We start from the raw sequence: 56,205 nt of genomic DNA on the forward strand, positions 1-56,205 counted from the left end.
CGGCGCCGACCGGGCGGACGTCGCAGTAGCCGGCTTCCTGGCCGAGGCGCCAGACCTGCTCGACCACGCCGGCGGTGTCGGCCACCGGGGTGGTGTTGGCCATCGCGTGCACGGCGGTGAAGCCGCCCATCGCGGCGGCCTGGGTGCCGGTGAGCACGGTCTCGGCGTCCTCGCGGCCGGGCTCGCGCAGGTGGGTGTGCAGGTCGACCAGGCCGGGGAGCGCGATCAGCCCGGTGGCGTCGATCTCGATGTCCGCCTCGGCCGTCAGGCCGGTGCCGATCTCCTTGATCACACCGTCGGCGAGGAGGAGGTCCTGCGGGGCGCCGCCGAGGATCTTGGCGTTGCGGATCAGGTAGGTGGTCACTGAGCGGTCTCCACGGTCTCGGTGCGGGGGGCGTCGGCGGGGGCGTCGGCGGGGGTGGCTCCGCCGAGCAGCAGGTAGAGCACGGCCATCCGGACGGAGACGCCGTTGGCGACCTGCTCGACCACGGTGCAGCGCGGCGAGTCGGCGACCTCGGCGGTGATCTCCATGCCGCGGACCATCGGGCCGGGGTGCATCACGATCGCGTGTTCCGGCAGCCGGGACAGCCGCAGGCCGTTCATGCCGTAGCGGCGGCTGTACTCGCGCTCGGTCGGGAAGAACGCGGCGTTCATCCGCTCGCGCTGCACCCGCAGCATCATCAGCGCGTCCGTCTTGGGGAGCACGCTGTCCAGGTCGTAGCTGATCTCGCAGGGCCAGTTCTCGATGCCGATCGGCAGCAGCGTCGGCGGCGCGACGAAGGTGACCTGGGCACCGAGGGTGTTCAGCAGGTGGACGTTGGAGCGGGCGACCCGGCTGTGCAGGACGTCACCGACGATCGTCACCCGGCGGCCGGCCAGGTCGTGGCCCGAGCCGGGGTTGAGGTGGCGACGCATCGTGAAGGCGTCGAGCAGCGCCTGGGTGGGGTGCTCGTGGGTGCCGTCACCGGCGTTGATCACACTGCCGTGCAGCCAGTCGGACTGGGCCAGCCGGGCGGGCGCGCCCGAGGCGTGGTGGCGGATGACCACCGCGTCGGCGCCCATGGCCTGCAGGGTCAGCGCGGTGTCCTTGAGGCTCTCGCCCTTGGAGACCGAGGAGCCCTTGGCGGAGAAGTTGATGACGTCGGCCGAGAGGCGCTTCTCGGCGACCTCGAAGGAGGTCTTCGTCCGGGTGGAGTCCTCGAAGAAGAGGTTGACGACGGTGCGGCCGCGCAGCGTGGGCAGCTTCTTGACGGCCCGGCCGGAGAGCTGGGCCAGCTCCTCGGCGGTGTCCAGGATCAGCAGCGCGTCGTCGCGGCTGAGATCGGCGGCGGAGACGAGGTGGCGCTTCACGCGGGTTACTCCGGGAGGTGCGGTTCGGTGGGCTTGGCTGCCATGGCCTGCGAGGAGCGCTGGGCGAAGTCGCGGTCGCCGACCAGGACGGCGTCCACGCCGTCGCTGTCGGAGAGGCGCACCTGCACGGCCTCGCGCAGCGAGGTGGGGAGGTTCTTGCCCACGTAGTCCGCGCGGATCGGCAGCTCGCGGTGGCCCCGGTCGACCAGGACGGCGAGCTGGACGGCGCGGGGCCGGCCGATGTCGTTCAGCGCGTCGAGCGCGGCGCGGATGGTGCGGCCGGAGAAGAGCACGTCGTCGACCAGCACGACGAGCTTGCCGTCGATGCCGCCGGACGGGATCTCGGTGTGCTCCAGGGCGCGGGCGGGCTTCAGCCTCAGGTCGTCCCGGTACATGGTGATGTCCAGGGTGCCCAGCGGGATGTCGCGCCCGGTGATCTGGGCCAGCCGGCCGTGCAGGCGGCGGGCGAGGTGGACGCCCCTGGTGTGGATGCCGAGCAGCACGACGTCCTCCGCGCCCTTGGCGCGCTCGACGATCTCGTGCGCTATCCGGGTGATGACCCGGGCGATGTCCGTACCGTCCAGCACCTGGTGCGGCGGTCGCGGCGTCGAATCCTGGTATGCGGTCATGCCGAAGCGGACCTCCTTCCCCGCCTCACTGGACGGGCCTTAAAGGATGTCTGGGATCGCCCCCGCCGAACCGGCGTGGGCTTCGGGTCATCGTAGCAGCGCCCCGGACGGCAAACGGAAGTCCATCATTCCGCTTCCCGTGGTTTACACCCCGGACGCGCCGACGATGCGGGCCATTCGCACGACTGCCCCATTCGGCTTGACGCAACTACCTTACTCTACGTAACCTCACAGTGAGTTACGAGACGGACGTCGAACCCACCGGTAACGGCGTCGGCAATCGCCCGTGACCCACCACTGAACGCGAAGCAATCTCGTCCGGGGAGATCAATGTCCAGCGACTACGCGAAGCAACTCGGAGGCAAGCTCCGAGCGATCCGCACTCAGCAGGGTCTCTCCCTGCACGGTGTCGAGGAGAAGTCCCAGGGGCGCTGGAAGGCAGTCGTCGTAGGCTCGTACGAGCGCGGTGACCGTGCGGTCACCGTGCAGCGGCTGGCCGAGCTGGCGGAGTTCTACGGCGTCCCGGTGCAGGAGCTGCTGCCCGGCGGCACCCCCGGTGGCGCGGCCGAGCCGCCGCCGCGGCTGGTCCTCGACCTGGAGAGACTGACCCAGGTCCCTTCCGAGAAGGCCGGTCCGCTGCAGCGCTACGCGGCGACCATCCAGAGCCAGCGCGGTGACTACAACGGCAAGGTGCTGTCGATCCGCCAGGACGACCTGCGCACCCTGGCGGTCATCTACGACCAGTCGCCGTCGATCCTCACCGAGCAGCTCATCTCGTGGGGCGTGCTGAACCCCGATGCGCGCCGCGCGGTGCGCGAGGAGGACGCGAGCTGAGGCTCACCGCACCGGCTCCCGCCAGCGGATCCCTTGCAGTTCCCAGCACTCGTCTTACTAGTGCTGACAAGCAGAAACGTCACGGCGCGGCACCCCGAAACGGGGCCGCGCCGCGGCGTTCGCCCGCACCGCCGCAGGCCTCGGGGGCGCCGGGGCTTCAGCAGACGGTGCCCAGGCTGTAGCCGGGCCGCGCCGCCACCCCGTCCAGCCGGACCGGCCGGTCCGCCGGCGCCCAGTCCTGGCCCCCGCTCGACCACGCCCAGGACGCCGGCAGGTACTCCCCGCAGGAGGCCGCCGAGCCCTGCGAGCCGTGCAGCACCGCGACGCCCGGCAGCTCCAGGGCCAGCCCGGCGCACAGCACCGAGCAGACCAGCTCCAGGTCCTCGTCGTTGACCCGCACCACGCCGTCCTCCCACTGCAGCACCCGCGCCGCCGCGGTCAGGGCCCCGCCGGGAGCGTCCACCCGCAGGCGCAACTCGTACACACCGGCGCCCGCGCCGACCAGCATCCGGCGGAACACCTCGCCCCCGCGCTGGTAGGCGGCGCGCACCCAGTCGGCGTGCCCGTCGTCCGGCTCGCCGGCGCCCCCGTACAGCCCGCCGTCGAGCAGCAGGTCGGCGTGGCTGAGCGTCAGCCCGTTCTCCCGGGCCCGGACGAGGCGCGGCACGAAGTCCCCGGCCAGCTCCTCGCCCTGATAGGCCAGCAGCTGGGTCTGCAGCGGCGGGTTGACCAGGTAGCGGTCACGGGCGGTGGGTGCGGCCGGGTCCAGGCCGTGGAGCAGGCAGAACTCCTCGAAGTCCTGCGGGTGGAACATCCGGGCCCGGACGGTCTCGAAGCGCTCCAGCGCGTCGGCCAGCAGCTCGGCGGTGTCGGCCAGATAGCGCTCGAAGTCGGGGGCGTCGGAGATCCCCCAGGCGCGGGCCCGCGCGAAGTCCGCGGCGTCGGTCAGCACGCCGATGACGAACGCCTGGTCGGCACCCCCGGCCGGCGCCCCGGCCCGCTCGCCGCCCTCGGCCCGCGGCGGCCGGTGCGAGGCCCGGACCGCGGGCCGAGGACCGCCGGCGGTGCAGTCGGAGTTGCGACGGGCGCGACCGTTCCGGCTCATGCGCCCACCTCGCCGCGCTCGGCGAGGGCGGTCGCCCGTGCACGCCTCTCGACTGTTCGCTCGCTTCGCTCGCTCACGGGTGGCTCCTGGCATCGGCGGTGACGGTCGGCGGCGGGCTCGCCGCTGACCGCCTTCCTCCCCACCCCCCGCGCGTCGCACACGTACGGCGTGTCACAGGAATGTAACCACGGGTCATAGCACCGGCGCCGCGCCCGTGCCGGACCTACCGGGGCACCCGGGCCAGCTGTCGGGACTGCGCGACCAGGCGGCCGGACTCGTCCCAGACCTCGGCGTCCTCCTCGAAGTACCCGCCGGCCAGGTTGCGGGTGGCGTGGGTGACGCGCAGCCAGCCCGGGACGGGCTTGGCGCGCAGGTGGACGGTCAGCTCGACGGTCGGGGCCCAGCCCGGCATGCCGAGGTCGAAGGTGACCGGCGGCAGCGCGTCGGCGACCAGCAGGAGCAGCAGCGGGTCGGGATCGCGGCCGTCGGCGAGCCGGAACCAGCCCTGGATCCGCCCGTTGCCGGAGGGCTGCCCGAGCGCCCAGCCGACGGTGGCCGGGTCCAGCCGGAGGTCGAAGCGCTCCAGCAGGGCGGCCTGGGCGATCAGCTCCTTGGGCGCGTGCTCCACGCCGATGCACTGGTCCGGCGGCGGCAGCTGCGGCGGCTGCGCGCTGGTGCGCACCTCGCCGTCGGCGGTGGAGAGGTCGCCGTGGCTGGCCACCACGCGCAGCCGCTCGACGCCGTCCTGGCTGAGCGAGGCGGTGCCGGTGGAGAGCCCGCGACCGGAGCGCAGCACCTCGGTGCGGACGGTGGCCGGACCGGGGGTGGAGGCGGACAGGTAGTAACCACTGATCGACACCGGGTCCGGGTGCGTGCCGTGCTCCAGCGACAGCGCGTGTCCGGCCACGGCGAGCAGCAGCCCGCCGTTCACCCCGCCGCCGATCTGCCAGCCCTCGCCCAGCTCGGCCTCGTAGCGGCCGGCCTCCTCGGCGTGTCTGGTCAGGGCGATGCCCTGGTCGAACTCGCTGCGGATCGCGGTGGTCATGTGGGGGACCTGCCCTTCGCACGGGGTTCCGAACACCAAGTTACTGATGAGTAGGAACTCACCTTACGCCGCCCGGGTGAAACGCGCGACGGCCGGGAACAGCGAAGACTCGGAGAACGTCGGCCGAACCGGGAACGGCGGACGCGGCCGGGCCGGACGAACCGGGAGCGTGACGTGGCCGGGCCGGACGGGACCGGGAACGCCGAACGGCCGCCGGACCCGCGTTCGGGTCCGACGGCCGTCGGAAGGGCGTGGCCGTTACCGGCGGATGCTCGGCTTCAGCTCCAGGAAGCGGGCGAGCAGACCGTTGACGAAGGCCGGGGAGTCGTCCGTGGAGAACTCCTTGGCGATCTCGACGGCCTCGTCCAGGACGACCGCGTCCGGGACGCCGTCCTCCCAGATCAGCTCGTACGCACCGAGTCGCAGGACGTTGCGGTCCACGATCGGCATCCGGTCGAGCGTCCAGCCCACCGCGTACTGCGAGATCAGGTCGTCGATGCGACGGGCGTGCTGGACGTACCCCTCGATCAGCTCCATGGTGTACTCACCGACCTGCGGGGTACCCTCGTCGGGCTTGGGGTCGCGGGCGCGGGCCACCCAGTCGGCGAGGACCTGCTGCGGGTCGACCCCGCGGTGGTCGGCCTCGAAGAGGATCTGGAAGGCCCGGGTGCGGGCCTTGCTGCGTGCGGCCGACACGGACTTACTTCACCCGGCCGAGGTAGCTGCCGTCGCGGGTGTCGACCTTGACCTTCTCGCCGGTGACGACGAAGAGCGGGACCTGGATCTCGGCACCGGTCTCCAGGGTGGCCGGCTTGGTGCCACCGGTGGAGCGGTCGCCCTGGACGCCCGGCTCGGTGTGCGAGATGACCAGCTCGACCGAGGTCGGGAGCTCGATGTAGAGGACGGCGCCCTCGTTGGTCGCGACCAGGGCCTCGAAGCCCTCCAGCAGGTAGTTGGCCGCGTCACCGACGACGGACGGCTCGACCGTGATCTGGTCGTAGGTGTCCATGTCCATGAACACGAAGTTCTCGCCGTCCTTGTACGAGAACTGCATGCCGCGCTTGTCGACGTTGGCGGTCTCGACCTTGGTGCCGGCGTTGAAGGTCTTGTCGACGACCTTGCCCGTCAGGACCTCCTTGAGCTTGGTACGCACGAAGGCCGGGCCCTTGCCGGGCTTGACGTGCTGGAACTCGACGACGGACCAGAGCTTGCCGCCATCAAGCTTGAGGACCATGCCGTTCTTGAGATCGTTCGTGGAAGCCACGGGCGCACTTACTCCTGGATATAGCTGTCAAGGAACCAAGGTTTGCGTCCTGCCGCCGAAGGCCGTGGGCCGCGGTCACAGGGCGAGGAGCTCCTTGGTGGTGATGGTGAGCAGCTCGGGCCCGCCCTCTTCGAGGGGGCGCACGACGAGCGTGTCCTCGATCCGGACACCGCCCTTGCCCGGGAGGTGGACCCCCGGACCGACGGTGACCGGTACGCGGCTGTCCAGTTTACCCATGTCCGACGGGCCGAGGCGCGGCGCCTCCCGGATCTCCAGTCCGATGCCGTGACCCACCGGATGCGGCGAGGTCTCGGTGTGGCCCGCCGCCTCCAGGACCTGCCGGGCGGCCCGGTCGGGTACGCACGGCTCGACACCCGGGCCGAGCGCCTCCCGGCCCGCCCGCTGGGCCCGGAAGACCAGCCGGTGCAGCTCCACCTGCCAGGGCGCCGGAGCAGCGCCGATCACGAAGGTGCGGGCGGTGGAGATGCGGTAGCCGCGGTACTGGGCGCCCATCACCACGGTCAGGAAGTCACCCTCCTCCACCCGGCGGTCGGTCGGCTGGTGGGCGGCCTGACCGGAGTGGCTGCCGGTACCGACCGACACCGGGAAGGCGGCCCGGTCGGCGCCGTGGTCGATCATCCGGCGCTCCAGCTCCATGGCCAGGTGCCGCTCGGTGCGCCCGACCAGGATCGACTCCAGCAGCTCGCCGAGCGCCTGGTCGGCGATCTCGGCGGCGATCCGCAGGTCGGCGATCTCGTGCTCGTCCTTGACCACCCGCAGCCGCTCGACCAGCTGCCCCAGGTCGACCAGCCGGGCCCGTTCCACCCGGCCCGCCACCGCCCGGTGCCGGCTGACGGTCAGGTCGTGCTCCTCCACCGCCAGCCCCGCCACCCCGAAGCTCGCCGCCGTGGCCGCGGCGGCCAGCGCGGTGTCCGTCCCGGCCGCCACCGGCAGCTGGGTCACGTCCGCGGCGATCAGGTGCTCCCCCGTGTCGTCCGGCGGCACGTCGTCCGGCAGCGCGAGCAGCGCCCGCTCCCTGGTCAGCAGCAGCGTCGCCCCGCAGGGCGCGCAGCCCGTCAGATACCGCACGTTCGCCGCCCGGGTGATCAGCGCCGCATCGGCCCCGGCCGCACTGCAGTGCTCCCTCACCCGCTCCCGCCGCCCCGCGTACGCATCCGCCATGCGTCGAGCCTACGAACCCCCGGCCCGAACCGCCCGCCGAGCACCCCCGGCAGGAGCCCGGGGTGCCTCCCCGCGCCCGCCCGCGCCCCCGTACCACCGGCTGGTTCCCGCGACCGGTACCGGCCGAAGGGTTCCCGCCGTCACCCGGGCCGGGCGGGGCCACCGGGTGGCCGGGGCGCCGCCGCAGGCCGCTCCCCCGGGGGGGGACGCGGGCGGCGCCGCCGGGGAGCCCACACCCCCCGACGGCGCCCACCCCGGACCGGGCCGCGCTACGCCCCGTCCGGGCCGATCAGCCCGCGCCGGTGGGCCCGGACCAGGTCCTGCGGCACGAGCAGCTCCCGGCCGTCGATCGTGATCGGGACCAGCCGCGGAGCCGTCGCCTTCCAGCGGGCGCGGCGGTGGCGGGTGTTGCTGCGGGAGGTCCTGCGCTTGGGTACGGCCATCGGGGTCTCCTAGTCCTTTCGGCGGACGTCAGTGGACGGGGTCGGCGGACGTCAGTGGACGGGGGCGCGGCCGACGTCAGTGGACGGGGTCGAGCAGGTCCCGGAAGGCGTCGGGCAGGGCCTTCCAGCCCCCTTCGCCGGCGGCGAGTTCGGTGTCGGTGAGCAGGCAGGAGTCGAGCAGGGCGGTGATGCCGTCGGCGTCCAGCCCCTCCGCGGTGAAGCTGAGCTGCTGGACCCGGTCACCGTGCAGCGGGTGCCAGTCGAGGGCGGCGGCCGCCCGGCGCGCGGGCGGGTAGAGGTCCCAGGCCGCGTCGGGGAGGGCGGTGAGCCAGGGCCCGCACTCCTCGACCGCGAGGTTGGCCCCCGCCGCGTCCCAGGCCAGCAGCAGGTCGGGCCGGTTGGCCAGCCAGAAGCGGCCGCGGCTGCGCTGCGCCGCCGGGACGAGCAGTTCCAGCGCCTCGTGCAGCCGCCCCGGGTGCAGCGGCCGGCGGCGTTCCCACACCAGGGTGGTGACGCCCGCCTCGTCCCGCTGCTGCGGCAGCAGCGCGATCGCCGGGTTGACCCGGTCGCGGGCGGCGCCGACGTCGAACCCGCCGAGCGCTGCCCGGGTGAGGGTGCCGGTGCCGAGCCGGACGACCCTGGCCGTGGCGTGGAGCTGACGCAGCAGCGCGAGCCCCGGCGCGTGCGCCGTGGCGCGCGGGACGGCGAGGGTGGTGGCGTACTCGATCTGATGGGCGAGCGCCTCCGCGCGGGTCCGCTCGTCCCGCCCGGCGGTGTGCTCGCCGTGGTCCACCAGGTCGTCGGGGACGGACAGTTCGCCGATCAGCCGGTCCGGGTCGACCGCGGTGACCACGCCCGCGAGCTCGACGACGTCCGCGAGCTGCCGGCCGTCCGACTCCCCTCCGGCGATCACCTCCACGGCCGGGTGCGGGTCGCTGCCGCCCCACAGTTCGACGATCGCGAGCCCGTGGCGGCCCTCGTCGGCGAGCTCCAGCAGCCGGGGCAGGAGGTCCTCGCGCAGGGCGCAGCACGGGCAGTCGTTCGTCAGCGGTACGTCGTCCACGTCGAACGCCCCTCCGGCGTCCTGCAGTTCGCGGTGGACGAGGCCGAGCGAGGCGTCCCGCAGATCGTGCCGAAGCACCACCGCGTCCACCGCGGCGGCGGCCAGTTCCCCGACGGCGGCGCGGCGTTCGTCGGCGTGCAGACCGGCGACGACGACCACCGGCAGCTTGATCCCGTCCGGGTCGGCCGTCATGCCGCTCACCAGCTGGCCTTGCGGACGCCCGGCAGGTGACCGGCGTGGGCGTGCGTGCGGAGGTTGACCCGGGAGAGGCCGAAGGCGCGCAGGTAGCCGCGGGGGCGGCCGTCCACGGCGTCGCGGTTGCGGATCCGGGTGGCGCTGGCGTCGCGCGGCCGGCGGGCGAGTTCGGTCTGCGCGGCGGCGCGCTCGGCGGGGTCGGTGCCGGGTCGGGCGATGATCTTCTTCAGTTCGGCCCGGCGCTCTGCGTAGCGGGCGACGACGGCGCGTCGCCTTTCGTTCTTGGCGATCTTGCTCTGCTTGGCCATCAGACCTTCTCCCCCCGGTCCCGGATGCGGGCGACGGCCGCCTCGATGCCGATCGCGTCGACGGTGCGGATGCCCTTGGCGCTCAGCACGAGCCGGACGTACCGGCCCTCGCCGGGCAGCCAGTAGCGCTTGCGCTGGACGTTGGGGTCGAAGCGGCGGGGGGTGCGGCGGTGCGAGTGCGAGATCGCGTTGCCGAAGCCGGGCCGGCGGCCGGTGAGTTGGCAGTGGGCAGACATGGGTGCTTCTTGCTCCCTGGCGTCCGGGAATGGGCAGGACGGAGCTCACGTTACACCAGATGAAAATGACATCCATTTCGGTGTACGGTTTCGGCCCGGCACCCCGGACACCTTCACCACGACCCCAGGAGGACACCCCGTGGCCCGCAGCGAACTGCGTCCCGTCATCAAGCTCCGTTCCACCGCCGGCACCGGCTTCACGTACGTAAGCCGCAAGAACCGCCGCAACGACCCGGACCGGATGGTCCTGCGCAAGTACGACCCGGTCGCGGGCCGGCACGTCGACTTCCGCGAGGAGCGCTGAGCACCCCCCGCACCCAGCCCCGAACCCGACCGACCGACCGACACCCAGGAGGAACCCCCGCCATGAAGCCCGGAATCCACCCCGCCTACCGCCCGGTCGTCTTCCGCGACAAGGTCGGCGGCCTCGCCTTCCTGACCCGGTCGACGGTCACCGGCGACCGCACCGTCGTCTGGGAGGACGGCAACACCTACCCGGTGATCGACGTCGAGATCTCCTCGGCGAGCCACCCCTTCTACACCGGTCAGTCCCGCGTACTCGACACCGCGGGGCGGGTCGAGCGCTTCCGCCGGCGGTACGGCGACCGGCACTGACGGCGACCGGCACCCGCCACCGAAGGCGGTCGGCGCCGAGAACGCCGCAACGGCGCCTCTCCGGGCGGGGAGGCGCCGTTGCGCATGCGAGCAAGGGGGCGGCGCCGGGGATCAGCGCGGCGGCGGTACCGAGACCACCATGGTCAGCGCCAGCGTCCGCTCGCCCGCATTGCGGTAGACGTGCGGGTACGAGGCGTCGAAGGAGACCGTGCCGCCGACCGGCACCGGGTGCTCGCGCTCGTCGTGCACCAGGGTCAGCTCGCCCTCGTCGACCCGGACGATCTCCACCGTCCCGGCCGGGTGCGGCTCCGAGGAGTACTCCTCGCCCGGCTCCATCCGCCAACTCCACAGCTCCAGCGGGCCGGGCGCCTCGATCCCGTGCAGCAGGGTGCCGGTACCGCCGGACGGCCCGGCCCACAGCGGCACGGCCTGGTCGGCCGGCACGATCCGGACGTCCGGACCCTTCTCGTAGTCGAGCATCGTGGCGACCGAGACGCCCAGCGCGTCGCCGAGCCGGACGACGGTGGCCACGCTCGGATTGGTACGGCCCTGCTCGATCTGGACGATCATGCCGCGGCTCACCCCGGAGCGGGCGGCGAGGGCGTCCAGGGTGTGACCGCGCTCGGTGCGCAGCCGCTTGAGGTTCCGGGCGAGGGCCCGGGAGACGAGGTCGGGGTCCGGCACGCGGTCAGTCCTCCGGTGTGTCCACTGGTCGAAACAGTACGAAATAGTGTTCGGCAAGTTCAGTTTGTTGCACTACGCTGCCAGACCTCGGCAACGAGTCCACCCGACTGTACTTCGGAGTGCATTGTGCTGTCCTTGAGTCCCTCCGTGCCCGGCGGACCCACCGCCCCGGGCAGCCCCCTGCGGCCCGGGGCCCGCCCGTGACCGCCCTGCTCGCGCTCTCCGCCAGCCTGCTCTGGGGCGTCGCCGACTTCGGCGGCGGCGCACTCGCCCGGCGGCTGCCCGCGCTCGCCGTGGTGGTCGCCTCCCAGGCGGCGGCCGCCGCCGTACTGCTGGCCGCCGTCCTCGCCACCGGCGGCTGGGCCGACGCCTCCCCCGCCCTCTGGTACGCGGTCGCGGCCGGGGTGATCGGCCCGTTCGCGGTCCTCGCCTTCTACCGCGCGCTCGCCCTCGGCCCGATGGGCGTGGTCTCGCCGCTGACCACCGTCGCCGTCCTGGTGCCCGTCGGCGTCGGCCTCGCCCTCGGCGACCGCCCGGGCCCCGGTCGGATCGCCGGGATCGCCGTCGCGGTGGCCGGTGTGGTGCTCGCCTCCGGGCCCGAGCGCGGCGGCCGGGCCGCCGCCCGCAGCACCCTGCTGCTCACCCTGGGCGCCGCCCTCGGCTTCGGCACGGTGATGGCCCTGATCGCGCACGCCTCGGCCGGCGGCGGCCTGCTGCTGGTGCTGTGCGTCCAGCGGCTGTGCAACGTCGCCGTCGGCGGCACCGTCCTGGTGGCCGGCCTGCGCCGCTCCGGGGCTGCGGCCGGCCTGCTGCCGGGACTGCGGGCCCGGCTGCCGCTGCTCACCGCGGTCGGTCTCGCCGACGTCGTCGCCAACGCCGTCTTCGCGATGGCCTCGCACCGCGGCTCGGCCACGGTGGCCGCCGTCCTCTCCTCGCTCTACCCCGTGGTCACCGCGCTGATGGCACGCGGGGTGTTCAAGGAGCGGCTGCGCCCGGTCCAGGTGGTCGGCGCCGGGCTCGCCGTCGCGGGAACGCTGCTGCTCGCGGCCGCATGAGAGGCGCTCATGACGCTGCCCCATGAGCCGCGCTCATGGGGCAGTGGGATGAGCCGCGCTCATGCCCCGACGCCATGAGCCCGCCTCATGCCCCCGACGCCATGAGCCGACCTCATGGGACCCCATGAGTCACACTCATGCCCGACGTCATGAGCCGCGCTCATGCCCCCGGGCTCGGACCCGTCACGAGCCCTCGGGCGCCCAGCGCTTCTCCACCCGGGCGAGCTTCCAGTACCCGATCGCCAGCGCCCAGACCACCACGAACAGCCCGGCGATCGCGTAGCCGACGTTGTCCAGCGAGATGTCCGCGATCCAGCCGCTCACCGGGTCGGTGAGGTCGAACTTCTCGTGCAGCACACCGACCAGCTCGATGGTGCCGATGATGAAGGCCACCGCGATCGACAGCCCGGTGATGGTCAGGTTGTAGTACACCTTGCGCACCGGGTTGGCGAAGGCCCACTGGTACGCGAAGTTCATGAACGTCCCGTCCAGGGTGTCGAACAGGCTCATCCCGGCCGCGAACAGCAGCGGCAGGCAGACGATCGCGTACCAGGGCAGTCCGGCGGCCGCACCCGAGCCGGCCATCACCATCAGGGTGACCTCGGTCGCGGTGTCGAAGCCCAGGCCCAGCACCATGCCGACCGGGAACATCTGCCCCGGCCGGGTGATCGACCGGGTGGCCCGGTTCAGCACCCGGGCCATGAAGCCGCGCGAGTCGAGGTGCGCCTCCAGCTCCGCCTCGTCGTACTGCCCGGCGCGCATCGCCCGGAACACCTTGAGGATCCCGAGCAGCGCCGCCAGGTTGAGCGCCCCGATCAGGTACAGGAACGCGCCGGAGGCCGTCGTCCCGACCACCCCGAGCCACTTGTGCGTGCTCGACTCGTCGTCCATCAGCGTGTTCGCCAGCTGCGCGCCGCCCGCCACCAGGGCGGCCATGATGACCACCATCGAGGAGTGCCCGAGGGCGAACCAGAAGCCCACCGAGACCGGCCGCTTGCCGTCCGCCATCAGCTTGCGGGTGGTGTTGTCGATCACCGCGATGTGGTCGGCGTCGAAGGCGTGCCGCATCCCGAGGGTGTACGCGGTGATACCCAGGCCCACCCCGAAGACCTGGGTACCGACCGCGTACCGCTCGGGTGCCACCAGGAAGACGAGCGTCCCGAAGGCCACCACGTGCATGGCCAGGATCACGCCCATCAGCCCGGCCGTGCGGACGGTGTCCTCGCGCCGCCACCGGAAGGTGGGCAGCACGGAGGGAGCCGCCGCGGCCTCCGCGGCGGCGGTTTCGGGCAGGGTCATCTGCGGATCACGCTCCAGCACCTCGTGGAATCACTTCGTGAGATGCCGCGGCCGGTCTCCTGGCTTACGGGACACGCCCGTACCCGCCTTCCCGGGTGCGCGAGGCGCCCAGTGACGTCGTGGGTACGGACGGCGCTCCCCCGCGGACGGGGGAACGGCCCGATCACAGTGGCGAGGGCCGCTCCGGACTCCGGACCCCTGAGGGTCCGTCACCGGTCTTCCCGAGCACCACGGCGGGCTACACGGTAGGGGCCCGGCCCCGACCCATGCAAGGCTGCGCACCTGCGCAGGTGTCCAGGATCACAGCCGCCCGCCTGCAAGAATGTCCGCATGCATCTCGTACCGGCCGACCGCGCGGGCCACCGCACCATCGACGGACACCGGGTCTGCGAGGCCATCGCCGCGATCGGTGACGCCGCGCACGTACGGTCCTGGGCCGAGCGGTTCTCGCTGCTCGCCGACCCCGGACGGCTCGCCCTGCTGCTCGCCCTCCACCGGGCGGGCCCGCTCGCCGTCACCGACCTCGCGGTCGCCACCGGCATGCGTGACCCCGCCGTCTCCCAGGCCCTGCGGCTGCTCCGCACGGCCGGCGTGGTCACCGGCGACAAGGACGGACGAGTCGTGCGCTACCGGCTCGTCGACCAGGACATGCGCCCCCTCCTCGACGAGTGCGTCGCCGCCGAGCACCACGAGCCCACCGCCGCGGCCGGCTGACCGACACTCGGGAAACGCGGCCGCACCGGCACCCCGGGTGAGTACGATCATGGTGTGCCGTCCCACCCCCACGCCTGGCCCGCCGACCGCTGGAACACCCGACCGGTCAAGGCCCGCGTGCTGGCGGTCGCCCGCACCCTCACCTCAGCCACCCGGGTCCTGGACGTCCTCACCCTGCTGCACCCGGACGGCGTCGAGCGGTACTTCACCGTCAACCCCGGCTCCGCCTTCGCCGATCGCGCCCTGGACGAGTACCTGCACGGCCTGCCCGGCTTCACCCTGCTGGACTGGGAGGACGCCGTCCGGCACCGCTTCGACCTGGCCGTCTCCTGCGCCGTGCACTCCTCCATGCACCGCCTGGACGCCCGGCTCGTCGTACTCCCGCACGGCGCCGGCTACAACCGCCTGGTCACCGAGTCCACCGGCGACACGGTCAGCGCCGCCGGCCTCTCCCGCAAGGAACTCACCCACCTCGGGCGGGTGTTCGTGGACGTCCTCGGCCTCTCCCACCCGGAGCAGCTGGACCGCCTGCGGGTCTCCTGCCCCGAGGCACTGGACGTCGCCCGGGTGGTCGGCGACCCGTGCTTCGACCGGATGCTGCGCAGCCTGCGCTCCCGCGACGCCTACCGCGCCGCGCTCGGCGCCGTCGACGGCCGGCGGCTCGTCGTCGTCAACTCCACGTGGAGCGAGCACTCGTTATTCGGCCGCCGGCCCGACCTGCCCCAACGCCTGGTCCGCCGGCTGCCCGCCGACGAGTACACCGTCGCCGTCGTCCTGCACCCCAACATCTGGAGCCGCCACGACCCCGAGGCCCTGCTCGACGCCGCCCGCCGGATGGGCCTGCGCCTGATCCCGCCGCACCAGGGCTGGCAGGCCGCCCTGGTCGCCGCCGACTGCCTGATCGGCGACCACGGCTCGGTCTCCGTCTACGGCGCCGCCCTGGAGCGGCCCACCGTGCTGGTCGCCACCGGCGCCGCCGAACTCGACCCGCGCTCCCCCGGCCACGCCTTCGGACAGGCCGCGCCCGTGCTCGACCCCGACGGCGACCTCGCCGCCCAGCTCGAACTGGCCCTGGGCAAGCGGGACCCGGCCGCCCTGCGCCCGCTCACCGACCGCTCGCTGAGCCGCCGCGGCCGCTCCGCCGAGGTGCTGCGCCCGCTGCTCTACTCCTTCCTGGAACAGCTGGACGAACCGGGGGACGAACCGCTCCTGCCGCCCTACCCCGGGCCCGTCCCGCGCCCCGGCACCACCGACGCGCCCACCGCGTACGACGTCGAGGGCGAGAGCGAGGGCACCGAGGTCGGACTGCGGCGCTACCCCTTCGACCCGGCCGACCACACCCCGCGCGGCTTCCACGCACTCACCGACGAGCACCCCGGCGACGCCCTGCGCTACACCGCCGAGGTGCTGGCCCGCACCGAGGTCCGCGCCGAGCGCCCCGCCACCCGCTGGCTCGCCGACACCGTCGCCGAACTCCCCGGCCTCGCCGTCGCGGTGGCCGCCCTCGGACCGGCCCGCCACCTGCTCCGGCTGCGCACCGGGCTGCTCCTCGAAGCCCGCGCCGAACCGGACTGGGGCAGCCCCGAGCCCCGCCTCGACCCGCTGCTGCTCGGCTCCGCCGTGGCCTGCTGGCTCGCCGACGGCGGCGACCCGGCCGGCCTCCCCGAGCACGGGCTCACCGTCCGCACCGGCGAACACCGCACCCGGGTCTCGTTCACCACCGAGCCAGCCCGCCCCTCCCCCTCCTAGCCGTCCCGACCGCTCCGGCCCCGGGCACCGAGTCCCGACCGCCCCTGCCCTACCTAGCCCTCCCGGCCGTCCCGTGCCCGCAGCTCCCGCAGCCGCTCACGGCTGCGCTCCGCCAGCTCCTCGTCGCCCAGCTCCGCCGCGAGGCCGACGAGCAGGGTGTGCGCCTGCGCCTCCTTGGCGTACTGCTTGCGCTGCTCGGCCTGCCGGGCGCAGTCACCGGCGTGAACGGCGGCGAGACGCAGCTGCCCGAGCGCGCGGTGGGCCCGGGCCCGGACCAGCGGCAGCTTCATCAGCATGTCGCGGTCGTCGGTGTCCGCGGCCCGTGCGACGGCACCGTCCAGCACGGTCAGCGCCTCCTCCGCCCGGCCGTCGGCGATCAGCGCCTGCGCCAGGTTGTAGCTCTGGACGATCTCACCGTGGTCGTCGCCCCGGTTCTCCGCCAGGGCCAGCGTGAACCGCTCCACCGCGTCGCCGGGCCGGCCGTCGGCCAGGCAGAGCAGGCCGTCCGTCTCGTGCAGCACCCCCACCACGCGGCGGTCCGCCACCAGCGGCAGCTGCTCCGCGGCGAGCGCCAACTGCTCGGCCGCGAGCGGGTACTCCTTGCGCTCGAAGTGGGCGCGGGCGAGCTGGTTGCGCATCCGGACCACGGCGGCCGGCTGGTTGTCCCACTGGGCCGACTCGACGCCGAGCCGGTGGGTCGCGATCCAGTCCTCGTACAGCTTGCGGCCGTGGTACAGCGGCCAGAGCGACTCGCAGAGCCGCCACACCTCGCCGTGCCACTGCTGCTCGGCCGCCTCCTCCACCACCGCACGCAGGTTGGCCCGCTCGGCGTGCAGCCACTCCAGGGCGGCCACGCCGGAGGCGAAACCGGGCAGCTCCTCGCCGCCGGCCTCCTGCAGCCGCAGCCGCTCCCCCATCGCCCGGTCGGCCAGCGCGGCCCGGCCCCGGTAGTAGGCCACCACCCGGGCGAGGAGCTCCTGCCGGCCGGGCAGGTCGCGGGCGCGGCGGTAGGCGTGCAGCCGCACCACGTCGTGGGCGCGGTAGCGGGTCCCGGGGCCGTCGTCGACCACCTCGTCGACCAGGTGGACGGCACGCAGCTCGTCCAGCGCCGCGCCGGCCTGCTCGACACCCGCCGCGCACGCCGACTCGGCCGACACGAAGGGGCCCGGGTGCACGCCGATCAGGCGGTAGAGCGCCCGGCCCTTCGGCGACAGCCGCTCGTGGACCAGGTCGTACGTCGGGCCGAGGGCGTTCTCCTCGTCGTCCAGCAAGGCCGATCCGCCTTCCCGGTCGTGCAGTTCGGCCACCACCCGGCCGACCGGCAGGTTGTCCCGGTCCAGCAGCTGGCTGCCGACCGCGTTCAGCGCCAGCGGCAGCCCGCCGCACAGCTCGACCAGCGCCGCCAACTCCCCGTCCGTGCCCCGCCCGGCGCCCAGCCAGGCCCGCACCAGGTCGGTGCCGGCGCTCGTACCGAGCGGCCCGAGCTGCCGCACCTCGGCGCCGTCCGTCCGCAGCGCGGGCAGCCGCCGCCGGCTCGCGACCACCACCAGCCCGCTCGACGGGAGCAGGGCGCGCACCTCGGCGGCGTGCTCGACGTTGTCCAGGAAGAACAGGCAACGCCGCTCGGCGGTGACGGTGCGGAACATCGTGAAGCGCTCCGCCTCCACCGCCGGGGGCTCCGACCCGAGGGCACGCAGGAAGCCGGCCAGCAGCGACGGGAGGTCCACCCCGCCCCGGTGCCGGTAGGCCAGGAGGTCCGCGTAGAGGTCCCCGCCCGGGAAGCGGTCCCGGTGTTCCTCGGCGAACTTGGCGATCAGCTCGGTCTTCCCGACCCCGCCGAGCCCGGTGAACACCACGATCCCCGGCCCGCCCGCCTCGACCCGGCCCAACGCCGCGGTCAGCGCGGCGAGTTCCGGCTCCCGGTTGACGAAGGGGCCGTGCGGCAGCCGGACCTGACGAGGTCTCGGCGGCGGCTCCACCTGGTGGAGGTGCACCGATCCGATGGTGTCGGCCTGCACCACGTGGCCGCCCACCGTCCCTGACACGGTGTTGGCCACCCGGCGTTGCTCCATCTGCCTGCTCCCTCCGGCCGGTCGGCCCCAGCCTACGGTCCGGGAGCCGCGCCGGAGGGCGGATCGGCTCCTCAGGCCGCCTGGCAGGTCGGGCACCAGAAGAGGTTGCGCGCGGCGTGCTCCTCCGTGCGGACGTCCGTGCCGCAGACCAGGCAGGGCATCGCCGCCCGCCGGTAGACGTACACCTCGCCGCCGTGGTCGTCCACGCGGGGCGGGCGGCCCATCGCCTCGGGGGTGTGCTCGGGGCGGACGGTGTCGATCCGGCCGGCCGCGACGCCGTCGTGCATCAGGGCGACCAGGTCGGCCCAGATCGCGTCCCACTCCTTCCGGGTGAGGTCGCGCCCGGCCCGGTACGGGTCGATGCCGTGCCGGAACAGCACCTCGGCCCGGTAGACGTTGCCCACCCCGGCCAGCACCTTCTGGTCCATCAGCAGCGCGGCGACCGTCGTCCGGCTGCCCGCTATCCGGCGCCAGGCCGCCTCCGGATCGGCGTCGGCCCGCAGCGGGTCGGGCCCGAGGCGGGCCACGACGGCGGCCTTCCGGTCGTCGGTGACGAGCGCGCAGGTGTTGGGACCGCGCAGGTCCGCGTAGCCGTCCTCGCCCTCCAGCCGCAGCCGAACCAGGCCGACCGGCTCGGGCGCCGGGCCGGTGCCGAAGGTGAAACCGCCGTAGAGCCCGAGGTGGATGTGCACCCAGCCGCCCTCCTCGAAGCCGAGGAAGAGGTGCTTGCCGGTGGCCTCGGCCCCGGTGAGCAGCTGCCCGTCGATCACCTTGGCCTCGTCGGCGAACCGGCCCTGCGGGCTGGAGACCCGGACCGGGCGCCCGCCGAAGGCCTTCCGGTTCCGGACGGCGAGGCGGTGGATGATGTGGCCTTCCGGCACGGGCGTCAGCTCCTCGGGGCGCTGCGACAGGACCGGTCCATCATCGCAGCCGGCACCGACAGCTCCACGAATCCGCAGGTCAGCGGACCGGCATGCCCATCAGCCGGGCCAGGATCACCCGGTCCAGCTCGGCGGCCGTCCCGGCCACGTCCAGGTAGGAGTTGTCGATGATCGGCAGCCCGGAGTTGTACCAGCCGGCCATCCGTCCGTGGATGCGCGCCACTTCCTCGTCCCCGAGGCGCCGGTTGCCGCTGCGCCGGGCGTTGCGGCGCAGCACCGAGTCCAGGCTGGGCAGCAGGACGACCGGGATCATGCCGGGGCCGATGTGCCGCTTCCAGCCGCCGAGGCCGATCGCCGGGCGGTCCGGGAAGACCGCGTCGTCGATGATGCAGGAGATGCCGTTGGCCAGGTAGTTGCGGCAGGCGAAGCCGCAGGTGCGGCGGGCCAGCCGGTACTGCGCCTCGGAGGCGTTGTTCCAGCCGGACTGCGGGTTGGCGAAGCCGGACTGCACCCACTCGCGGACGTCGTCCAGGCTGATGTGCGCGGTCGGGGTGGGGCGGCGCTCGGCCCAGTACCGGGCGACGGTGGTCTTGCCGGCCCCGGCCGGCCCGATCAGCAGGACGGCGATCGGCCCGGTGGGCGCGTGCTGCTGCGGCGGGTGGGCGGGCAGCTGGACGGGCATCCCGGACGGCAGCACGAAGTGCCCGGTCCCGCCGGCGGGAACCGGCGCGCTGGGTGCCGCGACGGGGGCCGCGGCGGGGGCCGGCGCCGGAGCCGGACCCCCGGCCGGGGCCGGAGCGGACACGGGCGCGGGAGCAGGCACGGGCGCCGGAGCGGGCACAGGCGCGGGAGCGGACACAGGCACCGGGGCGGGCACGGGCGCCGGAGCGGGCACAGGCGCGGGAGCGGACACAGGCACCGGGGCGGGCACGGGTGCAGGCGCCGGAGCGGTAGCGGGCGCGGAAGGCTGCGGCGCGGCCGGCGCGGGCCTGACAGTCGGCGGCGGAGGAGGCGGCGGAGACGGAACCGGCGCTCCCGACGTGGTCGCCCCCGCACCGCCCCCCGGCGGCACCGGCGGAGCGGCGGGACGCGGCGGGACCTGCCCACCTCCGGCGTACTGCGTCACGGCACCTCCCGACACCTCTCAGCGGGGACACTACACGGCGGCCCGGCGGCGGGCACAGTCCGCTGCCGGGCCGCGGGCCCCGCGCGGCCGGTCCGCGCTCCCGCGTGCGGGAGGCGGACCGGCCCGCGCTCAGCGCGTGGTGAGCTGCTCGGCCAGCGCGCGCAGCGCCAGCTCGTACGAGCCGAGCCCGAAACCGGCGATGGTGCCGGAGGCCACCGCGGCGATCACCGAGGTGTGCCGGAAGGTCTCCCGGGCGTACGGGTTGGAGATGTGCACCTCGATCAGCGGCGCGGTGCGCTGCGCGGCGGCGTCCCGCATCGCGTACGAGTAGTGCGTGAACGCACCCGGGTTGATCACCACGGGCACCTGCCCGTCGGCCGCCTCGTGCAGCCACTCCACCATCTGCTGCTCGGAGTTGGTCTCGTGCACCTCGACCTCGAAGCCGAACTCCTTGCCGAGCGCGGTGCAGCGCTCGACCAGCCCGGCGTACGAGGTGGCGCCGTAGACGTCCGGCTCGCGGCTGCCGAGCCGGCCCAGGTTGGGGCCGTTGAGCACCATCACCCTGGTCACGCCGCGACCTCCGCGTAGGCGGCGACCAGCAGGGACGGGTCGGGGCCCTCCAGCACCGAGGTCTTGCCCAGGCCGTCCAGGACGATGAAGCGGATCAGGTCGCCGCGCGACTTCTTGTCGATCTTCATCGCGTCCAGCAGCTTCGGCCAGGCGTCCGCGCGGTAGCTCAGCGGCAGGCCGACCGAGGCCAGCACGGTACGGTGCCGGTCGGCCGTCGCGTCGTCCAACCGGCCCGCCAGGCGGCCGAGTTCGGCGGCGAAGACCATGCCGATGGAGATCGCGGCGCCGTGCCGCCACTTGTACCGCTCGTTGCGCTCGATGGCGTGGCCGAGGGTGTGGCCGTAGTTGAGGATCTCGCGCTGTCCGGATTCCTTGAGGTCCCCGGAGACCACGTCGGCCTTGACCTGGATGGCCCGGCGGATCAGCTCGACGGTGTGCGGGCCGGCCGGGGTCTTGGCGCCCTCGGGGTCGGCCTCGATCAGGTCGAGGATCGCCGGGTCGGCGATGAAGCCGCACTTGATGACCTCGGCGAGGCCGGAGACGTAGTCGTGCTTGGGCACGGTCTCCAGGGTGCCGAGGTCGGCCAGCACGCCCACCGGCGGGTGGAAGGCGCCGACCATGTTCTTGCCCTCGGCGATGTTGATGCCGGTCTTGCCGCCGACGGCCGCGTCGACCATGCCGAGCAGCGTGGTGGGCATGGAGATCCAGCGCACCCCGCGCAGCCAGGTCGCGGCGACGAAGCCGGCCAGGTCGGTGGTCGCGCCGCCGCCGAGGCCGACGACGACGTCGCTGCGGGTGAACCCGGTCTGCCCGAGCACCGACCAGCAGTACGCGGCGACCTCGACGCTCTTGGCGTCCTCGGCGTTCGGCACCTGCAGCGCGATCGCCTCGTAGCCCTCGCCGAGCAGGTCCTCGCGGATCGCGTCGGCGGTGGCGGCCAGCGCCTCCGGGTGGATGAGGGCGACCCGCTTGGCGCGGGTGCCGATAAGCGGTGCCAGCTCACCGAGCAGCTGGTGCCCGATCAGCACGTCGTACGGGTCGTGGCCGGCGCTGCCGCCGACGTGGATCCTGACGGTGGTGTCAGTCATGGGGGGTCTTCAGCTCCAGTGCTTCCAGTACGGCGTCCGCGACCTGCTCGGGGGTGCGCCCGGCGGTGTCGACGACGGCGGTGGCCACCTCCAGGTAGAGGGGGCGGCGGGCCTCCATCAGCTCGCGCCAGCGGGCCCGTGGGTTGACGGCCAGCAGCGGGCGCGGGGCGTCCAGGCCGACCCGCTTGACCGCGTCGGCGAGCGGGACCTCCAAGAACACCACCGGCAGCTCGCGCAGCAGCTCGCGGGTGGCGTCGGCCATCACCGCGCCGCCGCCGAGCGCCAGTACCCCGTCGTGTCCGGTGGCGGCCTCGCGCACGGCGGCCGCCTCCAGGGCGCGGAAGTGCGGCTCGCCCTCGTCGATGAAGATCTCCGGGATCGGCTTGCCGGCCGTCGCCTCGATGTCGGCGTCGGTGTCCCGGAAGCCGACGCCCAGGCGCTCGGCCAGGGCCCGCCCGACGGTGGACTTGCCACTGCCGGGCGGACCGACCAGCACCACAACGGGTTCGGTCATCGGATGATCAGGTGGTCGAGGTAGCCCTGCACGTTGCGGCGGGTCTCGCTGACGTGGTCGCCGCCGAACTTCTCGTTGACCGCGTCGGCCAGCACCAGCGCGACCATCGCCTCGGCGACGATGCCCGCGGCGGGCACCGCGCAGACGTCCGAGCGCTGGTGGTGCGCCTTGGCCGGTTCCCCGGTGCGCACGTCCAGGGTCTGCAGCGCCCGCGGCACGGTGGCGATCGGCTTCATCGCGGCACGCACCCGCAGCACCTCGCCGGTGGACAGGCCGCCCTCGGTGCCGCCGGAGCGGCCGGAGGTGCGCTTGACGCCCTCGGGGGTCGGGACGATCTCGTCGTGCGCCTTGGAACCCGGCACCCGGGCCAGGTCGAAGCCGTCGCCGACCTCGACGCCCTTGATCGCCTGGATGCCCATCAGCGCGGCGGCCAGTCGCGCGTCCAGGCGGCGGTCCCAGTGCACGTGCGAGCCGAGGCCCACCGGCACGCCGTACGCCAGCACCTCGACCACGCCGCCGAGGGTGTCGCCGTCCTTGTGGGCCTGGTCGATCTCGGCGACCATCGCCTTCGAGGCGTCCGCGTCCAGGCAGCGCACCGGGTCCTCGTCCAGCCGGGCCTCGTCCGAGGGCAGCGGCAGCACGCCGGCCGGCGCCTTGGCGGCAGCCAGCTCGACGACGTGGCTGACGATCTCGATCCCGGCCACCTCGCGCAGGTACGCGCGGGCGACGGCGCCCAGCGCGACCCGGGCGGCCGTCTCCCGGGCGCTGGCGCGCTCCAGGATCGGCCGGGCCTCCTCGATCGAGTACTTCTGCATGCCGGCCAGGTCGGCGTGGCCGGGCCGGGGGCGGGTGAGCGCCTCGTTGCGGGCCAGGCCCGCCAGCACCTCGGGGTCGACCGGGTCGGCCGACATGACCTGCTCCCACTTCGGCCACTCGGTGTTGCCGACCATGATCGCGACCGGGCTGCCCATGCTCAGGCCGTGCCGGACGCCGCCGAGGAAGGTCACCTCGTCCTGCTCGAACTTCATCCGCGCCCCGCGGCCGTAACCGAGCCGACGGCGCGCCAGCGCGTCGGCCACCACGGCGGTGGTGACCGGTACACCGGCGGGCAGGCCTTCCAGCGTCGCGACGAGTGCGGGGCCGTGCGACTCCCCCGCCGTCAGCCAGCGCAACGTACCCAACGGAGCTCCTTCATCAGCGGACCGGCCCACGGCACCGCCGGGGCCCGACCGAGCGTGCCTTCTGTCCGAATCCTTTCATGCCCCGGCGGCACCCGGAGGCACAGTCCGCGTGACGGACGGCAACCGGTCACCATCCGGCCGGGCGACGGCCGCGAGACGGCGGAGGCACGGCAGAGGCACGGCGGAGGGACGGCCGCGAGACGGCGGAGGCACGGCAGAGGCACGGCGGAGGGACGGCCGCGAGACGGCGGAGGAACACTGGGAAGACGACGACGGGACAGCGGCCGGGACGCCCGGCACCCGGCCGACACCCGGCCCGGCACTCCGGTCAGCGCCCGGCGAGCGCCTTCTCGCCGGCCTCGCGCATCGCCGCCAGCGGCCCGGGAACCCGCCCGGTGAAGGCCTCGCTCTGCAGCACCGCCTGGTGCACCAGCAGGTCCAGCCCGCCCAGGACGGTCGCCCCGCGGTCGGCACAGGCGGCGGCCAACGCCGTCGGCCACGGGTGGTACAGCACGTCGAACAGCGCGCCCGGCGCGGCGGGCAGCGACCCGGCGAAGCCGTCCGTCGCACCGACCGGCGTGGTGGAGACGGTCAGCGGCTGCGCCAGCGCCTCGGCCCCGCGCTCCCAGTCGGCGGTGCGGACGACCACGCCCAGCCGCTCGCCCAGCTCGGCCATCTCCCGGGCCCGCTCGGCGCTGCGCACGTAGACCGTCACCTCGCCGGTGCAGATCTGGGCGAGCGCGGCCAGCGCCGACGAGGCGGTGGCCCCGGCGCCGAGGACGGCGGCGCCGGGCACCTCGGTGATCCCGCGCTCGCGCAACGCGTTGACCAGCCCGGGGACGTCCGTGTTGTCCCCGGTGCGCCGCCCGTCGGCGGTGAACACCACGGTGTTGACCGCGTCCACCGAACGGGCCGTCGCGCTGACCTCGTCCAGCAGCGGGATGATCGCCCGCTTCAGCGGCATGGTCAGCGACAGGCCCGCCCACTCGGCCTCGTCCAGCCCGGCGACGAAGCCGGGCAGCGCGGCCTCGTCGACCTCGAAGCGGTCGTAGCGCCAGCCGTCCAGACCTAGCGCCGCGAAGGCGGCCCGGTGCAGGTCCGGCGAGAGCGAGTGGGCGATCGGCGAGCCGAGGACGGCCGCCCGGTGCTTGCTGGTCAACGCTGCCTCTCCATGAACTGCTGTCCCGCCGCGGCTACTTGGTGGTGCAGTGGCCGCGGGCCTCGTCGAAGCCCTGCCCGGCCGCCTGGCAGTACTCCTTGACGTTGGCGTAGTGCTCCTTGCTCGTCTCGGCGAACCTGGTGTGCTGCGGGTCCATCGCGATGAAGTACAGCCACTTGCCGTCCGCCGGGTGGAGCACCGCGTTGAGCGCGTCGTCGCCGGGGTTGGAGATCGGCGTCGGCGGCAGACCCGGGTTGACATACGTGTTGTACGGGTTGCTCGCGTTGTCCATGTCGCCCTTGTTGAGCTCCTTGCGGCCCAACGAGTACTGCAGCGTGGTGTCCATGCCGAGCTTGTGGTTGATCTCGCCGCCGGCGGCCAGCCGGTTCTGGATGGTCTTGGCCATCTTGGCGAAGTCGTCGACGTTGTTGCCCTCGCGCTGGAGGATGCTCGCCTCGATGATCACCTCGTACCCGGTCTTCAGGCCCACCGAGGCGGCCTGGGAGTCCAGGTTGGCGTACTTGTCGGTGGCGGTCTTCACCATCTGCTTGAGCAGGTCCTCGGGCTTCATGCCGTCGGAGATGTTGTAGCGGGTCGGCCAGAGGAAGCCCTCGATCTTGCCCTGGGCGTAGGCCGGCAGGCCGAGGTCGTTGACCTGCGCCTGGGCCACGGCGGCCGTGGCGCCCTTCTGCAGCTTCAGCTTGCTGTCGATCAGCCCGTAGATCTCGGTGGAGTTCTTGCCCTCCGGGATCACGATCGCCGCGCCGCCCGCCTGCGCGAGCAGTTCCTTGAGTGCGGCGGCGGCCGGCATCTCCTTCTTCAGGACGTAGAAGCCCGGCTGGACGGTGGTGCACTTGGGCTCGGCCTTGCAGGCGTCGGAGAAGGCGTCGACGCTCTTGACCACGCCGGCGTTCTTCAGCGCCAGGCCGATCTGTCCGGCGACCGCGTCCTTCTTGACCTCGAACTGGACGGAGCCGGTGCCCTCGCCGGTGAAGTCCGGCGCCGGGCCGAAGTGGTCCTGGTAGAAGCCGTAGCCCCACCAGCCGGCGCCGCCGACGGCGCCGAGCAGCACCACCGCGACCAGCAGGCAGGCGCCGCCGTTGCGGCGGCCCGACTTCTTGCCCTTCTCCTTGCGCTTCTTCTTCGCCTCGCGGGAGTCGTCCTGCTCGGAGAGGAAGCCGCCGTCCTCGGCCTCGGCGTGCCCGTCGAGGTACCCGCCGTCCTCGGGGTGGCCGTCCTCACCGCCGTCCCACTCGTCGGCCCCACTCTCGGGCGCGCCGCCGACCGGGGCGCCGGACTCCAGTGCGGCGGCCTCGGCCTCCCAGTCGATGCCGTCCGGTCCGGGGCCCGAAGCGGGCGCGGGCGCCGGCTGCGGCCGGGTCTGCTGCTGCGGCGGCACGGCCTGCTGCTGGGCACCGGGCTGCTGCATCCCCGGCTGCTGCACGGGCTGCTGCATCCCCGGCTGCTGCATGCCGGACTGCTGCGCGCCCGGGAACCCCTGCTGCGGGTAGCCCTGCTGCTGCATCGGCTGCTGCTGCATCGGCATCTGCTGCTGCGGGTAACCCTGCTGCTGCATCTGCTGGAACGCCTGCTGGGCGTGCCCCTGCGGCATGAAGCCCTGCTGGCCGCCCTGGAACTGCTGCTGCTGGAACGCCTGCGGCGGCATCTGCTGCTGCGGGTAGCCCTGCTGCTGCATCGGCTGCTGGAACGCCTGCTGCTGGGAGTACCCCTGCTGCACGTCCCCGTACGGCTGCTGGACCTGCTGGCCCGGCTGGCCGTGCTGGCCCTGCTGCGGGTACTGCTGCCACTGGCCGTCCTGCTGGCCGGGGACCGGCTGCCGGCCGTCGTACCCGGGATCACCGGGGTGCCACGGCTCGCCCTGGGGGGCGTAACCCCCACCGAGATCGGTCATTGATCCCCTTAACCGACGGTGACGGCCGGCGGATCGGACCGGCCGTCCGGGACGGCATCGTCCCGGCTGAATCTCGAACCGGCGTGCTAGCGCAGCGCCTGGAGGGAGACGTTACCGTACCGCAGCCTTACCCCCGCCCGGGCGAACGCACCGTCACCGGGCGGTCTCACGGACGGCACACAAGATCACTACGGAGTCGCCGCACCCGGGCCGGAGGAGGCCCCCGGCGCCGGACCGGAACCGGACGCCGGGGCGGAGGCGGTGGCCGAGGCCGGAGCCGACGCGCCCGGCTTCGCCGCCGCCCGGTTGGCGTTGAACTCCGCCACGTTGCGCTGTTGCACGTCGAAGCTGTCGGTGAAGCGGGTGTCCCCGGGCTTCACGGTGACGAAGTACAGCCAGTCCCCCGGCGTCGGGTCCAGCGCCGCCATGATCGCCTGCCGCCCCGGGTTGGAGATCGGCGTCGGCGGCAGCCCGGGGTGCAGGTAGGTGTTGTAGGGGGAGTCCAGCTTGGTCTCGGTCACCGTGGTGTTCAGGGTCGACCGGCCGAGCGCGTAGTTGATCGTGGAGTCCAGCTGCAGCGGCATGTGCTTGGCCAGCCGGTTGTAGATCACCCGGGCCACCTTGCCCATGTCCTCGGTGTTGTCGGCCTCGCCCTGGACCATGCTGGCCACGGTGACCAGCCCGTACACGGTCTGTCCGAGGTTCTGCGCGACGACGGTGGCGTCGTCCCTGGTGAACTCCTTGCCGGCCCGCTCCACCATCTGCTTCAGCAGGTCGATCGCGGTGGTCCCGTCGGTGACGGCGTACGTCGCCGGGAACAGGTAGCCCTCGGGGCTGCCGTTCGTGAAGTCCGGCAGGCCGAGCTCGGCGCCCTGCTCCTGGGCGGTGCGCTGGGTGGTGCCGTCGGGCAGGCCGAGCTTCTTGTCGATGGCGGCGTAGATCTGGTAGCCGCGCCAGCCCTCGGGGATGGTCAGGCCGTTGGCGTTGGCCGGGTCGATCAGGATGGCCAGCGCCGCGACGGCCGACATCTTCTGCTTCAGCGTGTACGTCCCGGGCTGGATCCGCCCGGCGGCGGCCGCGCTGCCCTTCGCGGCCCGGGTGAAGGCGAGCGAGCTGGCCACCACGCCGTTGCGGACGAGGGCGGACGCGATCTGGGACAGGCCCGCGCCCTCCGGCACCGAGACCTGGACGCTGCCGGTGCCCTGTCCGGCGAAGTCGGCGGCGGCCGGGGGCTTGCGCTGCGCCTGGAACCACGTGTAGCCGGTCAGCCCGACCCCGCCGAACACCGCGACCAGCGCGAGCGCAGTGAGCCCGCAGGCCAGGCCGTTGCGCCGCCGGTGGGGATCCGGCGCATCGAAGCGCGGACGGGGCGCGGACGGCGGCCGGCCCTCCGGCTCCAGCACCGGCGCACCCAGGTGTCCGGGGGTGAGCCCGGGGTGGAAGTCCTGGTCGGTCATCGCGCGTCCCCTCGACGGTCCCAGGCCGTTCCGGATCGACCACAATCGATCCGGAACGGCATCGGAAACGAACGAAGAGGGGTCCGTGCGGACGCGTCCGCACGGACCCCTCAATCGGGACGTTAGATCAGGCTCCTCAGCCGACCGCCTCGACGCTCTCACCGGGCGGGCGTCCGCTCACCCGTTCGGACTCAAGGGCGGTCTGCAGGATCACCACCGCGGCGGCCTGGTCGACCACCGAGCGGCCCTTCTTCGCCTTGACCCCCGACGCCCGCAGCCCGTGGGTCGCGGTGACGGTCGACATCCGCTCGTCCACCAGCCGCACCGGCACCGGGTAGAGCCGGTTGGCCAGCCGCGCCGCGTACGCCCGGACCTTCTCCGCCGCCGGACCCTCCTTGCCGCTCAGCGAGCGCGGCAGCCCGACGATCACCTCCATCGCGCCGTACTCGTCGACGATGGCGGCGATCCTGGCCTGCGACTTCACGCCGGCCGGGACGGTCTCCACGGGCGTGGCGAGCACCCCGTCGGGGTCGCAGGACGCGACCCCGATCCGGGCGTCACCGACGTCGACGGCGATCCGCCGCCCACGCCGGAAGGGCCTCTCCTCCTGCTCCATCAGCTGGCGCGCTCCGCGACCAGGCCGCGCACCGCGGCGATGGCCTCGCCGACCGCGGCCGGGTTGGAGCCGCCGCCCTGGGCCACGTCGTCCTTGCCGCCACCGCCGCCGCCGAGGGTCTTGGCGGCGGTCCGGACCAGCTCGCCGGCCTTGATGCCGCGGCCGCGGGCGTCCTCGTTGGTGGCGATCACGGTCAGCGGGCGGTCGTTCGCCACGGTGAAGGCGGCGACCACGGCCGGGCGCGAGCCGAGGCGGCCGCGCACGTCCAGGACCAGCTTGCGCAGCTCGTCCGCACCCACGCCGTCGGCGACCTGCGCGGCGACCACCGCGATGCCGTGCACGTCCTCGGCCGAGTCGGCCAGGCCCGCCGCGGCGGCCAGCACCTTCTCGGCGCGGAAGCGCTCGATCTCCTTCTCGGCGTCCTTGAGCTTGGCGAGCATGCCCGAGATCTTCTCCGGCAGCTCCTCCGGACGGCCCTTGACCAGTTCGGTGAGCTGGGAGACCACGGTGTGCTCACGCGCCAGGAACTTGTACGCGTCGACGCCGACCAGCGCCTCCACGCGGCGCACGCCGGAGCCGATCGAGGACTCCCCGAGCAGCTTCACCAGGCCCAGCTGGGCGGTGTTGCCGACGTGCGTGCCACCGCACAGCTCCTTGGAGAAGTCGCCGATGGTGACGACCCGGACCTCGTCGCCGTACTTCTCGCCGAACATCGCGATGGCGCCGGCCTTGCGGGCCTGGTCCATCGTCATGACCTCGGCGGTGACGTCGAGTTCGCGGCCCAGCACGTCGTTGATCTTCTGCTCGACGTCGACCAGCACGGTGCCCGGGACGGCCGCGGGCGAGCCGAAGTCGAAGCGGAAGCGGCCGGGGGCGTTCTCGGAGCCGGCCTGGGCGGCCGTCGGGCCGAGCGCGTCGCGCAGCGCCTGGTGGGTCAGGTGGGTGGCCGAGTGGGCGCGGGCGATCGCCCGGCGGCGCTCGGTGTCGATCGTGGCGTACGCCGAGGCGCCCAGCACGACCTCGCCGAACAGCACGCCGCCGGAGTGCACGATGACGCCCGGGACGGGCTGCTGCACGTCGCGGATCTCCACCACCGCGCCGGACTCCAGCCGGATCCGGCCGTGGTCGGCGAGCTGGCCGCCGCCCTCGGCGTAGAACGGGGTGCGGTCGAGGATGATCTCGATCTCGTCGCCCTCGGAGGCGGCCGGCGAGGGCACGCCGTCCACCAGCAGGCCGACCACGGTGGCCTCGCCCTCGGTGAGGGAGTAGCCGGTGAAGACGCTCGCGCCGGACTTGTCGGCGACCTCGCGGTACGCGGCGACGTCGGCGTGGCCCATCTTCTTGGCCTTGGCGTCCGCCTTGGCGCGGTCCCGCTGCTCCTGCATCAGGCGGCGGAAGCCGGCCTCGTCCACCTGGAGGCCCTGCTCCTCGGCCATCTCCAGGGTGAGGTCGATCGGGAAGCCGTAGGTGTCGTGCAGCTTGAACGCCTGCTCGCCGGAGAGCACCACGCCGCCGGACTGCTTGGTGTCGGTGACCGCGGCGTCCAGCAGGTTGGTGCCGGCCTTCAGGGTCTGCAGGAAGGCCGCCTCCTCGCCGACGACGACCGTCTCGATGCGCTTGCGGTCGGTCTCCAGCTCGGGGTACTGCGGCGCCATCGCCTTGATGGCGACGTCGATGAGCTCCTTGGCCACCGGCTCGGTGGCGCCCAGCAGGCGCATGTTGCGGATGGCGCGGCGCAGGATGCGGCGCAGCACGTAGCCGCGGCCCTCGTTGCCGGGGGTGACGCCGTCGCCGACCAGCATCAGCGCGGTGCGGATGTGGTCGGTGACCACGCGCAGCGAGACGTCCGACTTGTGGTCGGCGCCGTAGGCGTGACCGGTCAGCTCGGCGGCGCGGTCGAGGATCATCCGGCTGGTGTCGATCTCGAAGAGGTTGTCGACGCCCTGCAGGATGGCGGCGAGGCGCTCCAGGCCGAGGCCGGTGTCGATGTTCTTGCTCGGCAGGTCGCCGAGGATCTCGAAGCCGTCCTTGCCGTCGCCGTGGCCGCGCTCGTACTGCATGAAGACCAGGTTCCAGATCTCCAGGTAGCGCTCGCCGTTGACGGCCGGGCCGCCCTCCTCGCCGTACGCGGGGCCGCGGTCGTAGTTGATCTCCGAGCACGGGCCGCACGGGCCGGGGACGCCCATCGACCAGAAGTTGTCCTTCATGCCGAGGCGCTGGATCCGCTCGGCGGGGACGCCGATGACGTCACGCCAGATCTGCTCGGCCTCGTCGTCGTCCTTGTAGACGGTGATCCAGAGCTTCTCCTCCTCCAGGCCGTAGCCACCGTCCGCGACGGGCGTGGTGAGCAGGTCCCACGCGAACTTGATGGCTCCTTCCTTGAAGTAGTCGCCGAAGGAGAAGTTGCCGCACATCTGGAAGAAGGAGCCGTGCCGGGTGGTCTTCCCGACCTCCTCGATGTCCAGGGTGCGCACGCACTTCTGGACGCTGGTGGCGCGCGAGAACTGCGGCTTGACCTCGCCCAGGAAGTAGGGCTTGAACGGCACCATGCCGGCGTTGACGAGCAGCAGGGTGGGGTCGTCGGCGACCAGGGACGCCGACGGAACGACGGTGTGGCCGCGCTCCTCGAAGAAGCGCAGCCAGCGGCGGCGGATCTCAGCCGACTCCATTAGTGGTCCTTCCGGTTCGGGGTGCCGCCCCGCGGCGGCAGGGCGCGGCGGGGCGTTTCTTCAATGGCTTGGGGAGCGGTTCGGGAACCGCGGGCGGGGGGCAGGGCGGCGGCCCGGCTTCCGGGCGCCGCCGAGATAGCTCGGTACTGCGGCTCGCCGCGCAGGACTCTTCGGGGCTCCACCACGGCGGTGCCGTGCAGCCCGAGGTCGTCCTTCAGCTGCTCCTCGCGCTCGGCCATGCCGGCCCGCACGTCCTGGGCGAACTGCTTGGCGAGGTCGCCCAGGTGCAGCGCGCCGCGCGCGGCGGTGCCGGAGAGGCTGTCCGGCGTGAGCTTCTGCACCGCGCCGTTGGCCTTCTTCATGGCCCACACCGCGGCACCGGCGCCGACCGCCATCCAGAAGATGCGCGCCATGACGTCAGCCCCTCACCGCTCGACGGACCCTGGAGAGCAGGCCGCCCCTGGGCGCGGTCGCGGCACGCACCTCGGCCCGGATCAGCCGGGCCAGCTCGTCGCGCTCGCCGGTCTGCAGCGGCACGGACGGCAGGTGGCCCTGCTGCTTGGCGACGGCCTTGCGGACGCCGTAGCTGAAGGCCGCGACCTTCACCAGCGGTCCGCCCAGGGTGGCGGCCACGGTGGAGGAGAGCGCGTTGGCGTTGGCGGCGGCGTCCTGCACGTTGGCGGTGATCTCGTCCACCCGCTCCAGCTGCTCGTTGGCGCTGCGCACCGCGGCGCCCGCGTCGGTCAGCAGCGGCACGGCCTGTTCGGTGACGGCGGAGACCAGGACGGCGGCCTCCTTCAGCACCCGCGAGAGGCGGACGAGGACCACGGCGAGCAGGGTGACCAGGACCGCCCAGAACACGGCGACGAGCAATCCGGCCAGCTCTCCCACGGACACCTTTGCGCGCTCCCTCGCCTTGCTGTTCTCCAGACGGAACCCTATCGCGCCCACGCCCGGTTTCCGGACCGGGTTGTCGACGCGGTCGGTCCGACCGGGTGTGCGATCCGCGCGCGTAACCTACCGGCCGGTCACCTCGTTCTGCCAGGCAGGCCGTCGCGCGGACGGCCCGAGCACGTCCGGGCCGCGAACGGTCCGGCCTGGAAGACGGGAGCAGCGCTTGGCCGGCGACTGGACAGCACAGCCCGGGGAGCCCCCGGCGGGGCCGCGCGAGCCGGAGCACGGCCGGCTGCCGGCCGAGGTGACCGGCTTCGTCGGGCGGCAGCGGGAACTGGCCGAACTGGCGCGTCTGCTGGCCACGGCCCGGCTGGTGACGGTGACCGGTCCGGGCGGGGTGGGCAAGAGCCGGCTGGCGCTGCGCGCGGCGGCCCGCGCGGGCGGCGGGTTCCCGGACGGCACCTGGCTGGTGGACATCGCCCCGGTGCAGGACCCGCTGCTGCTCGGCCACGCCGTCCTGGAGGCCCTGCGGCTGACCGACGGCACCGCCCGTCCGCCGCTGGACGTGCTGACCGAGCGGCTGGCCGGCCGCCGCCTGCTGCTGGTGCTGGACGGCTGCGAGCACCTGGTCGAGGCCTGCGCCGAGCTGGCGGACGCGCTGCTGCGGGCCCTGCCCGGCCTGCGCCTGCTGACCACCAGCCGCACCGCGCTGCGCGCCTCCGGCGAGCACCTGCTGACCCTCGCGCCGCTGCCGGTCGACATGGCGCCGGCCGGCCCCGTCGGGCCCGGCGCGCTGCCGGACGCGGTACAACTGTTCGCCGACCGGGCCCGGGCGGTGCTGCCCTCCTTCGCGGTGACCGAGGCCAACGCCGAGGCGGTCGGCCTGCTCTGCCGACGGCTGGACGGCATCCCGCTGGCCGTGGAGCTGGCGGCCGGGCGGCTGCGCGCGCTGTCCGTGGAGCAGATCACCGCCCGCCTGGACGACCGCTTCCGGCTGCTCACCGGCGGCTCCCGGACGGCCCTGCCGCGGCACCAGACGCTGCGGACGACGATCGGCTGGAGTCATGAGCTCTGCGCGGTGCAGGAACGTTTACTCTGGGCCCGCCTGTCGATCTTCGCCGGCAGCTTCGACCTGGAGGCCGCCGAGTACGTCTGCGCCGGCGACGGCATCGAGCCCGAGGACGTGCTGGACCTGCTCGACGAGCTGGTCGCCAAGTCCGTGGTGCTGCGCGAGGACAGCGCCTTCGGCGTCCGCTTCCGGCTGCTGGACACCCTGCGCGAGTACGGCGGCCACTGGCTGCGCGCCGCCGGCGAGGAGCCGCGGCTGCGCCGCCGCCACCGGGACTGGTACCTGGGCGTCGCCACCTGGGGGGAGGTGGAGTGGTTCGGCCCCCGCCAGGCGGAGACCGCCGAACGCACCGCGCTGGCCCACACCAACCTCCGGGCGGCGCTGGAGTTCTGCCTCGGCGAGCCCGGCGAGGAGCAGATCGCCCTGCTGCTGGCCGGCACGCTCTGGTTCTACTGGGTCGGCTGCGGCCACCTCGGCGAGGGCCGGCACTGGCTGGACCGCGCACTCGCACTGGACCGAGAACCCACCGAGGCCCGGGCCAAGGCGCTCTGGGTGACCGGCTACACGGCCACGCTCCAGGGGGACCTGGCGGCCGCCCGACCCGCCCTGGAGGAGTGCCGCCGCCAGGCCCTGGACACCGGTGACGACCGGGCCCTCGCCTACGCCGTCCACCGCCAGGGCTGCGCCGCCCTGATCGGCGACGACCCGCACCGCGCCGCCGAGCTGTTCGAGGAGGCGCTCTGGCACTACCGGACCATCGGCGAACTCAACAGCAACGTCGCGATGGCCATGCTGGAGCTCGGCCTGGCCTATCTGTTCCAGGGCGACCTGGACAGCGGTGAGCTCTGGTTCGGCCAGGCCCGCGAGCTGTGCGAGGAGCACGGCGAGCAGTGGGCGTACGCGTACGTGCTGTACGCGACGGCGTACTCGCACTGGCTGGACGGCGCGGTCCAGGCGGCCCGCGCGCTGGCCCGGGAGTGCGTGCGGCTGAACCACCTCTTCCACGACCTGCTCGGCATCGTGCTGGGGATCGACCTGCTGGCGCTGCTGGAGACCGAGCCGAACGGCCCGGACGAGGCGGGCGACCTGCGCGAGGCCCGGGTGCTGCAGGGCGCCGCGCACCGGATCTGGCGCACGGTCGGCACCCCGTTCCTCGGCTCGCGGAACTTCTTCGGCACCCACCAGGAGTGCGCGGAGCGGGCCCGGGCCGGGCTGACCGAGCAGGAGTACCGGGAGTGCTACGAGGCCGGGGCCCGGCTGGACGTGGACGAGGCCGTCAGCCGGGCGCTCGGCGGCGGAGGCTCGGCGGAGGGCCCCGAGCGCGGTCCGGGGCCCTGCTCGGTACCGCCCGCTCCGGCCCCCTCTCCGGTCCGGAATAGTTGAAACTTGTCCGTTGCTTGAGGAGGCAAGGATCCACCCGGAAGGAACACCATGGCCGTCCACAACACCGCCGACGAGTACCGCATGGCGACGTTCTACTTCGACTCCAAGGCGTACACCGACGCCGCCCGCATGCTTGAGGGCGTGCTCGCCGAGGAGCCGGCCAACCTCTCCGTCCGGCTCCTGCTCGCCCGCAGCTACTACCACTCCGCCCAACTCGGCCGCGCCGAGGCCGAGTTGATCCGGATCCTGGACGCCGACCCGGCCGAGGACTATGCCCGGATGATGCTCGGCCGCACCCTGGAGCGCCAGGGCCGCACCGAGGAGGCCCGCCCGCACCTGCGGCTGGCCGCCGCGATGGCCGGCGAGAGCATCTGACCGGCGGCGCCCGGGAAACCGGCGACGTCGGGAGAACCGGCGGCACCCGGAGAACCGGAGGCGCCCGGAAAAGGGGCGAGCCCCCGCCGCCTCGAAAGGCGACGGGGGCTCACTCGTGGTCCTGCGAAGAGCGGAACCGCTCGCGGGTCAGCGCGAGTAGTACTCGACGACGAGCTGCTCGTCACAGATCACCGGGACCTCCTTGCGCTGCGGCGCACGGTCCAGGCGGAAGGCCAGGGCCTTCAGGTTGACCTCAAGGTACTTCGGGGTCTGGCCCTCACCCGCGTAGCCACCCTCACGGGCGACCTGGAAGGGGACCTTCTCCTTGCTGCGCTCGCGGACGGTCACCACGAAGCCCGGCTTCATCTGGAACGACGGCTTGTTGACCTTGCCACCGTTGACCTCGATGTGGCCGTGGACGACCATCTGGCGGGCCTGGTAGATGGTGCGGGCGATGCCCGAACGCAGGACCAGGGAGTCCAGACGGGTCTCCAGCTCGGCGACGAGCGCCTCACCGGTCTTGCCCTCGGCCTTCTTCGCGCGGTCGAACGCACGCGACAGCTGCTTCTCGCTCAGGTCGTACTGGGCGCGAAGACGCTGCTTCTCAAGCAGACGGACCTTGTAGTCCGAGTTCTGCTTGCGACCACGGCCGTGCTGGCCGGGCGGGTACGGGCGGGCCTCGAAGTACTTGACGGACTTCGGGGTCAGCGGCACGCCGAGCGCACGCGCGATCTTGACCTTGGGACGCTTCTGGTTCGCCATGAACCAAACCTTCCTTGCTCACGAATACGGCTTCACCAGGTGTTGACGGAGGTCGCATGTCGCGACCCGGAGAAAACCCCGCCGCCTGCGCGATGGGATCAGCCGCTCTCCGGAGCCGGGCACGAACGTGCTTGTCACACGGGCCGGCCCAGAACCTGGGCCACCCGCGACACCGAAACGGTGCGCGACGCTCCTGGTGCGGGCCCCTCGGAAGGGGCCTACCGCCGATGTCCCGCTGGTGCGGCCGGTCGGTGGGGTCTCCCCCGCCGCCGTCCCGGGACATGGCACTCCGACCGAGTATAGCCGCCGGTCACTCGCCCTTGTGCCCGGGCTCCCGCTCCGGCTCCCGCTCGGCCTTCCCGGGCTGCCGCTCCGCCTGCTGCTCGGCCTTCCCGGGCTGCCGCTCCGGCTCCCGCTCGGCCTTCCCGGCCTGCCGCTCCGCCTTCTGCTCGCTGCGCCGCTCGCCGCGCAGCCGCCCCCGGGTCCACTCCACGACGTCCGCGTACCGCGCCTCGCCGCCGCGCCGGGTCGGCTGGTAGTACTCCCGGCCGTGCACCGCGTCCGGTGCGTACTGCTGGGCGGCGATGCCCTCCGGCAGGTCGTGCGGGTACCGGTAGCCCTTGCCGTGGCCGAGCTTGCCCGCGCCGCCGTAGTGGGCGTCCCGCAGGTGTGCCGGCACCGCACCCGCCAGGCCCTGCCGGACGTCCGCGAGCGCCGCGTCGATCGCCAGGTACGCCGCGTTGGACTTGGGCGCCAGCGCCAGCGCGATCGCCGCCTGGGAGAGGATGATCCGCGCCTCCGGGAAGCCGATCAGCGCCACCGCCTGCGCGGCCGCCACCGCCGTCTGCAGCGCCGTCGGGTCCGCCAGGCCGACGTCCTCGCTGGCCGAGATCATCAGCCGGCGGGCGATGAACCGCGGGTCCTCCCCCGCCTCGATCATCCGGGCCAGGTAGTGCAGCGTCGCGTCCACGTCGCTGCCGCGGATCGACTTGATCAGCGCGCTCGCCACGTCGTAGTGCTGGTCGCCGTCCTTGTCGTAGCGGACCGCCGCGTGGTTGACGGCCGTCTCCGTGGTGGCCAGCGTGATGCTCGGCTCGCCCTTCTCCAGCGCCGCCCCGGCCGCCGCCTCCAGCGTGGTGAGCGCCCGCCGGGCGTCCCCGCCGGCCAGCCGCACCAGGTGGTCCTCGGCCTCCTCGGTCAACTCCAGCGCGCCCTCCAGGCCGCGCTCGTCGGCCACCGCCCGGCGCAGCAGCGCGCGGATGTCCTCGTCGGTCAGCGACTCCAGGGTGAGCAGCAGCGAGCGGGACAGCAGCGGGGAGATCACCGAGAAGTACGGGTTCTCGGTGGTCGCCGCGATCAGCGTGACCCAGCGGTTCTCGACGGCCGGCAGCAGCGAGTCCTGCTGGGCCTTGGAGAAGCGGTGGATCTCGTCCAGGAAGAGCACCGTCTCCCGGCCGGACATCCCGACCGCGCGCCGGGCGCCGTCGATCACCGCCCGGACCTCCTTGACCCCGGCGGTGATCGCGGACAGCTCGACGAAGCGCCCCTCGACGGCCTGGCTGATCACGTGCGCCAGCGTGGTCTTCCCGGTGCCGGGCGGGCCCCAGAGGATCACCGAGCTGGTGGCCGCCGGCCCGCGCGAGCTCGTGACCAGCCGCCGCAGCGGCGAGCCGGGCTTCAGCAGCTGCCGCTGCCCGGCCACCTCGTCCAGGGTGCGCGGGCGCATCCGTACGGCCAGCGGCGCCCGGCCGGGCTCCCTGGTCTGGAGTTCCTCGGCGGCGGCGGTGAAGAGGTCCGGTTCGTCCACACCGGAAGCCTATGCGAGGCCGCCGACACGCCGGGGCCGTCCGGGGCCGGGCCCTACGAGCGACGGTGGTCGAGCAGGACGACCTCGAACTCCTCCAGCGACCACACCGTGACGCCGGCCGCCGCGACCGCCCTGGCCCGGGCGTCGGCCTGCGGGCCGCGCGAGGCCACCAGCGTCTCCCGGTCCGCGAAGATCGCGCCCACCGAGGCGCGCCCGGTCGCCCGGTCGACCAGCATCGCCGCGGAGACGAACCCCGGCGACTTCTCCAGCACCGGCAGCGCGCGGTCCCGGAAGACCTCCGCCATCCGGTCCACCGCGGCCGGGTCGGCGTCGGTGCGCACCACGCGGAACCAGGCGCCCGGCCCGGCCTCGCCGGGCGGGGTCTCCACCGCGACCTCCCACAGGGCGGTGGCCGCCGTGCCCTCGAACGGCGCCAGCAGCTCGGCGCGGCGCGCCCGCAGCTCCCGGTCGCTGTCCCGCTCGGCCTGCGCGGACTCCCACCACGAACCCATGCTGATCTTGCCGAGCTCGCGGTCGGCGAACAGCCCGTAGCCCCGGTAGCCGGGCTGGGCGGTGAGCAGCCCGACGGCCTCGGCCCTGAACCCGTCGAGGGTCCGGTCGATCCGCTCCGGGTTGCCGGTGGCGTAGACGGTACGGACGAACATGAGCGCGCCTCCTGCGGACACCCGGGCGCCACACGGGGCCGGTTCTCGACAGCAGCGCCCGGCGGGCCCCGTCTACTCCAGTCTGGCAGCGTGGTCCGGGACGTACTTCTGCAGGTCGCGCGGGGGCCGCTGGTAGCCGCGCGGGGCCGGGCGCGGCGGCAGGTCGATCCGCGGCGCCTTGATCTCGTGGTACGGCACGGTGGACAGCAGGTGGGCGATCATGTTGATCCGGGCCCGGCGCTTGTCGTCGCTCTCCACCACGTGCCAGGGCGAATCCGGGATGTCGGTGTGGATGAACATCTCGTCCTTGGCCCGCGAGTAGTCCTCCCAGTGGGTGATCGACTCGACGTCCATCGGGGAGAGCTTCCAGCGCTTCATCGGGTCCCCCAGCCGGGCCCGGAAACGCTGCTCCTGCTCGGTGTCGCTCACCGAGAACCAGTACTTGCGCAGCAGGATGCCCGCCTCGATCAGCATCCGCTCGAAGTTCGGGCACTGGTGCAGGAACTGCCAGTAGTCCTCGTCGGAGCAGAAGCCCATCACCCGCTCGACCCCGGCGCGGTTGTACCAGCTGCGGTCGAAGAGCACGATCTCCCCGGCCGCGGGCAGGTACTCCACGTACCGCTGGAAGTACCACTGGGTCTTCTCCCGCTCGGTCGGCATGGGCAGCGCCGCGACCCGGGCGATGCGCGGGTTCAGGTACTCCGTCACCCGCTTGATCGCTCCGCCCTTTCCCGCGGCGTCACGTCCTTCGAAGACCACCACCAGCCGGGCGCCCTCGACCCGCACCCACTCCTGGAGCTTCACCAGCTCCTGCTGCAGCCGCAGCAGCTCCCGCTCGTACGGCTTCCTCGCCAGTCGCTCCGGCTTCGCGGCCACCCTCTGATCCTCCGTCCGACCCGTGCTGATGCACACTCACCGTAGGCGCAGCACGGCGGGTCCGCAGGGCGGACCGGGCCGGACCAGGACGGACCGGCGGCGGGACGGACTGGCGGGACGGACCGGCGGGACGGACCGAGGAGGAGCCGCAGCGGTCTAGACCGCGACGAAGGGCTCGGGGTAGCGGCAGAGCCCGCGCGGGCCGCCGTCGTACGACGCCAGCGGCAGCGCCTGGAAGTACGCGTCCGGCACCTCGAACGGGCCGACGACCTCGTGCCGCCCGGCCGGCGAGAAGCCGAACCGCGCGTAGTACGCCGGGTCGCCGAGGACGACCACGAGCTTCTCCCCCGCGTCCTCGGCCGCCGACAGCGCGGCCCGGACGACGAGTTCGCCGACTCCCCTGCGCTGCCACTCCGGTGCCACGGCGACCGGCGCGAGCGCCAGCGCGTCGCCGTCCCCGACCTGCAGCCGGGTCAGCAGGGCGTGGCCGACCACCAGGCCGGTCCCGTCGACCGCGACCACGGACAGCCCGGGCAGCCAGGCGGGATCGCGGCGCAGCGCGTCCACCAGGTCCGCCTCGTCCGGACCGGGGAACGCGGCCATGTGGACGCGTCTGGTCGCCGGGGCGTCCGCCGGACGTTCCACTCTCGTTATGACCTGCATCGGTCAACCCTCCCTGTGTCACACGTCGTTGTGGACCGGCCCCGGACGGTGGGTGGACCGTCCGGGGCCGTTGCAGGTCAGCGGATGTGACGCTTCGTCAGGCCTTGGGCTCAGCCTCGGACTTGGCGTCCTCGCGGACCTTGGGCTTGGCGTCCACGCCGGCCTCGCGGCGCTGCGCCGGAGTGATCGGGGTCGGCGCGCCGGTCAGCGGGTCGCCACCGGTGGACGTCTTCGGGAAGGCGATGACGTCCCGGATGGTGTCGTACCCGCCGAGCAGCGTGACGATCCGGTCGAGGCCGAAGGCGACACCACCGTGCGGCGGCGGGCCGTAGTTGAAGGCGTCCAGCAGGAAGCCGAACTGCGAGGCCGCCTCCTCCTCGGAGAGGCCGATCGCGTCGAACGCCCGCTTCTGCACGTCGCGCTGGTGGATACGGATCGAACCGCCGCCCAGCTCCGAGCCGTTGAGGACCAGGTCGTACGCGTTGGACAGCGCCGAGCCCGGGTCGGTGTCGAAGGTGTCCAGCGACTCCTTGGTCGGGGCGGTGAACGGGTGGTGCACCGCGTGCCAGCCCTGGAAGGCGCCCTTGTCGTCCTCGATCGGCTCGAACATCGGGAAGTCGACGACCCAGAGGAAGGCCCACTTGGACTCGTCGATCAGCTCGCAGCGGCGGCCGATCTCCAGGCGGGCGGCGCCGAGCAGCTCCTGGGAGGCGCGCTCCTTGCCGGCCGCGAAGAAGACCGCGTCGCCGTTCTTGGCGCCCGCGGCGGCGGCCAGGCCGGCCAGGTGCTCCTCGGAGAGGTTCTTGGCGACGGGGCCGCGCAGCTCGCCGGTCTCGGCGTCGATCAGCACGTAGGCCAGGCCCTTGGCGCCGCGCGCCTTGGCCCAGTCCTGCCAGGCGTCCAGCTGCTTGCGCGGCTGCGAGGCGCCGCCGGGCATGACCACGGCGCCGACGTACGGGGCCTGGAAGACGCGGAACTCGGTGCCCTTGAAGTACTCGGTGAGGTCGGTGAGTTCCTGGCCGAAGCGGACGTCCGGCTTGTCGGAGCCGAAGCGGCCCATGGCGTCCGCGTAGGTCATCCGCGGCAGCGGGTTCGGGACCTCGTAGCCGTGCACCTCGCGCCAGATCGCACCGATGATCTTCTCGCCGAGGGCCAGGATGTCCTCCTGGTCGACGAACGAGGCCTCGATGTCCAGCTGGGTGAACTCCGGCTGCCGGTCGGCGCGGAAGTCCTCGTCGCGGAAGCAGCGGGCGATCTGGTAGTAGCGCTCCATGCCGGCCACCATCAGCAGCTGCTTGAACAGCTGGGGCGACTGCGGCAGCGCGTACCAGTGGCCGGGCTGCAGGCGGACCGGGACGAGGAAGTCGCGGGCGCCCTCGGGGGTGGAGCGGGTGAGGTACGGCGTCTCGATGTCGAGGTAGTCGTTCTCCTCCATCACCCGGCGGATGATGTTGTTGACCTTGGAGCGCAGGCGCAGGCCCTTGGCCGGGCCCTCACGGCGCAGGTCCAGGTAGCGGTAGCGCAGCCGGACCTCCTCGTTGACCGTGCCCGGCTCGTACTCGGCGACCGGGAAGGGCAGCGGGGCGGCCTCGGAGAGCACCTCGATCTCGCTGACGACGACCTCGACGGCACCGGTCGGGATGTCGGGGTTCTCGTTGCCCTCGGGGCGGACGCGGACGTCGCCGACGACCTTGACGCAGTACTCGGCGCGCAGGCCGTGGACCGAGTCGAGGTCGCGGACCACGATCTGCACGGTGCCGGAGGCGTCGCGCAGGTCGATGAAGGCCACGCCGCCGTGGTCGCGGCGGCGGGCGACCCAGCCGGCCAGGGTGACGGTGGTGCCTGCGTGCTCCGGGCGGAGCGTGCCCGCGTCGTGCGTGCGGATCACAGCTGCTTCTCCTTCAGGGTGGTGACGAGTGCGTCGAGGGCGACGGGGGTCTGCTCGCCGGTGCTCAGGTCCTTGAGCTGGACGACGCCCTCGGCGAGGTCCCGGTCCCCGGCGATCAGGGCGAAGCGGGCGCCGGACCGGTCGGCGGACTTCATGGCGTTCTTGATGCTCTTGACGCCGAAGGCGAGGTCGGTGGCCACGCCGGCCCGGCGCAGCTCGATCACCTTGGCGAACAGGACGTTCTTGGCCTCATCGCCGAGCGCGACCGCGTACACCGCGGTGGCGGCCGGCAGGTCGAGGGTGACGCCCTCGGCCTCCAGCGCCAGGAAGGTGCGGTCCACGCCGAGGGCCCAGCCGACGGACGGCAGCGCCGGGCCGCCGATCATCTCGGAGAGGCCGTCGTAGCGGCCGCCGCCGCCGATCGCGGACTGGGCGCCGAGGCCGTTGTGCACGAACTCGAAGGTGGTGCGGGTGTAGTAGTCCAGGCCGCGGACCAGCTTCGGGTCGTCCACGAAGGCGACGCCGGCCGCGGTGAGCAGCTCGCGGACCTTCTCGTCGTACGCCTTGCAGTCCTCGCACAGGTAGTCGCGCAGCATCGGGGCGCCGGTGAGCTGGGCCTGCACGGACTCGCGCTTGTCGTCCAGCACGCGCAGCGGGTTGATCTCGGCGCGGCGGCGGGTGTCCTCGTCCAGGTCCAGGCCGGAGAGGAACTCGATCAGCGCGGCGCGGTAGACCGGGCGGCACTGCTTGTCGCCGAGGCTGTTGAGCAGCAGCGAGTAGTCGCTCAGGCCCAGCGAGCGGAAGGCGTCGTCGGCCAGGATGATCAGCTCGGCGTCCAGCGCCGGGTCCTCGGCGCCGATCGCCTCGGCGCCGACCTGGGAGAACTGGCGGTAGCGGCCCTTCTGGGCGCGCTCGTAGCGGTAGTACGAGCCGGAGTACCAGAGCTTGACCGGCAGGTTGCCCTGCTTGTGCAGGTTGGCCTGGAGCGCGGCGCGCAGCACCGAGGCGGTGCCCTCGGGGCGCAGCGCGAGCTCGTCACCGCCCTTGGTGGTGAGGTTGTACATCTCCTTGGTGACGATGTCGGTGGACTCGCCGACGCCGCGGGAGAAGAGCTTCACGTCCTCGAAGACCGGGGTCTCGACGTAGCCGTAGCCGGCCCGGCGGGCGGGCGCTGCGATGCGCTCGCGGATCGCCAGGAAGGTCGCGGAGCTGGGGGGCAGCAGGTCGTAGGTGCCCTTGGGGGCGGTGAAGGTGCTCAACTTCTCTTCCGTCACATTCCTCGTCGCGGGAAGGCCGGGGCGCCTGCCGCCCCTGCTGCCTGTCGGAGGTAGGGGTTGGTGGCGCGCTCGCGGCCGATGGTGGTCTGACCGCCGTGGCCGGAGAGGACCACGGTGGAATCGTCGAGGGGCAGGCACACCCGGGCCAGCGACGTCATGATCGCCTCGCTGTCCCCGCCCGGGAGGTCGGTACGCCCGATGGAGCCGGCGAACAGCAGGTCGCCCGAGAACAGCACCGGGGGGAGGTCCTCGGCACCGGGCGTCCGGAAGGTCACCGACCCCCCGGTATGGCCCGGGGCGTGGTCCACGGTGAGCTGCAGGCCGGCGAGCTCCAGCACGCTGCCGTCGGTGAGCTCGCGCACGTCGTCGGGCTCGCCGACGGTGAGCTCGCCCATCAGCTGGGTGCCCAGGGAGCGGCCGAGCGCCTTCTCCGGGTCGGACATCATGTACCGGTCCTCGGGGTGGATCCAGGCCGGGACGCCGCGGGCGCCGCAGACCGGGACCACCGAGGCCACGTGGTCGATGTGGCCGTGCGTGAGCAGCACGGCGACCGGCTTGAGCCGGTGCTCGCGGACCATTTCCTCGACGCCGCGGGCCGCCTGGTGGCCCGGATCGACGATGACGCACTCCTCGCCCGCCGCCGGAGCGACCAGGTAGCAGTTGGTGCCCCAGGCTCCAGCGGGGAATCCGGCGATGAACACGCGCGTCCTTCGGGTGTGCGGCGGTCGGTTTGCGAGAACCACCTGTAGTGATGCTGTCTATTGGTTACCCAGGGGCAGCCTACCGGCGGTCCGGCTCCGGTTGCGAACCAGATCGGGGTGGCGGGAGGGGCCGCGTGTCAGGTTCACCTCGTCCTTACGGGCCCGGTCCCTACACTTGGCCGCCGGGGGATGCGATGATCCGCTCCGGAATCCATCCACTTTTTCCGCACATGCGTAGGAGACACGGCCGGTGGTCAGCAGCGAACAGCGGCGGCGGCAGCTCGCCCGCGAGAAGTACGAGCGCCAGATGGAGCGGCGGATCGAGGTCGCGGCCGCGCGCAGGCGCCGCAACACGGTCCTGGGCGCCTCGTTGGCCGTCGTGGTCCTGGCCGGCGGCGGGACCCTGATCGCCACCGGCGCGTTCAGCTCGGACGACAAGGACAAGACCTCGGCCGCGAGCAGCGCGCAGGCCGCGCCGACCCAGACCGGCGAGCCGACCGCCCCGACCCGCAAGCCGGTCGAGGGCTGCACGGACCCGGCGCCGGGCGCCCCCAACGGCAAGAAGTGGCAGGCCGAGCCGGCCATGTCGATCGACCCGGGCGCGTCGTACACCATGGCGCTGGACACCAACTGCGGCAAGGTGACGATCGCGCTGGACGCGGCCAAGGCCCCGCACACGGTGAACTCCTTCTCCTTCCTGGCCGGCGAGAAGTACTTCGACCACACCAAGTGCCACCGCCTCACCACGGACGGCATCTTCGTGCTCCAGTGCGGCGACCCGACCGCCAGCGCGACCGTCCCGGGCGGCACCGGCGACCCGGGCTACAAGTTCGCGGACGAGAACCTGGCCGGCGCGACGTACCCGGCGGGCACCGTGGCGATGGCCAACTCCGGCCCGGGCACCAACGGCAGCCAGTTCTTCCTGGTCTACAAGGACACCAAGCTGCCGCCGAACTACACCCCCTTCGGCAAGATCAGCGGCGGCCTGGACGTGGTGCAGAAGATCGCCGCCGCCGGCACCCTGGAGGGCTCCCCGGACGGCCACCCGATGGCCGATGTCACCTTCAACTCCGTTACGGTGTCGAAGGGTTGATCAGCCCCGGGGCCGGTGGAACCCTTGTCGAGCCGGCGCACCGCCGCCGTCCTCGCCCGGCCCCGGCCCGAAATCGCCCGGCCCGGATGCGGACAGCACCGGGCCTGGTCGCCTATGTTGGCGTTGTATAGGGTGCCCGCACCCGCCTAGCCGTCACCCTCGGCAGAAAGGCACGGCGGACGGGGACGGCGGACTCATCGGTCCGCCGCACATCAACTGTGGACGACGGACGCGCGCCGCCCCGGCGCGGGCGCGACGTCATGTGGAGGACGCGCTATGAGCAGCGACCCGTGGGGCCGTGTGGACGAGCAGGGCACGGTCTACGTCAGGACGGCCGACGGCGAACGCGTCGTGGGTTCCTGGCAGGCCGGCTCGCCCGAGGAGGCCCTCGCCTACTTCGAGCGCAAGTACCAGGGCATCGAGGTGGAGATCGGCCTGCTGGAGAAGCGGGTGCGCACCACCGACCTGGCCGCCAAGGACGCCCAGACCGCGCTGGAGCACCTGCGCGCGCAGGTGGTCGAGGGGCACGCGGTCGGCGACCTGGACGCCCTGGCCAAGCGACTGGACACGCTCGCCGGCGAGATCGAGACCCGGCGGGAGGAGCGCAAGGCCGCCCGCGCCAAGGCGCAGGACGAGGCCCGCGCGGCCAAGGAGGCGCTGGTCTCCGAGGCCGAGCAGCTCGCCGAGTCCACCCAGTGGCGGGAGGCCGGGGACCGGCTGCGCGCCCTGGTGGACACCTGGAAGGGCCTGCCGCGCCTGGACCGCAAGAGCGACGACGAGCTGTGGCACCGCTTCTCGCACGCGCGCTCGGTCTTCTCCAAGCACCGCAAGGCGCACTTCGCCACCCTGGACGCCGAGCGCGACAAGGCCCGGCAGACCAAGGAGTCGCTGGTCGCCGAGGCCGAGGCGCTGTCCTCGTCCACGGACTGGGGCAGCACCGCGGCCGCCTACCGCGACCTGATGGCGCGCTGGAAGGCCGCCGGCCGGGCCCAGCGGGACATCGAGGACGAGCTGTGGGCGCGGTTCCGCGGCGCGCAGGACGTCTTCTTCCAGGCCCGCTCCGCGGTGTTCAGCGAGCGGGACGCCGAGCAGGTGGAGAACCAGAAGCTCAAGGAGGCGCTGGCCGTCGAGGCCGAGGCGATCCTGCCGATCACCGACCTGAAGGCCGCCAAGGCCGCGCTGCGCGAGGTCAACGAGCGCTGGGAGGCGATCGGGCACGTGCCGCGCGAGGTCCGTCCGAAGCTGGACGGCCGGCTGAACGCGGTCGAGCGGGCGATCCGCGAGGCCGAGGACGCCGAGTGGAAGCGCTCCAACCCGGAGGCCAAGGCCCGCGCGGCCGGCATGGTCGGGCTCTTCCAGGCCAAGGCGGACAAGATCCAGGCCGACCTGGACAAGGCCCGCGCGGCCGGCAACGCCGGCAGGATCGCCAAGCTGGAGTCCGAGCTGGCCGGCGTGCAGACCCTGCTGGACCAGGCGCACAAGAGCCAGGACGAGTTCAGCGGCTGATCCGACGGCCGTCGAACGCCGAGAGGGGCCCCGGGAAGATCCCGGGGCCCCTCTCGTGCGTCCGCTACTTGCGGGCGGAGGTGACGCGGTAGACGTCGTACACGCCCTCGACGCCGCGCACCGCCTTGAGCACGTGGCCGAGGTGCTTCGGGTCGCCCATCTCGAAGGTGAAGCGGCTCATCGCCACCCGGTCCCGGGAGGTCTGCACCGCCGCCGACAGGATGTTGACGTGCTGGTCGGAGAGCACCCGGGTGACGTCGGAGAGCAGGCGGGAGCGGTCCAGCGCCTCGACCTGGATGGCCACCAGGAAGACCGAGGACTGGGTGGCCGCCCACTCGACGTCGATCATGCGCTCCGGCTGCTGGCTCAGCGACTCCACGTTGACGCAGTCGGCGCGGTGCACCGAGACGCCGTTGCCGCGGGTGATGAAGCCGACGATCGGGTCGCCCGGCACCGGGGTGCAGCAGCGGGAGAGCTTGACCCAGACGTCCTCGACGCCCTTGACGATCACGCCCGGGTCGCCCTTGGCCCGGCGGCGCACCGCGCGGCGGGTGTCGTGCGTCGGGGTGGCGGTCTCCGCCAGGTCCTCGGTCGCGCCCTCCTCGCCGCCGAGCGCCTGGACCAGCTTCTGGACGATGTTCTGCGCGGCGACGTGCCCCTCGCCGATCGCGGCGTAGAGCGAGGAGATGTCGGGGTAGCGCATCTCGTGGGCCAGCGTGACCAGCGAGTCGCCGGTCAGGATCCGCTGGATCGGCAGGCCCTGCTTGCGCATCGCCCGGACGATCGCCTCCTTGCCGTGCTCGATCGCCTCCTCGCGGCGCTCCTTGGAGAACCAGGCGCGGATCTTGTTGCGGGCGCGCGGCGACTTGACGAAGCCCAGCCAGTCCCGGGAGGGGCCGGCGTTCTCCGCCTTGGAGGTGAACACCTCGACGGTGTCGCCGTTCTCCAGCGTCGACTCCAGCGGCACCAGCCGCCCGTTCACCCGGGCGCCTATCGTCCGGTAGCCGACCTCGGTGTGCACCGCGAAGGCGAAGTCGACCGGGGTCGCACCGGCCGGCAGGGCTATCACGTCGCCCTTGGGGGTGAAGACGAAGACCTCGTTGCTGGCCAGGTCGAAGCGCAGCGACTCCAGGAACTCACCCGGGTCGGCGGTCTCCTTCTGCCAGTCCAGCAGCTGCCGCAGCCAGGCCATCTCGTTGACGGCGCCGGCCTTGTCGTCCTTGCGGGTCTGGGTCGGGGTGTCGGTGCGGACCTTGGACGCTCCGGCGACCGCGCGCTGCTTGTACTTCCAGTGCGCGGCGATGCCGTACTCGGCCCGCCGGTGCATGTCGAAGGTGCGGATCTGGAGTTCGACGGGCTTGCCGCCGGGACCGATCACCGTCGTGTGCAGCGACTGGTACATGTTGAACTTGGGCATCGCGATGTAGTCCTTGAACCGCCCCGGCACCGGGTTCCACCGCGCGTGGATGGTGCCCAGTGCCGCGTAGCAGTCGCGGACGGTGTCGACCAGGACCCGGATGCCCACCAGGTCGTAGATCTCGGCGAAGTCCCGGCCCCGGACGATCATCTTCTGGTAGACCGAGTAGTAGTGCTTCGGCCGGCCGGTGACGGAGGCGGTGATCCGGGCGCCGCGCAGGTCCGCCTGGACCTGGTCGATCACGGTCGCCAGGTACTCGTCCCGCTTGGGGGCGCGCTCGGCGACCAGCCGGACGATCTCGTCGTACATCTTGGGGTAGAGGATCGCGAAGGCGAGGTCCTCCAGCTCCCACTTGATGGTGTTCATGCCCAGCCGGTGCGCCAGCGGGGCGTAGATCTCCAGGGTCTCGCGGGCCTTCTTCTCCTGCTTCTCCCGCTTGAGGTAGCGCATCGTGCGCATGTTGTGCAGGCGGTCGGCGAGCTTGATCACCAGGACGCGCGGGTCCTTGGCCATCGCGACGACCATCTTGCGGACGGTCTCGGCCTGCGCGGCCTCGCCGAACTTGACCCGGTCCAGCTTGGTGACGCCGTCCACCAGCAGGGCCACCGAGTCGCCGAAGTCCTTGCGCAGGGTCTCCAGGCCGTAGTCGGTGTCCTCGACGGTGTCGTGCAGCAGCCCGGCCATCAGGGTCGGGGCGTCCATGCCGAGCTCGGCCAGGATCGTCGCCACGGCCAGCGGGTGGGTGATGTACGGGTCGCCGCTCTTGCGCTTCTGCCCGCGGTGCCACTTCTCGGCGACCGCGTACGCCTTCTCGATGTCGCGCAGCAGTGCCGGGTCGGCCTTGGGGTCGTTCGCCCGGATCGAGCGGAACAGCGGCTCCAGGACGGGGTTGAGCACGCTGGAGCGCTGGCCGCCGAGGCGGGCCAGGCGGGCGCGCATGCCGCCGGTGGAGCCGCGGCCCGAGGGGGCGAGCGATCGCGAGGAGGTCGGCGCCGGGCGTGCCGGGGTGGCCCCCGAGGGCGTGGGACGGTTTTCGGGGGTGGCCGCTGCGGCCGTGGGCACAACCTCGTCGGGCAAGGACAACTCCTCGGGGCACCGGGCCGACCCCTGCCGGGGCCCGAACGGACGGACACAACCGGGAGGGGATGAATCTTCATGGTACCGAGCCGGGCGCCCCGGTGTTCATCCGGCCGGGCCAGGAAACGGAAGGGCGGCAGTCGGATGTTCCGACTGCCGCCCCTTCGCGGGGGTGCCTCAGACCGTGACCAGCGTCTCCAGCGGAGCGCCGGCCAGGTGCCCGGCCAGCCGCGCGCGGCCGTCCAGGAAGCCCAGCTCCATCAGCACCACGACGCCCACCAGCTCGGCGCCGGCCTCCTTGACCAGGTCCAGCGAGGCGCCGATGGTCCCGCCGGTGGCCAGCACGTCGTCCACCACCAGCACCCGCTCACCGGGCGCGAAGGCGTCGCACTGCACCTCCAGCGTCGCCGAGCCGTACTCCAGCTCGTACGAGCGCCGGAACACCTCGCCGGGCAGCTTGCCCTGCTTGCGGATCGGCACGAAGCCGAGCCCGGCCGAGAAGGCCGCCGGGGCGGCCAGCACGAAGCCGCGGGCCTCCAGGCCCACCACCTTGGTCGCCCCGAGCTCCTTCGCCCGGTCCGCCAGCGCCCTGGTGAGGGCGCCGAAGGCCTCGGCGTCGGCGAGCAGCGGCGCGATGTCCTTGAACAGCACACCCGGCTTCGGGTAGTCCGGGACGTCCCGGATCCGGCTGTTCAGCAGATCGGCCAGTGCGGTGTCGGTGGTCACGGTGGTGTCCTCGGGATCGTGGTTCGGGTCAGCGCTTGGTGGACGGACGGCCCTTGGCACGGGTGCCGGCCGAGCGGCCACGCTGACCGACCATACCCGCAGGCTGGCCCTCGTCCGCGAGCTCGTCCCCGGGCACCGCGTCCTCGGTCCGGCCGGCCGCGGCCCGGTGCTGCAGGACCCGCTTGCGCAGCGCCTTCATCTCCGGCTGCTCCTCCTTGAGCTGCGCCAGCAGCGGGGTGGCGACGCAGATCGAGGAGTAGGCACCGGCGGCGAGACCGATGAACAGCGCGAGCGAGATGTCGTTCAGCGTGCCGGCGCCCAGGATGCCGCCACCGATGAACAGCAGCGCGGCGACCGGCAGCAGCGCCACCACGGTGGTGTTGAGCGAGCGGACCAGGGTCTGGTTGAGGCCCGCGTTGGCCGCCTCGCTGTAGGTGAGCTTGTTCTGCTTGGTGATCCCCTTGGTGTTCTCCTTCACGGTGTCGAAGACGACGACCGTGTCGTAGAGCGAGTACCCGAGGATCGTCAGGAAGCCGATCACCGTACCGGGGGTGACCTCGAAGCCCACCAGGGCGTAGACGCCGACGGTGATCAGGAGGTCGTGGATGAGGGCGACCAGGGCGGCCACCGCCATCCGCCACTCGAAGGCGATCGCCAGGTAGACCGTCACCAGGATCATGAAGATGATCAGACCCGTCATGGCCTTGTTGGAGATCTGCTTGCCCCAGCTGGGGCCGATCACCTGGGCCTCGACGGTGTCCAGCGGAACGCCGATCTTCTCGGCGAGCTGCGAGCGCACCTCGTCGGAGCTCTTCGGCTCCTCGGTGCTGACCTGGATGCGGATCTTGCCGTTGTCGGTGGACTGCACCAGCGGGTGCGAGGAGACGACCTGGTCGGCCTTGTCCTGCGCCTGCGAGACGGTCAGGCCGGGCTTGGACACGGTGTAGACCGAGCCGCCCTTGAACTCGATGCCCAGGTGCAGGCCCATGGCCAGACCGATCGCCGCGACCAGCACGATCACGCCGGAGATGGAGTACCAGAGCTTGCGGCGCCCGACGAAGTCGAAGCTGACCTCGCCCTGGTAGAGCCGGTGGCCCAGGTTGGAGAAGCGCGACACGGTGTCAGGCCTCCTTCACGGCGGCAGAGGAGGGGCTACGGCGACGGCTGCTGCGCAGCGGCGGGCGGGCGCCCAGCCGCTTCGGGTCCAGACCGGACCACGGGTGGCCGTCGAGGAAGAACTTGCGGCGGGCCAGCAACGTGATCAGCGGCTTGGTGAACAGGAAGATCACCACGACGTCGAGCGCGGTGGTCAGACCGAGGGTGAACGCGAAGCCCTGGACCTTGCCGACCGAGACCACGTAGAGCACGGCGGCACAGAGGAAGGACACGAAGTCCGAGACCAGGATCGTGCGCCGGGCGCGCGGCCAGGCCCGCTGGACCGCCGGGCGCAGCGGGGCGCCCTCGCGGACCTCGTCGCGGATGCGCTCGAAGTACACGATGAAGGAGTCGGCGGTGATACCGATCGCGACGATCGCACCGCAGACCGCGGGCAGGTTCAGCGCGAAGCCGATCCCGCCGCCGAGCAGGCTCATGATCGAGTAGGTCAGGGCCGCCGAGACGAGCAGACCGGCGATCGAGACCAGGCCGAGGCCGCGGTAGTAGACCAGCGAGTAGGCGACCACCAGCAGCATGCCGATCGCACCGGCGACCAGGCCGGCCTTGAGCTGGTCGCTGCCGAGCGCCGGGGAGACGGTGGTGATGTCGCTCTTGGCGAACTCCAGCGGCAGGGCGCCGTAGCCCAGCACGTTGGACAGGTCCTGCGCCTCGGTCTGGGTGAAGCGACCGGTGATGACCGCGCTGCCGCCCGAGATCGGGCCGTTGACCTGCGGGTGCGAGACGACCTGGTTGTCCAGCACGATCGCGAACTGGTTGGTCGGCGGGGCCTGGGTGGCCAGCTGGCCGGTGATCTTGGCGAAGGCGTCGGTGCCGGTGCCGTTGAACTGCAGCTGGACCTGCCATCCGGCGCCGGTCTGGGTGTCGAGCGAGGGCTGGGCCTTGGAGACGTCCGAGCCCTTCACGGCCACGGGGCCGAGCGCCAGCTTCTCGTAGTAGCCGTTCTCGGCCTTCTGGGAGCAGGCGACGACGGCCTTGTCCTCGGGGCCGGTCTGGGCGCTGCGGACCTCGGGCTTGGAGCAGTCGAGGGCGGCGAACGCGGCGGACAGCTCCGGCGGAACGGTGCCCTGCGTCATCGCGGCGCTCAGGTCGGCGGCGCTCGGCGGGGTCGCGGCGGCGCTCGGGGCCGCGGCGGCGCTGGGAGCGGCGCTGCCGGTGGCGGCGGCGGACGGGGCCGCGCTCGCGCCGGTGGCGGCGGGCGACGGGGTGGTGCCCTCGGCGGCCAGCGCCTCACCGACGGTGCGGCCCTGCTTGGTGGCGCTCGCGCCCGCGGACGGCGTGCCGGTCGCGGCGGGCGCGGTGGCCGACGGGGTCGCGGCCGGGGTGCCGGTGGCGGGGGCGGACGGGGTGCCGGTGGGGGCCGGAGCGGTGACGCCGCTGGGGGCCACGGCCAGGACCGGGCGGAAGAACAGCTTGGCGGTGGTACCGACCTGGTCCGCCGCGTTCTGCCGGTCGCCGCCCTTGGGGATGTTCACGATGATCGTGTTGTCGCCCTGGGTCTGGACCTCCGCCTCGGAGACACCCATTCCGTTGACACGGCGCTCGATGATCCCGGTGGCGATGTCCATGTTGGACTTGCTGATCGCCTTGGGGTCGGTCGACTTCGCGGTCAGCGTGATGCTGGTGCCGCCTGCGAGGTCGATCCCGAGCCGGGGCTTCGTGTTGCCCGTCCCGAACATGAGGGCGACCAGTCCGACGGTGACGACCAGGATGAGGGCCAGCGCCCGCCCTGGGTAGCCGTCGCGCGGGCGCGACTTGGGTGTTGCCACCTTGCTCGTTTCTCCCTGTCCATGCCACCTCCCCGACCGGACCCCCGTCCGGCTCGTGGCTGGACAGGGGTCCGGGTGGTTCTGCGGCCCTGAGGTCCTGTGGGCTCGCGGCACTGCGCCGCGCGACCGGGCGGGTTGCCCGGCCGTACTACTTGCTCGCGGGAGCCCCGCCCTCGACGTCGCTCTTCTCGTCGCCGTCCTTGGTGAGCGACAGCGGCTTGTCCTCGACCGGCTCGGCGTCGGCGTCCTCGGCCTCCGGCTCGGCGAGCTCGTCGTCGGCGGGGCGGCCGTTGATGATCGCGTCGTACTCCTGGGGGTCCAGGACGGCCGCGATCGCGCTCTTGGTGAAGTGGGTGAACACGCCGGGCGCGATCTCCAGCTCGACGGTCTCCTCGTTGACCGCCTTCACCTGGGCGTACAGACCGCCGATGGTGCGAACACCCGCCCCGGGCTCCAGAGCGGTCTGCATCTGCTGCTGCTGCTGCTGGCGCTTCTTCTGCGACCGGAACATGAGCACGATCGCGATGATCGGGAGGAGAAGGATGATGAGGTTCACTGCAGCCAGGGTCCTTTACGGGCCGCCGGCCGGCGGCCTGTGTGGTAATGGATCGGCCCGTCGGGTGAGAGGGGCGGTCCGGCGGAGTCTATGCAACCCCGAATCGATCGGACAACGCCAAGCATCGCATCCTGCCGCCGAAAGTGGCGACCCTCCGCCTGCACAGTTTCCGCGGACCCCGTTCCGGGCTCCCCCTTGCCGCGTCCCGGCCGCACCCGCCGGGAACGCACCGCCCCGGCTCACCCGTTCAGCCGATGACGGTCAACTCCCGTCGGCCGGGAACAGCTCCGACTGGGGCGGGACACCGCCGCGAGTGGTCTGAACCGGCGGGGTCAGACCGAGGTGCTGCCAGGCCGCGGCGGTGGCGATCCGCCCGCGCGGGGTCCGGGCGAGCAGGCCCTCGCGGACCAGGAACGGCTCGGCGACCTCCTCGACCGTCTCCGACTCCTCGCCCACCGCGACCGCGAGTGTCGACAAACCGACCGGACCGCCGCCGAACAGCCGCAGCAGCGCGTCCAGCACCGCGCGGTCCAGCCGGTCCAGGCCACGGGCGTCCACCTCGTAGACGTCCAGCGCCTGAGCGGCGATCCCCGCGGTGACCACCCCGTCGTGCCGGACCTGCGCGTAGTCGCGCACCCGCCGCAGCAGCCGGTTGGCGATGCGCGGGGTGCCGCGCGAGCGCCCGGCGATCTCGGCGGCGCCGGCCGGGTCTATCTCCACGTCCAGCAGCGTGGCCGACCGGTGCACCACCCGCTGCAGCTCGGCCGGGGCGTAGAACTCCATGTGGCCGGTGAAGCCGAAGCGGTCGCGCAGCGGCGGCGGCAGCAGTCCGGCCCGGGTGGTGGCACCGACCAGCGTGAAGGGCGGCAGCTCCAGCGGGATGGCGGTGGCGCCCGGGCCCTTGCCGACGATCACGTCGACCCGGTAGTCCTCCATCGCCATGTAGAGCATCTCCTCGGCCGGCCGGGACATCCGGTGGATCTCGTCGAGGAAGAGCACCTCCCCCTCGGTGAGCGAGGAGAGGATCGCCGCGAGGTCCCCCGCGTGCTGGATGGCCGGGCCGGAGGTGATCCGGATCGGGGCGCCCAGCTCGGCCGCGATGATCATGGACAGGGTGGTCTTGCCCAGCCCGGGCGGACCGCTCAGCAGCACGTGGTCGGGCGCGCTGCCGCGCTTGCGGGCGGCCTGGAGCACCAGGGACAGCTGCTCGCGCACCCGCTCCTGGCCGATGAACTCGTCCAGCAGCTTGGGGCGCAGCGCCGCCTCCACCGCCTGGTCCTCACCGTCGGCGGCGGCCGTGACCAGCCGGTCGGCGGGTTCCGAGTCGTACATCGTCACGGGCTCCAGGTATTCCGAGGTCGACAAAGGGACAGATCGTCAGACGGACTCAGCGGGCGCGGTTGAGGCCGCGCAGCGCGAGCCGGAGCAGGGCGCCGACATCCGGCGTCTGCTGCGCCTCGGCCTCCGGGGCGACGGCCGCGACCGCCTCGTCCGCCTCGCGCGGGGCGTAGCCGAGGCCGGTCAGCGCGGAGTGCAGCTGCTCGCTCCACGGCGCCGGGCCGGCCGCGATCGGCTTCTGCGCGGGCACCGCGCCGTGCGGGGCGCCCAGTTTGTCCTTGTACTCCAGCATCAGCTTGGCGGCCTTCGCCTTGCCGATGCCCGGGACGGCGACCAGCGCCTTCTCGTCGCCGTTCGCGATCGCGACCCGCAGCGCGTCGGGGCTGTGCACGCCGAGGATCGCCTGCGCCAGCTTGGGGCCGACGCCCGGCGCGGCCTGGAGGATCTCGAAGACCGCCCGCTCGTCGTCGTCCGCGAAGCCGAACAGGGTCAGCGAGTCCTCCCGGACCACCAGCGAGGTCGCCAGCCGGGCCGGCTCGCCCAGTCGCAGACCGGCCAGGGTGTTCGGCGTGCACTGCACCGCCATGCCCACCCCGCCGACCTCGACCACCGCGAGACCGGAGGAGATGGCCGCCACGGGCCCTTGCACGAAGGCGATCACCGGATGCTGCCTTTCAGAGGAGTGGAGCGGGTCGTGGCGCGGGCGGCCCGGACGGCGGCCTCCAGGCGGTTGGTCGCGCCGCCCCGCCAGATGTGGCAGATGGCGAGCGCCAGCGCGTCGGCGGCGTCCGCGGGCTTGGGCGGGGCGTCCAGCCGCAGCAGGCGCTGCACCATGGCCGTGACCTGGGCCTTGTCGGCCCGGCCGGAGCCGGTGACGGCCGCCTTGACCTCGCTGGGGGTGTGCAGGGTGACGGGTATGCCGCGGCGCGTCGCGCAGAGCATGGCGACCGCGCTGGCCTGGGCCGTTCCCATCACGGTGCGCACGTTGTGCTGGGCGAAGACCCGCTCGACGGCGACCAGGTCGGGCCGGTGCTCGTCCAGCCAGGCCTCGATGCCCTCCTCGACCAGGAGCAGCCGCTGCCCGATCTCGGCCTCGGCGGGGGTGCGCACCACCCCGACCCCGGCCATCCGCAGCGGCCGGCCCGGCGCACCCTCGACCACGCCGACCCCGCACCTGGTCAGCCCCGGGTCCACACCCAGTACCCGCACCACCGGCCCCGCCTCCCGTCCTCGACCTGCGAAGGCTACCGTCCGGGTCCGACAACCCCGCCGACGACACCGGCCCGGCGGTCCTGGGACCACCGGGCCGGGCAGTGAGAACGATCACTCGCCGTCGATCGGGCGACGCCGTGTCACTCGGCGTCGAGCTCCGCACCGACCTCGTCGGAGATGTCGAAGTTGGCGAAGACGTTCTGCACGTCGTCGCTGTCCTCCAGCGCGTCGATCAGCTTGAGGATCTTGCGGGCGCCGTCGACGTCCAGCTCGACCTGCATGCTCGGGAGGAAGTTGGCCTCGGCCGAGTCGTAGTCGACGCCGGCGTCCACCAGCGCGGTGCGCACGGCGACCATCTTGGAGGCCTCGGAGACGATCTCGAACGAGTCGCCGAGGTCGTTGATCTCCTCGGGCTCCTGGTCGAGGACGACCTCGAAGAGCTTGTCCTCGTCCACGCCGTCGGCCTTGGGGACGATGACGACACCCTTGCGGGTGAACAGGTACGACACCGAGCCCGGGTCGGCCATCGAGCCGCCGTTGCGGGTCATCGCCACGCGCACGTCGGAGGCGGCGCGGTTGCGGTTGTCGGTGAGGCACTCGATCAGGACGGCGACACCGTTCGGGCCGTAGCCCTCGTACATGATGGTCTGGTAGTCGGCGCCGCCGGCCTCCAGACCGCCACCGCGCTTGACGGCGCGGTTGATGTTGTCGATCGGGACCGAGCTCTTCTTCGCCTTCTGGATGGCGTCGTAGAGGGTCGGGTTGCCCGCCGGGTCGGGACCGCCGGTGCGCGCCGCCACCTCGATGTTCTTGATCATCTTGGCGAAGAGCTTGCCGCGCTTGGCGTCGATCACGGCCTTCTTGTGCTTGGTGGTAGCCCACTTAGAGTGGCCGGACATCGCCAGCTCCTTTACGTCGCCAAATGGAAATGAAACAGATGAGATCTTACCGGTGTCGTCACCG

The 56,205-nt window shown here is 72.8% G+C and carries 55 protein-coding genes and 1 riboswitch (1 of these 56 only partly in view); of the genes, 10 read left to right on the forward strand and 45 right to left on the reverse strand.

The features are described 5' to 3' along the window. The 3 genes in view from ACIGG8_RS23155 to pyrR are tightly spaced (at most 5 nt apart) and all read right to left on the reverse strand, a layout consistent with a single transcriptional unit that may run on beyond the window. Positions 1-364: the start of a dihydroorotase gene (locus ACIGG8_RS23155; RefSeq protein ID WP_350521221.1), read on the reverse strand. 941 nt of this gene lie to the left of the window's left edge; the window shows 364 of its 1,305 coding nt (coding positions 1-364); the start codon lies at positions 362-364; its stop codon lies beyond the left edge, outside the window. After that, positions 361-1,350: an aspartate carbamoyltransferase catalytic subunit gene (locus ACIGG8_RS23160; protein ID WP_396550391.1), complete on the reverse strand. Its 990-nt coding sequence runs from the start codon at positions 1,348-1,350 to the stop codon at positions 361-363. The genes ACIGG8_RS23155 and ACIGG8_RS23160 overlap by 4 nt, the downstream gene beginning before the upstream one ends. A gap of 5 nt (positions 1,351-1,355) precedes the next feature. Next, a complete protein-coding gene (pyrR, locus tag ACIGG8_RS23165) occupies positions 1,356-1,979 on the reverse strand; it encodes a bifunctional pyr operon transcriptional regulator/uracil phosphoribosyltransferase PyrR (RefSeq protein WP_350521223.1) in 624 nt (207 codons plus the stop codon). Between the two features lie 330 nt (positions 1,980-2,309). Here pyrR and ACIGG8_RS23170 point away from each other — a divergent pair, with 330 nt between their 5' ends. Beyond that, the gene (locus ACIGG8_RS23170) at positions 2,310-2,813 is read left to right on the forward strand and encodes a transcriptional regulator (RefSeq protein ID WP_030056198.1); all 504 of its coding nucleotides are present in this window, start codon (positions 2,310-2,312) and stop codon (positions 2,811-2,813) included. Between the two features lie 157 nt (positions 2,814-2,970). On the opposite strand, the gene ACIGG8_RS23175 is transcribed toward ACIGG8_RS23170, so the two are convergent. The 9 genes from ACIGG8_RS23175 to rpmB all read right to left on the reverse strand — a co-directional run bounded on the left by ACIGG8_RS23175 (position 2,971) and on the right by rpmB (position 9,654). Continuing rightward, positions 2,971-3,918 carry a hypothetical protein gene (locus ACIGG8_RS23175; RefSeq protein WP_396550392.1) on the reverse strand — a complete coding sequence of 316 codons (948 nt, stop codon included), beginning with the start codon at positions 3,916-3,918 and terminating at the stop codon, positions 2,971-2,973. A 223-nt stretch (positions 3,919-4,141) separates the two neighbouring features. Beyond that, positions 4,142-4,963, reverse strand: coding sequence for a thioesterase family protein (locus ACIGG8_RS23180; RefSeq protein WP_396550394.1), 822 nt, complete (start codon positions 4,961-4,963; stop codon positions 4,142-4,144). Between the two features lie 258 nt (positions 4,964-5,221). After that, complete coding sequence (nusB, locus tag ACIGG8_RS23185) at positions 5,222-5,659, reverse strand: transcription antitermination factor NusB (RefSeq protein ID WP_350521226.1); 438 nt, start codon at positions 5,657-5,659, stop codon at positions 5,222-5,224. Between the two features lie 4 nt (positions 5,660-5,663). Beyond that, on the reverse strand, positions 5,664-6,227 hold the full coding sequence (efp, locus tag ACIGG8_RS23190) for an elongation factor P (RefSeq protein WP_350521227.1): 564 nt from the start codon (positions 6,225-6,227) through the stop codon (positions 5,664-5,666). A 75-nt stretch (positions 6,228-6,302) separates the two neighbouring features. Next, a complete protein-coding gene (locus ACIGG8_RS23195; RefSeq protein ID WP_396550396.1) occupies positions 6,303-7,409 on the reverse strand; it encodes a M24 family metallopeptidase in 1,107 nt (368 codons plus the stop codon). 269 nt (positions 7,410-7,678) lie between these two features. Further along, entirely contained in the window at positions 7,679-7,852 is a 174-nt protein-coding gene (rpmF, locus tag ACIGG8_RS23200; protein ID WP_396550398.1) for a 50S ribosomal protein L32, read from the reverse strand. Between the two features lie 76 nt (positions 7,853-7,928). Continuing rightward, the gene (locus ACIGG8_RS23205) at positions 7,929-9,107 is read right to left on the reverse strand and encodes a CobW family GTP-binding protein (protein WP_396550399.1); all 1,179 of its coding nucleotides are present in this window, start codon (positions 9,105-9,107) and stop codon (positions 7,929-7,931) included. A gap of 5 nt (positions 9,108-9,112) precedes the next feature. Further along, entirely contained in the window at positions 9,113-9,418 is a 306-nt protein-coding gene (gene rpsN, locus ACIGG8_RS23210) for a 30S ribosomal protein S14 (protein ID WP_396550401.1), read from the reverse strand. Beyond that, positions 9,418-9,654 (reverse strand): 50S ribosomal protein L28, encoded by a 237-nt coding sequence (rpmB, locus tag ACIGG8_RS23215; RefSeq protein WP_396550403.1) that lies wholly within the window; start codon positions 9,652-9,654, stop codon positions 9,418-9,420. The genes rpsN and rpmB overlap by 1 nt, the downstream gene beginning before the upstream one ends. A gap of 139 nt (positions 9,655-9,793) precedes the next feature. Here rpmB and rpmG point away from each other — a divergent pair, with 139 nt between their 5' ends. Continuing rightward, positions 9,794-9,958 carry a 50S ribosomal protein L33 gene (gene rpmG, locus ACIGG8_RS23220; RefSeq protein WP_350521233.1) on the forward strand — a complete coding sequence of 55 codons (165 nt, stop codon included), beginning with the start codon at positions 9,794-9,796 and terminating at the stop codon, positions 9,956-9,958. Positions 9,959-10,020: 62 nt separating this feature from the next. Beyond that, complete coding sequence (locus ACIGG8_RS23225) at positions 10,021-10,269, forward strand: type B 50S ribosomal protein L31 (RefSeq protein ID WP_396550405.1); 249 nt, start codon at positions 10,021-10,023, stop codon at positions 10,267-10,269. Between the two features lie 111 nt (positions 10,270-10,380). Here the strand turns inward: ACIGG8_RS23225 and ACIGG8_RS23230 are convergent, their stop codons facing one another. Further along, the gene (locus ACIGG8_RS23230; protein ID WP_350521235.1) at positions 10,381-10,953 is read right to left on the reverse strand and encodes an XRE family transcriptional regulator; all 573 of its coding nucleotides are present in this window, start codon (positions 10,951-10,953) and stop codon (positions 10,381-10,383) included. 200 nt (positions 10,954-11,153) lie between these two features. Between ACIGG8_RS23230 and ACIGG8_RS23235 the strand changes: the two genes are divergently transcribed. Then, entirely contained in the window at positions 11,154-12,008 is an 855-nt protein-coding gene (locus tag ACIGG8_RS23235; RefSeq protein WP_350521236.1) for a DMT family transporter, read from the forward strand. A gap of 183 nt (positions 12,009-12,191) precedes the next feature. Here ACIGG8_RS23235 and ACIGG8_RS23240 read toward each other — a convergent pair whose 3' ends face one another. After that, the gene (locus ACIGG8_RS23240) at positions 12,192-13,307 is read right to left on the reverse strand and encodes a HoxN/HupN/NixA family nickel/cobalt transporter (RefSeq protein WP_396550406.1); all 1,116 of its coding nucleotides are present in this window, start codon (positions 13,305-13,307) and stop codon (positions 12,192-12,194) included. A 31-nt stretch (positions 13,308-13,338) separates the two neighbouring features. Next, positions 13,339-13,555, reverse strand: a riboswitch (cobalamin riboswitch). Positions 13,556-13,637: 82 nt separating this feature from the next. Here ACIGG8_RS23240 and ACIGG8_RS23245 point away from each other — a divergent pair. Continuing rightward, positions 13,638-14,021: a metalloregulator ArsR/SmtB family transcription factor gene (locus ACIGG8_RS23245; protein WP_350521238.1), complete on the forward strand. Its 384-nt coding sequence runs from the start codon at positions 13,638-13,640 to the stop codon at positions 14,019-14,021. Between the two features lie 54 nt (positions 14,022-14,075). Beyond that, on the forward strand, positions 14,076-15,770 hold the full coding sequence (locus ACIGG8_RS23250; protein WP_396550408.1) for a hypothetical protein: 1,695 nt from the start codon (positions 14,076-14,078) through the stop codon (positions 15,768-15,770). A 53-nt stretch (positions 15,771-15,823) separates the two neighbouring features. Here ACIGG8_RS23250 and ACIGG8_RS23255 read toward each other — a convergent pair whose 3' ends face one another. The 14 genes from ACIGG8_RS23255 to ACIGG8_RS23320 form a co-directional block, all read right to left on the reverse strand. Further along, a complete protein-coding gene (locus ACIGG8_RS23255; protein ID WP_396550410.1) occupies positions 15,824-17,842 on the reverse strand; it encodes an AAA family ATPase in 2,019 nt (672 codons plus the stop codon). Positions 17,843-17,913: 71 nt separating this feature from the next. After that, positions 17,914-18,723, reverse strand: a complete 810-nt coding sequence (locus tag ACIGG8_RS23260) for an Fpg/Nei family DNA glycosylase (protein WP_396550411.1) — start codon at positions 18,721-18,723, stop codon at positions 17,914-17,916. Positions 18,724-18,802: 79 nt separating this feature from the next. Beyond that, positions 18,803-19,795: an AAA family ATPase gene (locus ACIGG8_RS23265; RefSeq protein ID WP_396550481.1), complete on the reverse strand. Its 993-nt coding sequence runs from the start codon at positions 19,793-19,795 to the stop codon at positions 18,803-18,805. Between the two features lie 183 nt (positions 19,796-19,978). Then, positions 19,979-20,407, reverse strand: a complete 429-nt coding sequence (aroQ, locus tag ACIGG8_RS23270; RefSeq protein WP_148647724.1) for a type II 3-dehydroquinate dehydratase — start codon at positions 20,405-20,407, stop codon at positions 19,979-19,981. A gap of 8 nt (positions 20,408-20,415) precedes the next feature. Further along, the gene (aroB, locus tag ACIGG8_RS23275) at positions 20,416-21,507 is read right to left on the reverse strand and encodes a 3-dehydroquinate synthase (RefSeq protein ID WP_350521243.1); all 1,092 of its coding nucleotides are present in this window, start codon (positions 21,505-21,507) and stop codon (positions 20,416-20,418) included. Next, a complete protein-coding gene (locus tag ACIGG8_RS23280) occupies positions 21,500-22,021 on the reverse strand; it encodes a shikimate kinase (protein ID WP_350521244.1) in 522 nt (173 codons plus the stop codon). The genes aroB and ACIGG8_RS23280 overlap by 8 nt, the downstream gene beginning before the upstream one ends. Next, positions 22,018-23,202 carry a chorismate synthase gene (gene aroC / locus ACIGG8_RS23285; RefSeq protein ID WP_396550413.1) on the reverse strand — a complete coding sequence of 395 codons (1,185 nt, stop codon included), beginning with the start codon at positions 23,200-23,202 and terminating at the stop codon, positions 22,018-22,020. Before aroC ends, ACIGG8_RS23280 begins: the two co-directional genes overlap by 4 nt. A gap of 328 nt (positions 23,203-23,530) precedes the next feature. Beyond that, the gene (locus ACIGG8_RS23290) at positions 23,531-24,361 is read right to left on the reverse strand and encodes a shikimate dehydrogenase (protein WP_396550414.1); all 831 of its coding nucleotides are present in this window, start codon (positions 24,359-24,361) and stop codon (positions 23,531-23,533) included. Positions 24,362-24,395: 34 nt separating this feature from the next. After that, positions 24,396-26,273 carry an endolytic transglycosylase MltG gene (gene mltG / locus ACIGG8_RS23295; protein ID WP_396550415.1) on the reverse strand — a complete coding sequence of 626 codons (1,878 nt, stop codon included), beginning with the start codon at positions 26,271-26,273 and terminating at the stop codon, positions 24,396-24,398. Positions 26,274-26,461: 188 nt separating this feature from the next. Beyond that, positions 26,462-27,730, reverse strand: coding sequence for an endolytic transglycosylase MltG (gene mltG, locus ACIGG8_RS23300; RefSeq protein ID WP_396550417.1), 1,269 nt, complete (start codon positions 27,728-27,730; stop codon positions 26,462-26,464). A gap of 136 nt (positions 27,731-27,866) precedes the next feature. Further along, positions 27,867-28,346, reverse strand: a complete 480-nt coding sequence (ruvX, locus tag ACIGG8_RS23305; protein ID WP_350521250.1) for a Holliday junction resolvase RuvX — start codon at positions 28,344-28,346, stop codon at positions 27,867-27,869. Then, positions 28,346-31,015 (reverse strand): alanine--tRNA ligase, encoded by a 2,670-nt coding sequence (alaS, locus tag ACIGG8_RS23310; protein ID WP_396550418.1) that lies wholly within the window; start codon positions 31,013-31,015, stop codon positions 28,346-28,348. The genes ruvX and alaS overlap by 1 nt, the downstream gene beginning before the upstream one ends. Beyond that, positions 31,015-31,428 carry a DUF6167 family protein gene (locus ACIGG8_RS23315; protein ID WP_396550420.1) on the reverse strand — a complete coding sequence of 138 codons (414 nt, stop codon included), beginning with the start codon at positions 31,426-31,428 and terminating at the stop codon, positions 31,015-31,017. Before ACIGG8_RS23315 ends, alaS begins: the two co-directional genes overlap by 1 nt. Before the next feature lie 4 nt (positions 31,429-31,432). Next, positions 31,433-31,912, reverse strand: a complete 480-nt coding sequence (locus ACIGG8_RS23320) for a DUF948 domain-containing protein (RefSeq protein ID WP_396550422.1) — start codon at positions 31,910-31,912, stop codon at positions 31,433-31,435. A gap of 220 nt (positions 31,913-32,132) precedes the next feature. Here ACIGG8_RS23320 and ACIGG8_RS23325 point away from each other — a divergent pair, with 220 nt between their 5' ends. Both ACIGG8_RS23325 and ACIGG8_RS23330 read left to right on the forward strand, forming a co-directional pair. Next, a complete protein-coding gene (locus ACIGG8_RS23325) occupies positions 32,133-34,361 on the forward strand; it encodes an ATP-binding protein (protein WP_396550424.1) in 2,229 nt (742 codons plus the stop codon). A 48-nt stretch (positions 34,362-34,409) separates the two neighbouring features. After that, positions 34,410-34,736: a tetratricopeptide repeat protein gene (locus ACIGG8_RS23330; protein WP_396550425.1), complete on the forward strand. Its 327-nt coding sequence runs from the start codon at positions 34,410-34,412 to the stop codon at positions 34,734-34,736. Between the two features lie 147 nt (positions 34,737-34,883). On the opposite strand, the gene rpsD is transcribed toward ACIGG8_RS23330, so the two are convergent. From rpsD to ACIGG8_RS23370, 8 genes are all read right to left on the reverse strand, one after another. Then, complete coding sequence (gene rpsD, locus ACIGG8_RS23335; protein ID WP_196952100.1) at positions 34,884-35,498, reverse strand: 30S ribosomal protein S4; 615 nt, start codon at positions 35,496-35,498, stop codon at positions 34,884-34,886. A gap of 310 nt (positions 35,499-35,808) precedes the next feature. After that, positions 35,809-37,305, reverse strand: a complete 1,497-nt coding sequence (locus tag ACIGG8_RS23340; protein WP_396550427.1) for a replication-associated recombination protein A — start codon at positions 37,303-37,305, stop codon at positions 35,809-35,811. A 53-nt stretch (positions 37,306-37,358) separates the two neighbouring features. Then, complete coding sequence (locus ACIGG8_RS23345) at positions 37,359-37,970, reverse strand: antibiotic biosynthesis monooxygenase (RefSeq protein ID WP_396550428.1); 612 nt, start codon at positions 37,968-37,970, stop codon at positions 37,359-37,361. 72 nt (positions 37,971-38,042) lie between these two features. Then, complete coding sequence (gene ppk2, locus ACIGG8_RS23350) at positions 38,043-38,846, reverse strand: polyphosphate kinase 2 (RefSeq protein ID WP_396550430.1); 804 nt, start codon at positions 38,844-38,846, stop codon at positions 38,043-38,045. A 156-nt stretch (positions 38,847-39,002) separates the two neighbouring features. Beyond that, complete coding sequence (locus ACIGG8_RS23355) at positions 39,003-39,509, reverse strand: GNAT family N-acetyltransferase (protein WP_396550432.1); 507 nt, start codon at positions 39,507-39,509, stop codon at positions 39,003-39,005. A 97-nt stretch (positions 39,510-39,606) separates the two neighbouring features. After that, the gene (aspS, locus tag ACIGG8_RS23360; RefSeq protein ID WP_396550434.1) at positions 39,607-41,397 is read right to left on the reverse strand and encodes an aspartate--tRNA ligase; all 1,791 of its coding nucleotides are present in this window, start codon (positions 41,395-41,397) and stop codon (positions 39,607-39,609) included. Further along, on the reverse strand, positions 41,394-42,656 hold the full coding sequence (gene hisS, locus ACIGG8_RS23365) for a histidine--tRNA ligase (RefSeq protein WP_396550436.1): 1,263 nt from the start codon (positions 42,654-42,656) through the stop codon (positions 41,394-41,396). The genes aspS and hisS overlap by 4 nt, the downstream gene beginning before the upstream one ends. Before the next feature lie 11 nt (positions 42,657-42,667). After that, positions 42,668-43,375, reverse strand: a complete 708-nt coding sequence (locus ACIGG8_RS23370; protein ID WP_350521262.1) for an MBL fold metallo-hydrolase — start codon at positions 43,373-43,375, stop codon at positions 42,668-42,670. 250 nt (positions 43,376-43,625) lie between these two features. Here ACIGG8_RS23370 and ACIGG8_RS23375 point away from each other — a divergent pair, with 250 nt between their 5' ends. Together ACIGG8_RS23375 and ACIGG8_RS23380 are read left to right on the forward strand one after the other, a co-directional pair. Then, a complete protein-coding gene (locus ACIGG8_RS23375) occupies positions 43,626-44,468 on the forward strand; it encodes a peptidylprolyl isomerase (RefSeq protein WP_396550438.1) in 843 nt (280 codons plus the stop codon). A 276-nt stretch (positions 44,469-44,744) separates the two neighbouring features. Continuing rightward, complete coding sequence (locus tag ACIGG8_RS23380) at positions 44,745-45,974, forward strand: DUF349 domain-containing protein (RefSeq protein WP_350521264.1); 1,230 nt, start codon at positions 44,745-44,747, stop codon at positions 45,972-45,974. A gap of 64 nt (positions 45,975-46,038) precedes the next feature. On the opposite strand, the gene ACIGG8_RS23385 is transcribed toward ACIGG8_RS23380, so the two are convergent. The 9 genes from ACIGG8_RS23385 to ACIGG8_RS23425 form a co-directional block, all read right to left on the reverse strand. Beyond that, a complete protein-coding gene (locus tag ACIGG8_RS23385; protein WP_396550483.1) occupies positions 46,039-48,453 on the reverse strand; it encodes a RelA/SpoT family protein in 2,415 nt (804 codons plus the stop codon). Between the two features lie 192 nt (positions 48,454-48,645). Continuing rightward, on the reverse strand, positions 48,646-49,194 hold the full coding sequence (locus ACIGG8_RS23390) for an adenine phosphoribosyltransferase (protein WP_396550440.1): 549 nt from the start codon (positions 49,192-49,194) through the stop codon (positions 48,646-48,648). A 28-nt stretch (positions 49,195-49,222) separates the two neighbouring features. Continuing rightward, a complete protein-coding gene (secF, locus tag ACIGG8_RS23395; RefSeq protein ID WP_396550442.1) occupies positions 49,223-50,311 on the reverse strand; it encodes a protein translocase subunit SecF in 1,089 nt (362 codons plus the stop codon). Between the two features lie 4 nt (positions 50,312-50,315). Further along, a complete protein-coding gene (secD, locus tag ACIGG8_RS23400; protein ID WP_396550443.1) occupies positions 50,316-52,136 on the reverse strand; it encodes a protein translocase subunit SecD in 1,821 nt (606 codons plus the stop codon). Positions 52,137-52,284: 148 nt separating this feature from the next. Beyond that, a complete protein-coding gene (yajC, locus tag ACIGG8_RS23405; RefSeq protein WP_350521267.1) occupies positions 52,285-52,692 on the reverse strand; it encodes a preprotein translocase subunit YajC in 408 nt (135 codons plus the stop codon). Positions 52,693-52,953: 261 nt separating this feature from the next. Beyond that, a complete protein-coding gene (gene ruvB, locus ACIGG8_RS23410) occupies positions 52,954-54,024 on the reverse strand; it encodes a Holliday junction branch migration DNA helicase RuvB (RefSeq protein ID WP_350521305.1) in 1,071 nt (356 codons plus the stop codon). 55 nt (positions 54,025-54,079) lie between these two features. Then, entirely contained in the window at positions 54,080-54,691 is a 612-nt protein-coding gene (ruvA, locus tag ACIGG8_RS23415; RefSeq protein ID WP_396550446.1) for a Holliday junction branch migration protein RuvA, read from the reverse strand. Then, on the reverse strand, positions 54,688-55,239 hold the full coding sequence (gene ruvC, locus ACIGG8_RS23420; RefSeq protein WP_350521306.1) for a crossover junction endodeoxyribonuclease RuvC: 552 nt from the start codon (positions 55,237-55,239) through the stop codon (positions 54,688-54,690). The genes ruvA and ruvC overlap by 4 nt, the downstream gene beginning before the upstream one ends. Before the next feature lie 143 nt (positions 55,240-55,382). Further along, positions 55,383-56,141, reverse strand: coding sequence for a YebC/PmpR family DNA-binding transcriptional regulator (locus ACIGG8_RS23425; RefSeq protein ID WP_350521269.1), 759 nt, complete (start codon positions 56,139-56,141; stop codon positions 55,383-55,385). Between the last annotated feature and the right edge of the window lie 64 nt (positions 56,142-56,205).

The sequence above is a fragment of the Kitasatospora sp. NPDC085464 genome (assembly GCF_044541955.1).
Lineage (GTDB): Bacteria > Actinomycetota > Actinomycetes > Streptomycetales > Streptomycetaceae > Kitasatospora.

What these genes read in the sequence shown, in the direction of transcription:
- pyrR (WP_350521223.1), bottom strand. Translation starts at nt 1,979, where the DNA reads ATGACCGCATACCAGGATTCGACGCCGCGACCGCCGCACCAGGTGCTG.
- ACIGG8_RS23170 (WP_030056198.1), top strand. Translation starts at nt 2,310, where the DNA reads ATGTCCAGCGACTACGCGAAGCAACTCGGAGGCAAGCTCCGAGCGATC.
- ACIGG8_RS23175 (WP_396550392.1), bottom strand. Translation starts at nt 3,918, where the DNA reads ATGAGCCGGAACGGTCGCGCCCGTCGCAACTCCGACTGCACCGCCGGC.
- ACIGG8_RS23180 (WP_396550394.1), bottom strand. Translation starts at nt 4,963, where the DNA reads ATGACCACCGCGATCCGCAGCGAGTTCGACCAGGGCATCGCCCTGACC.
- ACIGG8_RS23195 (WP_396550396.1), bottom strand. Translation starts at nt 7,409, where the DNA reads ATGGCGGATGCGTACGCGGGGCGGCGGGAGCGGGTGAGGGAGCACTGC.
- rpmF (WP_396550398.1), bottom strand. Translation starts at nt 7,852, where the DNA reads ATGGCCGTACCCAAGCGCAGGACCTCCCGCAGCAACACCCGCCACCGC.
- ACIGG8_RS23205 (WP_396550399.1), bottom strand. Translation starts at nt 9,107, where the DNA reads ATGACGGCCGACCCGGACGGGATCAAGCTGCCGGTGGTCGTCGTCGCC.
- rpsN (WP_396550401.1), bottom strand. Translation starts at nt 9,418, where the DNA reads ATGGCCAAGCAGAGCAAGATCGCCAAGAACGAAAGGCGACGCGCCGTC.
- rpmB (WP_396550403.1), bottom strand. Translation starts at nt 9,654, where the DNA reads ATGTCTGCCCACTGCCAACTCACCGGCCGCCGGCCCGGCTTCGGCAAC.
- ACIGG8_RS23225 (WP_396550405.1), top strand. Translation starts at nt 10,021, where the DNA reads ATGAAGCCCGGAATCCACCCCGCCTACCGCCCGGTCGTCTTCCGCGAC.
- ACIGG8_RS23240 (WP_396550406.1), bottom strand. Translation starts at nt 13,307, where the DNA reads ATGACCCTGCCCGAAACCGCCGCCGCGGAGGCCGCGGCGGCTCCCTCC.
- ACIGG8_RS23245 (WP_350521238.1), top strand. Translation starts at nt 13,638, where the DNA reads ATGCATCTCGTACCGGCCGACCGCGCGGGCCACCGCACCATCGACGGA.
- ACIGG8_RS23255 (WP_396550410.1), bottom strand. Translation starts at nt 17,842, where the DNA reads ATGGAGCAACGCCGGGTGGCCAACACCGTGTCAGGGACGGTGGGCGGC.
- aroQ (WP_148647724.1), bottom strand. Translation starts at nt 20,407, where the DNA reads ATGGTGCTCAACGGCCCCAACCTGGGCCGGCTCGGCAGCCGCGAGCCG.
- aroB (WP_350521243.1), bottom strand. Translation starts at nt 21,507, where the DNA reads ATGACTGACACCACCGTCAGGATCCACGTCGGCGGCAGCGCCGGCCAC.
- ACIGG8_RS23280 (WP_350521244.1), bottom strand. Translation starts at nt 22,021, where the DNA reads ATGACCGAACCCGTTGTGGTGCTGGTCGGTCCGCCCGGCAGTGGCAAG.
- mltG (WP_396550415.1), bottom strand. Translation starts at nt 26,273, where the DNA reads ATGACCGATCTCGGTGGGGGTTACGCCCCCCAGGGCGAGCCGTGGCAC.
- mltG (WP_396550417.1), bottom strand. Translation starts at nt 27,730, where the DNA reads ATGACCGACCAGGACTTCCACCCCGGGCTCACCCCCGGACACCTGGGT.
- ruvX (WP_350521250.1), bottom strand. Translation starts at nt 28,346, where the DNA reads ATGGAGCAGGAGGAGAGGCCCTTCCGGCGTGGGCGGCGGATCGCCGTC.
- alaS (WP_396550418.1), bottom strand. Translation starts at nt 31,015, where the DNA reads ATGGAGTCGGCTGAGATCCGCCGCCGCTGGCTGCGCTTCTTCGAGGAG.
- ACIGG8_RS23315 (WP_396550420.1), bottom strand. Translation starts at nt 31,428, where the DNA reads ATGGCGCGCATCTTCTGGATGGCGGTCGGCGCCGGTGCCGCGGTGTGG.
- ACIGG8_RS23330 (WP_396550425.1), top strand. Translation starts at nt 34,410, where the DNA reads ATGGCCGTCCACAACACCGCCGACGAGTACCGCATGGCGACGTTCTAC.
- rpsD (WP_196952100.1), bottom strand. Translation starts at nt 35,498, where the DNA reads ATGGCGAACCAGAAGCGTCCCAAGGTCAAGATCGCGCGTGCGCTCGGC.
- ACIGG8_RS23345 (WP_396550428.1), bottom strand. Translation starts at nt 37,970, where the DNA reads ATGTTCGTCCGTACCGTCTACGCCACCGGCAACCCGGAGCGGATCGAC.
- ACIGG8_RS23355 (WP_396550432.1), bottom strand. Translation starts at nt 39,509, where the DNA reads ATGCAGGTCATAACGAGAGTGGAACGTCCGGCGGACGCCCCGGCGACC.
- ACIGG8_RS23380 (WP_350521264.1), top strand. Translation starts at nt 44,745, where the DNA reads ATGAGCAGCGACCCGTGGGGCCGTGTGGACGAGCAGGGCACGGTCTAC.
- ruvB (WP_350521305.1), bottom strand. Translation starts at nt 54,024, where the DNA reads ATGTACGACTCGGAACCCGCCGACCGGCTGGTCACGGCCGCCGCCGAC.
- ACIGG8_RS23425 (WP_350521269.1), bottom strand. Translation starts at nt 56,141, where the DNA reads ATGTCCGGCCACTCTAAGTGGGCTACCACCAAGCACAAGAAGGCCGTG.